The organism is Nonomuraea terrae, from assembly GCF_004348995.1.
GTDB classification, from domain to species: domain Bacteria; phylum Actinomycetota; class Actinomycetes; order Streptosporangiales; family Streptosporangiaceae; genus Nonomuraea; species Nonomuraea terrae.
The window spans coordinates 1-41,564 of sequence record NZ_SMKQ01000062.1; the positions used below are offsets into that span (position 1 = coordinate 1).

Annotated in this window: 42 protein-coding genes and 3 pseudogenes; 25 read left to right on the forward strand and 20 right to left on the reverse strand. The window is 71.6% G+C overall.

Features of this window, described 5'->3' with window-relative positions; all coding sequences use genetic code 11:
- Nucleotides 1-135: 135 nt before the first annotated feature.
- Nucleotides 136-945, reverse strand: a complete 810-nt coding sequence (locus tag E1286_RS20965; RefSeq protein ID WP_246075012.1) for an SAM-dependent methyltransferase — start codon at nt 943-945, stop codon at nt 136-138.
- A gap of 556 nt (nt 946-1,501) precedes the next feature.
- Here E1286_RS20965 and E1286_RS20970 point away from each other — a divergent pair.
- Entirely contained in the window at nt 1,502-2,752 is a 1,251-nt protein-coding gene (locus E1286_RS20970) for an MFS transporter (RefSeq protein ID WP_132615064.1), read from the forward strand.
- 148 nt (nt 2,753-2,900) lie between these two features.
- On the opposite strand, the pseudogene E1286_RS20975 reads toward E1286_RS20970, so the two are convergent.
- A pseudogene (locus E1286_RS20975) lies at nt 2,901-3,815 on the reverse strand (phosphotransferase).
- Between the two features lie 497 nt (nt 3,816-4,312).
- On the opposite strand from E1286_RS20975, the gene E1286_RS20980 reads away from it, so the two are divergent.
- The 5 genes and pseudogenes from E1286_RS20980 (at nt 4,313) to E1286_RS20995 (ending at nt 8,582) form a co-directional block, all read left to right on the forward strand.
- Nucleotides 4,313-5,392, forward strand: a complete 1,080-nt coding sequence (locus tag E1286_RS20980; protein WP_132615066.1) for a hypothetical protein — start codon at nt 4,313-4,315, stop codon at nt 5,390-5,392.
- Nucleotides 5,393-5,398: 6 nt separating this feature from the next.
- Nucleotides 5,399-5,500, forward strand: a pseudogene (locus tag E1286_RS52085) (IS982 family transposase); the annotation flags it as partial.
- Between the two features lie 126 nt (nt 5,501-5,626).
- Nucleotides 5,627-6,355, forward strand: coding sequence for an SDR family oxidoreductase (locus E1286_RS20985; RefSeq protein ID WP_132615068.1), 729 nt, complete (start codon nt 5,627-5,629; stop codon nt 6,353-6,355).
- Nucleotides 6,356-6,742: 387 nt separating this feature from the next.
- Nucleotides 6,743-8,317: an alkaline phosphatase D family protein gene (locus E1286_RS20990; protein WP_132615070.1), complete on the forward strand. Its 1,575-nt coding sequence runs from the start codon at nt 6,743-6,745 to the stop codon at nt 8,315-8,317.
- Between the two features lie 49 nt (nt 8,318-8,366).
- Nucleotides 8,367-8,582 carry a PLD nuclease N-terminal domain-containing protein gene (locus tag E1286_RS20995; RefSeq protein ID WP_132615072.1) on the forward strand — a complete coding sequence of 72 codons (216 nt, stop codon included), beginning with the start codon at nt 8,367-8,369 and terminating at the stop codon, nt 8,580-8,582.
- 21 nt (nt 8,583-8,603) lie between these two features.
- Here E1286_RS20995 and E1286_RS21000 read toward each other — a convergent pair whose 3' ends face one another.
- Together E1286_RS21000 and E1286_RS21005 are read right to left on the reverse strand one after the other, a co-directional pair.
- The gene (locus tag E1286_RS21000) at nt 8,604-9,983 is read right to left on the reverse strand and encodes an amino acid permease (protein WP_223190176.1); all 1,380 of its coding nucleotides are present in this window, start codon (nt 9,981-9,983) and stop codon (nt 8,604-8,606) included.
- Nucleotides 9,984-10,005: 22 nt separating this feature from the next.
- Nucleotides 10,006-11,139, reverse strand: coding sequence for an aminotransferase class V-fold PLP-dependent enzyme (locus E1286_RS21005; RefSeq protein WP_132615074.1), 1,134 nt, complete (start codon nt 11,137-11,139; stop codon nt 10,006-10,008).
- Between the two features lie 100 nt (nt 11,140-11,239).
- On the opposite strand from E1286_RS21005, the gene E1286_RS21010 reads away from it, so the two are divergent.
- Nucleotides 11,240-11,776: a helix-turn-helix domain-containing protein gene (locus E1286_RS21010; RefSeq protein ID WP_132615076.1), complete on the forward strand. Its 537-nt coding sequence runs from the start codon at nt 11,240-11,242 to the stop codon at nt 11,774-11,776.
- Nucleotides 11,777-11,784: 8 nt separating this feature from the next.
- Here E1286_RS21010 and E1286_RS21015 read toward each other — a convergent pair whose 3' ends face one another.
- Nucleotides 11,785-12,537: a class I SAM-dependent methyltransferase gene (locus E1286_RS21015; protein ID WP_132615078.1), complete on the reverse strand. Its 753-nt coding sequence runs from the start codon at nt 12,535-12,537 to the stop codon at nt 11,785-11,787.
- Nucleotides 12,538-12,800: 263 nt separating this feature from the next.
- Nucleotides 12,801-13,007: a cold-shock protein gene (locus tag E1286_RS21020; protein ID WP_090764044.1), complete on the reverse strand. Its 207-nt coding sequence runs from the start codon at nt 13,005-13,007 to the stop codon at nt 12,801-12,803.
- A gap of 710 nt (nt 13,008-13,717) precedes the next feature.
- Here E1286_RS21020 and E1286_RS21025 point away from each other — a divergent pair.
- The 4 genes from E1286_RS21025 (at nt 13,718) to E1286_RS50340 (ending at nt 17,624) form a co-directional block, all read left to right on the forward strand.
- Nucleotides 13,718-14,029: an STAS domain-containing protein gene (locus tag E1286_RS21025; protein WP_132615080.1), complete on the forward strand. Its 312-nt coding sequence runs from the start codon at nt 13,718-13,720 to the stop codon at nt 14,027-14,029.
- 765 nt (nt 14,030-14,794) lie between these two features.
- Nucleotides 14,795-15,535 carry a class I SAM-dependent DNA methyltransferase gene (locus E1286_RS50335; RefSeq protein WP_246075013.1) on the forward strand — a complete coding sequence of 247 codons (741 nt, stop codon included), beginning with the start codon at nt 14,795-14,797 and terminating at the stop codon, nt 15,533-15,535.
- Nucleotides 15,535-16,542 carry an iron-containing redox enzyme family protein gene (locus tag E1286_RS21035; protein WP_132615082.1) on the forward strand — a complete coding sequence of 336 codons (1,008 nt, stop codon included), beginning with the start codon at nt 15,535-15,537 and terminating at the stop codon, nt 16,540-16,542. The genes E1286_RS50335 and E1286_RS21035 overlap by 1 nt, the downstream gene beginning before the upstream one ends.
- On the forward strand, nt 16,539-17,624 hold the full coding sequence (locus tag E1286_RS50340) for a glycosyltransferase family 2 protein (RefSeq protein WP_246075014.1): 1,086 nt from the start codon (nt 16,539-16,541) through the stop codon (nt 17,622-17,624). Before E1286_RS21035 ends, E1286_RS50340 begins: the two co-directional genes overlap by 4 nt.
- Here the strand turns inward: E1286_RS50340 and E1286_RS52090 are convergent.
- Together E1286_RS52090 and E1286_RS49300 are read right to left on the reverse strand one after the other, a co-directional pair.
- Nucleotides 17,588-17,698 (reverse strand): annotated as a pseudogene (locus E1286_RS52090) (hypothetical protein); the annotation flags it as partial. The gene E1286_RS50340 and the pseudogene E1286_RS52090 overlap by 37 nt on opposite strands.
- 97 nt (nt 17,699-17,795) lie before the next feature.
- Nucleotides 17,796-18,113 carry a cupin domain-containing protein gene (locus E1286_RS49300; protein WP_223190180.1) on the reverse strand — a complete coding sequence of 106 codons (318 nt, stop codon included), beginning with the start codon at nt 18,111-18,113 and terminating at the stop codon, nt 17,796-17,798.
- Here E1286_RS49300 and E1286_RS49305 point away from each other — a divergent pair.
- The 5 genes from E1286_RS49305 (at nt 18,054) to E1286_RS21070 (ending at nt 22,087) form a co-directional block, all read left to right on the forward strand.
- A complete protein-coding gene (locus E1286_RS49305; protein ID WP_246075015.1) occupies nt 18,054-18,344 on the forward strand; it encodes an aldo/keto reductase in 291 nt (96 codons plus the stop codon). The genes E1286_RS49300 and E1286_RS49305 overlap by 60 nt on opposite strands.
- A 129-nt stretch (nt 18,345-18,473) precedes the next feature.
- Complete coding sequence (locus E1286_RS21055; protein WP_132615088.1) at nt 18,474-19,421, forward strand: alpha/beta hydrolase; 948 nt, start codon at nt 18,474-18,476, stop codon at nt 19,419-19,421.
- Nucleotides 19,418-20,164 (forward strand): SDR family oxidoreductase, encoded by a 747-nt coding sequence (locus E1286_RS21060; RefSeq protein ID WP_132615090.1) that lies wholly within the window; start codon nt 19,418-19,420, stop codon nt 20,162-20,164. The genes E1286_RS21055 and E1286_RS21060 overlap by 4 nt, the downstream gene beginning before the upstream one ends.
- Nucleotides 20,165-20,261: 97 nt before the next feature.
- Complete coding sequence (locus E1286_RS48870) at nt 20,262-21,677, forward strand: serine/threonine-protein kinase (protein ID WP_246075016.1); 1,416 nt, start codon at nt 20,262-20,264, stop codon at nt 21,675-21,677.
- Between the two features lie 65 nt (nt 21,678-21,742).
- The gene (locus E1286_RS21070; protein ID WP_132615092.1) at nt 21,743-22,087 is read left to right on the forward strand and encodes a hypothetical protein; all 345 of its coding nucleotides are present in this window, start codon (nt 21,743-21,745) and stop codon (nt 22,085-22,087) included.
- Here the strand turns inward: E1286_RS21070 and E1286_RS21075 are convergent.
- Both E1286_RS21075 and E1286_RS21080 read right to left on the reverse strand, forming a co-directional pair.
- A complete protein-coding gene (locus E1286_RS21075; protein WP_132615094.1) occupies nt 22,069-22,962 on the reverse strand; it encodes a MerR family transcriptional regulator in 894 nt (297 codons plus the stop codon). The genes E1286_RS21070 and E1286_RS21075 overlap by 19 nt on opposite strands.
- Before the next feature lie 48 nt (nt 22,963-23,010).
- The gene (locus E1286_RS21080; protein WP_132615096.1) at nt 23,011-23,190 is read right to left on the reverse strand and encodes a GNAT family N-acetyltransferase; all 180 of its coding nucleotides are present in this window, start codon (nt 23,188-23,190) and stop codon (nt 23,011-23,013) included.
- 56 nt (nt 23,191-23,246) lie between these two features.
- Here E1286_RS21080 and E1286_RS21085 point away from each other — a divergent pair, with 56 nt between their 5' ends.
- The 3 genes from E1286_RS21085 (at nt 23,247) to E1286_RS21095 (ending at nt 25,599) form a co-directional block, all read left to right on the forward strand.
- On the forward strand, nt 23,247-23,372 hold the full coding sequence (locus E1286_RS21085; RefSeq protein WP_132615098.1) for a TetR family transcriptional regulator C-terminal domain-containing protein: 126 nt from the start codon (nt 23,247-23,249) through the stop codon (nt 23,370-23,372).
- A gap of 23 nt (nt 23,373-23,395) precedes the next feature.
- Nucleotides 23,396-24,121, forward strand: coding sequence for a phytanoyl-CoA dioxygenase family protein (locus E1286_RS21090; protein ID WP_132615100.1), 726 nt, complete (start codon nt 23,396-23,398; stop codon nt 24,119-24,121).
- A gap of 188 nt (nt 24,122-24,309) precedes the next feature.
- Nucleotides 24,310-25,599 carry a PP2C family protein-serine/threonine phosphatase gene (locus tag E1286_RS21095; RefSeq protein ID WP_132615102.1) on the forward strand — a complete coding sequence of 430 codons (1,290 nt, stop codon included), beginning with the start codon at nt 24,310-24,312 and terminating at the stop codon, nt 25,597-25,599.
- Here E1286_RS21095 and E1286_RS21100 read toward each other — a convergent pair.
- Genes E1286_RS21100 through E1286_RS21115 form a run of 4 tightly spaced genes read right to left on the reverse strand, consistent with a single transcriptional unit; the run spans nt 25,580 to nt 29,928 of the window.
- Nucleotides 25,580-26,914, reverse strand: a complete 1,335-nt coding sequence (locus tag E1286_RS21100) for an ABC transporter substrate-binding protein (protein ID WP_223190186.1) — start codon at nt 26,912-26,914, stop codon at nt 25,580-25,582. The two genes, E1286_RS21095 and E1286_RS21100, sit on opposite strands and share 20 nt — an antisense overlap.
- A gap of 34 nt (nt 26,915-26,948) precedes the next feature.
- Nucleotides 26,949-27,827 (reverse strand): carbohydrate ABC transporter permease, encoded by an 879-nt coding sequence (locus E1286_RS21105; RefSeq protein ID WP_132615104.1) that lies wholly within the window; start codon nt 27,825-27,827, stop codon nt 26,949-26,951.
- Nucleotides 27,827-28,774: a carbohydrate ABC transporter permease gene (locus E1286_RS21110; protein WP_132615106.1), complete on the reverse strand. Its 948-nt coding sequence runs from the start codon at nt 28,772-28,774 to the stop codon at nt 27,827-27,829. The genes E1286_RS21105 and E1286_RS21110 overlap by 1 nt, the downstream gene beginning before the upstream one ends.
- Nucleotides 28,775-28,803: 29 nt before the next feature.
- Complete coding sequence (locus E1286_RS21115) at nt 28,804-29,928, reverse strand: ROK family transcriptional regulator (RefSeq protein WP_165969826.1); 1,125 nt, start codon at nt 29,926-29,928, stop codon at nt 28,804-28,806.
- Between the two features lie 193 nt (nt 29,929-30,121).
- Between E1286_RS21115 and E1286_RS21120 the strand changes: the two genes are divergently transcribed.
- Nucleotides 30,122-32,281: an alpha-galactosidase gene (locus E1286_RS21120; RefSeq protein ID WP_132615110.1), complete on the forward strand. Its 2,160-nt coding sequence runs from the start codon at nt 30,122-30,124 to the stop codon at nt 32,279-32,281.
- Here the strand turns inward: E1286_RS21120 and E1286_RS21125 are convergent.
- Together E1286_RS21125 and E1286_RS21130 are read right to left on the reverse strand one after the other, a co-directional pair.
- Nucleotides 32,258-33,853, reverse strand: a complete 1,596-nt coding sequence (locus tag E1286_RS21125) for a hypothetical protein (RefSeq protein ID WP_132615112.1) — start codon at nt 33,851-33,853, stop codon at nt 32,258-32,260. The genes E1286_RS21120 and E1286_RS21125 overlap by 24 nt on opposite strands.
- A gap of 22 nt (nt 33,854-33,875) precedes the next feature.
- On the reverse strand, nt 33,876-34,415 hold the full coding sequence (locus E1286_RS21130; protein ID WP_132615114.1) for a dihydrofolate reductase family protein: 540 nt from the start codon (nt 34,413-34,415) through the stop codon (nt 33,876-33,878).
- 304 nt (nt 34,416-34,719) lie between these two features.
- Between E1286_RS21130 and E1286_RS21135 the strand changes: the two genes are divergently transcribed.
- Both E1286_RS21135 and E1286_RS21140 read left to right on the forward strand, forming a co-directional pair.
- Complete coding sequence (locus E1286_RS21135; protein ID WP_132615116.1) at nt 34,720-35,547, forward strand: glycerophosphodiester phosphodiesterase; 828 nt, start codon at nt 34,720-34,722, stop codon at nt 35,545-35,547.
- Between the two features lie 142 nt (nt 35,548-35,689).
- Complete coding sequence (locus tag E1286_RS21140) at nt 35,690-36,460, forward strand: endonuclease/exonuclease/phosphatase family protein (RefSeq protein WP_165969827.1); 771 nt, start codon at nt 35,690-35,692, stop codon at nt 36,458-36,460.
- Nucleotides 36,461-36,509: 49 nt separating this feature from the next.
- Here E1286_RS21140 and E1286_RS21145 read toward each other — a convergent pair whose 3' ends face one another.
- Nucleotides 36,510-36,914, reverse strand: a complete 405-nt coding sequence (locus E1286_RS21145; RefSeq protein WP_132615120.1) for a DUF7144 family membrane protein — start codon at nt 36,912-36,914, stop codon at nt 36,510-36,512.
- Nucleotides 36,915-37,114: 200 nt separating this feature from the next.
- Nucleotides 37,115-37,615: a hypothetical protein gene (locus tag E1286_RS21150; protein WP_132615122.1), complete on the reverse strand. Its 501-nt coding sequence runs from the start codon at nt 37,613-37,615 to the stop codon at nt 37,115-37,117.
- Nucleotides 37,616-38,021: 406 nt separating this feature from the next.
- On the opposite strand from E1286_RS21150, the gene E1286_RS21155 reads away from it, so the two are divergent.
- The 3 genes from E1286_RS21155 (at nt 38,022) to E1286_RS21165 (ending at nt 40,362) form a co-directional block, all read left to right on the forward strand.
- Nucleotides 38,022-39,002, forward strand: a complete 981-nt coding sequence (locus E1286_RS21155; protein ID WP_132615124.1) for a DUF2804 domain-containing protein — start codon at nt 38,022-38,024, stop codon at nt 39,000-39,002.
- A 581-nt stretch (nt 39,003-39,583) separates the two neighbouring features.
- On the forward strand, nt 39,584-39,760 hold the full coding sequence (locus E1286_RS47950) for a hypothetical protein (RefSeq protein ID WP_165969828.1): 177 nt from the start codon (nt 39,584-39,586) through the stop codon (nt 39,758-39,760).
- Nucleotides 39,761-39,849: 89 nt separating this feature from the next.
- Nucleotides 39,850-40,362 carry a hypothetical protein gene (locus tag E1286_RS21165; protein WP_132615128.1) on the forward strand — a complete coding sequence of 171 codons (513 nt, stop codon included), beginning with the start codon at nt 39,850-39,852 and terminating at the stop codon, nt 40,360-40,362.
- Between the two features lie 48 nt (nt 40,363-40,410).
- Here the strand turns inward: E1286_RS21165 and E1286_RS21170 are convergent, their stop codons facing one another.
- Together E1286_RS21170 and E1286_RS21175 are read right to left on the reverse strand one after the other, a co-directional pair.
- The gene (locus tag E1286_RS21170) at nt 40,411-41,196 is read right to left on the reverse strand and encodes a MerR family transcriptional regulator (RefSeq protein WP_223190187.1); all 786 of its coding nucleotides are present in this window, start codon (nt 41,194-41,196) and stop codon (nt 40,411-40,413) included.
- Nucleotides 41,197-41,230: 34 nt separating this feature from the next.
- The coding region (locus E1286_RS21175) for an STAS domain-containing protein (RefSeq protein ID WP_132615130.1) at nt 41,231-41,564 on the reverse strand (334 nt) is incomplete at its 5' end.

Below are 41,564 nucleotides of genomic sequence, written 5' to 3' on the forward strand. Positions count from 1 at the left end.
GGGGCGGACAGGGGCCCGGGGGGAAGGGCCATCAGCATCAGACCTCTCAGGTTGGGAGCGCTCCCAATGCCACGATAAACGCTGATGTTCACTCTTGGGAATCCGCCGCGGACAAGATTGTTTCGCGCGCGAGGGTCAGGGGATGTGGGCCAGGGCGCCGTAGGTGCCCGAGGCGGCGGGGTCGGCGGCGCAGGCGACGGCGGAGCCGTCCGGACGCCACTCCGGCACCCAGACCAGGCCCGGCTCCAGCAGGTCCAGGCCCTCCAGCAGAGACTCGACCTCCTCGCGGGAGCGGATCGCGAGACGGGGCAGCGTCATGGCGAGCAGGTCGCTGATCGCCGGCAGCAGCTCGTCCGGCACGCCGTCGAACGTCGTGTGCAGCAGGCCGAGGAAGCTCCCGGGCGCCGCCGTGTGCCGCAGCCGCTTGACGACGTAGTGGGCGTACTCGTCCTCGTCGAGACAGTACGTCGACAGCAGCAGGATCGCCACCGGCCGGTCCCAGTCGAGGTACGTCTGGACGACGTGGTCGTGGAGCATCTCGTCGATCTCCCGAACGTCGCCGTCGACCACGCGGACCAGGTCGGTGAAGGGCTCCACGGTGGCCTGCGCCATGGTCACGACCATCGGGTTGTTCTCCACGTACACCACCCGCAGATCACGCGTCGCGGCGGCGCGGCGGGCGATGTCGTGCAGCAAGAGCCCGTCCGGCAGGCCGGGGATGCCGCTGCCCACGATCATGAACTGGTCGACGCCCTCGCCCGCGGCCAGATGGCGGATCGTCCGGGTCAGGAACTCCAGCACGGCGCGGGCCGCGTTCGTGAGGGCCGGGGTCGCCTGGTCGAAATGGCGCACCGTGTCCCTGTCCGCCAGGAAGTTGTTCTTCCCGCCGGCCGCCGCGTCGAAAATCCGCGTGATTCTGGCTTGCGTCGTATCGAGCTTGGCCAAGTTTCGGACAGCACGTTGGTGCATGAGCGTCGCCCCTTTCCCCTCGCCGCCGTCTTCTCCTGGAAGCGATCTATGGACCTCACTCGATGACTCTGACCATATGTTCCAACAATTCCAGTCAATGACAATACGATAGACCGGTTATTTCAGGAAATGTTTGTTACCTGAATGCGCGCGGAGGCCCTCTCCGAGAGCGCCGCACGGCGCGCTGGTGACCGTCCTGACCTGGTGATTTCCTCTTGAGATACGAGCCGGCGGGGCGTCCGAATGATCGTCTTCGCCAGACCGCCGGGGTTCTGCGACGGTGGCTGGTACCGATGGGAGGATTGGGACAAGGTCACGCTAGATACGTTCCCTGTGTCAAACCATCACGATCCTTGAATGTCGGAATGGGTGTGGCGAAATTCGCGATCTCGGGCGTGAGCGGCGATCTTCCCGGCGGAACGCACCCCTGATTTGACGCCGCCCAGGAGGGACCGGTAACGTCCCCCACCCCTGGCGACGCCTTCGGAGCCGCGGGTGGGGGTCCGACCCCACCGGCTCTCTGGAGGATTCGATGCCCGGCGACCCCACGTTCCGGCAGCGCGATTTCCGCCTGCTCCTTCTCGGCCAGACCACCAGCCAGCTCGGCGCGCAGGTGAGCATGGTCGCCATCCCCCTGCTCGCTGTCGTGACCCTGCAGGCGTCCCCGCTGCAGCTCGGCCTCGTCACCGCCTCGGGGACGATCGCGTTCGCGCTGATCGGCCTGCCCGCCGGCGCCTGGCTCGACCGGTGGCGCCGCCGCCCGGTCCTCGTCGCCGCCGACCTCGTACGCGCCGCGCTCCTGGCCACGATCCCCGTGGCGGCCCTTCTCGGCACGCTGTCCATCACACACCTCGTGCTCGTCTCGCTGCTGACCGGCGCCGCCCGGGTCTTCTTCGACGTCGGCTACCAGAGCTACCTGCCCTCCGTCGTCGGCAAGGGTGGCCTGCTCGCCGGGAACGCGGCCATGGAGACCATCCGCGCCGGCGGCCAGCTGGCCGGTCCGGGGATCGGCGGCTGGGCGTCCACCCTGGTCGGGGCCGCGAACGTGGTGCTGATCCAGGTGGCCGCGTTCGCCGTGTCGGCCGCGTCGCTGCTGGCGATCACGACGCGCGAACCGGCCGCCCCGCCCCGGCCGCGAGGGGAGCGGCTCGGTACGGAGATCCGCCGCGGCCTGGCCTTCGTCGTACGGACCCGGCTGCTCCGCGCGACCCTGCTGACCAGCGCCGCCTGCAACTTCGCCTTCGCCGTCGCCTCGGCGGCCGGCTTCGTCTTCATGGTGCGCACCCTCGGCCTGTCGCCCGTGGCGATCGGGGTCGTCCTCGCTTTCGGCTCGACCGCCGTCATGATCGGCGCGGCCCTCACGCCCCGCCTCGCCCGGCGCTTCGGCTCCGCCCGGATCATCTGGCTCTCGCTGGCCGTGACCGGCCCCGTGGCGCTGCTCGGACCGCTGGCGGAACCCGGGTGGGGGGTCGTCCTGCTCGTGATCGGCACCGCGACCGGCGAGCTCGGCCAGATCGTCTACTCGGTCACGAACGTCACCCTGCGCCAGCGCCTGTGCCCCGGACACCTGCTGAACCGGGTCAACGCCACCATGCGCTTCTTCATGATGGGCGTCTTCCCCATCGGCGCCCTCCTCGGCGGCGTTGTGGGGGAGACGGCGGGGCCGCGCGCCACGCTGTGGACGGCCGCCGTGATCGTCCTGCTCTCCCCGCTGCCCCTCTGCGGCGCCCTGCGCGGCACCCGCGACATCGAGGAACTGCCCGCCTGGAAAGAAGCGCCCTGACAGCCTCGGACACGGACGCGATGGTGACAGCCGAGCGGCAGTGAGCGAACAACGACCACGGAGCCTCGCCGTGATCCGGCGCCGCTGCCGACCGGACGGGTTCGACGGGTCCGGTCAAGCAATCCCGCCCGGTGCGCGGAGCGGTTGGTCAGTGCTGGGTCGTCGCGATGAGGCGTCGCAGTGCGGCCTGGGCGGGTGGGCCCCATGTGGCCTTGCCGCCTGGGCGGCCGCGGACGCCGGCTTCGCCGATGAGGATGCCGCTGAGGGCGCGGAGCACCGCCCATCCGCGGGCGCGGCGCAGGGTCGCGGCGTCCGGGGCCGGCTGGTAGGCGGCATGAAAGCGGTCGGTCGTGTCGTCCGGCAGGAGAATCCAGGCGGCAGCGAGGTCGCAGGCCGGGTCGCCCGCGAAGAGGTCGCCGAAGTCGATCACGCCGCAGATGGCGCCGTCCGCGGTGAGGACGTTGGCCGGATGCAGGTCGCCGTGGAGCCAGAGCGCCGGGCCGGCCCAGCCGGACGCGGCGGCGTCTTCCCAGACCGCGCGGACGGCGTCCGGGTCGGGGATGAGCCCCAGCTAGGTGGCCGAGGCGAGCCCTTTGGCGAAACCCTCGGAGTAGCCGGCCAGCGGCCCTCCGCGGTCCCGGCCGGTGGGCGCCTGTTCGGGGGCAGGGTGGTGAAGTGCCGTCAGGAATGCGGCCAGGGCGGTGGCCGCCTCCGCGGCGCGCGTGACAGGGGCACGGTCGGCGGGCGTGCCCCGCACCCAGGTCGTGACGATCCAGGGCCGCGGAAACCGCGCGGAGGGCTCCCCGAGGCGCTGCGGAACGGGAACCGGCAGCGGAAGGCGCGGGGCGAGGACGGGCAGCCAGGTGTGCTCCTTGAGCAGCAGCGCGTCCGCGGACTGCGTCGCCCAGGGCAACCGGACGGCGAGGTCGTCGCCGAGCCGCCACAGCTGGTTGTCCCAGCCACGCGCGCCGAGCCTCACCGGATGATCGGCCAGGTCGGGGTGCTGCTCGCGGAGCAGATCCCGCACCAACTCCGCGGTCACCTCGATCTCGGTGTGCGTCATGGAGAGCAACAGTAGCCGGATGGCAGCCGGGGCTCGCCGTGCTGGGCACCCTGCTGGGCGCGGCCAACGCGGTCACCATTCCCATCCCCCTGTGGGCCGGGACGCCGGCCGACCGATTCGGCGCGCGGCCGCTGGTCATCGGGGCCCAGATCCTCCAAGCCTGGTCGTTCCTCGCCTACGTATGGGTGAACGAGCCCATCGGGATTTGCCGTCCAAGGCGATTCACGAACCCGCACAGCGGATATCGAGCCGATAGCCCGCTTCGCAGGCCTGAACGGTGTGAGTCGCTGCAGCTTTCGTCAAGCGGATGATCGCTGAGCGTGGATGGTCAGGACACGACCTGGTCGGCGAGGCCGAGGCGCATGCCGCCTGGTCCAGCACGCCGAATACGACCGGGTGCACCGTCGGCGGTTCGCCTGACAAGATTCCTCGTGGTGGATCCCGCCGTTTTCCGGTCGCACCCACACAACGGCTGTCACCCCGTACATTCTTCTTCCATGGTGCTGCGCATCGGCGGAGTCATCGCGGGAGTGTTCGCGCTGCTGTTCGCGGCTCCAGCCGCCTTCCCGCTGCACAACCTCGGCCCGCGGCTCGGAGTCGACGGGTGCCCGACCTCGCCCGCCGGCGGGTGGGAGGGCGGCGATCGGCCGGGGGCGCTGGTGCCCGCCGACGGGGCCGTCTCCGTGACGATGTGTGAGCTGCCACTGGCGACGGCGCAGCGGCTCGCGGGAGCGTTGCCGCGCGTTTCGGTACCGGTCAGAAAACTCACCACTCAGGTCGACGCGATGGTCGCCGAGCTCAACGCGTTACCCACGCGCGACGTACTGGAGGCCGAGCTGCGTGAGCGGGAGGCGGCCAAAGGACACGTTCTGGGAGACGACCTCCACCTCGGCGAGGTGTGCACCGCCGTCGGTTACGGCACGAGCCTGTCCTTCGTCGTGCACTACGGGGACGGGCGCACATCCGCCGTCGTGCTGGTGGACCGCAACTGCGGCACCGCCCGGTACGCGGACCGGACGAGGTTCGGCAATCCGAGTGACGCCTTTCTCCGCCATTACCGGGCCCAACTGGAGACTCGGCCGAAGCCCTCGGCGCTCGCCGGATGCGCGGCCGAGTTGCCCGCCGCGGACATCGACCTGACACACGCACGGGGTTGGCCGCGAGATGACGTCGCGGCCAACCGGGGCCCCGGTTGGCGCACTTTCCTGCCCAGCCCGCTGTCGGCGGCCACCGCCTGCCGGTACCGGCTCGACGGCGACCTGCTCCGGCTGCGAGCCCAGGTCCGCATCCCGGACGATCTCGTATCCGTGCGTTCGCTGATCAACACTTCGACGGCCGCGAACACCGTGACAGGCAGCGGAGGAACGGAGAACGTCACCAACCTCACTGACTGCGGGCTGGCGAGATCCACGCGGCCGGCAGCACTCGACGTGGTGTGGGTAGGCGACAGCACCGGCGCCATCGCCGAGGTACGGATCTGGCGCGCCCCCTGCCAGGCCGTGTACACAGGGTCCACAGGCGGCAAGATCCCCACGGCGCAGCTGCTGTCCCGCCTGGACGCCTGGCTGGGCCGCTAGACCGCACTGTACGTGACGATCGACGACTGGCCAGGAGACGCATCCCGCCAAGGACCCCCGCCCAAACTCACCGATGCCGAGTTACTGACCCTGGCAGTGGCCCAGTCGTACGTTCCGCATCAAGGTCGCCGTTCAGTGGCAGAAAGCATCAGCCGGGGACTGGGCCGCCTACGCCGCCGATGTCAGCCGCCGCAATGCACCGCACCAACCGATCCACGAACCAGGAGCGACACCATGAGATGGGACGATCACCGCGTCGTCATCACGGCCGCCGGCCGCGACTTCGGGCGAACCCTGGCCATCCGCCTCGCGGACCTCGGCGCCGAGGTCTTCCTCTCGGCACGCGAACTCGCCGCCGCTCAACGAGTCCGCGACGAGATTCGCAACCGCGGCCATCAGCGGGTGCACGCCTTCGCCTGCGACCTGACGGACCCCTCCTCGATCCGCGACTTCGCTTCCAGCGTCGCGGAACACACGGACCGCGTCGACGTACTGATCAACAACGGCTCTCGCTACCTGGCAGGGCCGGACCTGCTGTCCGCAACCGACGCCGACGTTGTCGACACCATCGCCTCTGGCGCCACCGGCACGGTCCTGACCACCAAGAGCTTCCTCCCTCTGCTGCGCAACTCGGAGATACCAGATGTCGTGACGATGGTCTCCGCCTGCGGAACACCGGGCCACCACCGGTCGGACGCGCACGACGCCTTCTACGCGGCCAAGAGCGCTCAGGCAGGGTTCGCCGAGATCCTCTCCAAGCGCCTGCGTCCTCAAGGGGTCCGGGTGATCTCGCTCTACCCGCCTGACTTCGACAACGCCGACCCGCTCTCCGAGGAATGGGAGACCACCCCGCGCGCGGCCAAGGACGCCCTCACCGCGCACTCGCTCGTGGAGTGCATCCTCTTCGCCGTCGCCCAGCCCCGCGACTGCTTCATCAAAGCGTTCCACTTCGAACAGGTCTGAGCAGTGCCCTCGCACGCCGACTGATGCCAGGTCCGGCAAGCCACCGCCGCTCAGGACCACAGGCACTCAGGCAACATCGAGACCCTGGTCGGCGAAGCCGGCATCGATCGCACTGCCGAGCCGGCGCAGCTCGTGCAGGCGCCGAACATCAGCAGCCGGACGTCCCCCCAGGGGAGACGTCGCCGAGCCGCCCGCCACCGGCTCCACGCTCAAGCCCGCCGGGTTCTTCGACCTCGACCCCGCCATCGACCTGGCCCCGACGAGCACGCCGGGAGGTCACTGCCATGCCTGAGGCCCCCTGCACGTAACGCAATCTTTGGGGGAAAAGTCACGTTCAGGTCCGCCAGGGGACACCTGGCGGTCGGGCGGGGCCGCTGCGATGACCCGGTGATCTCCCCGAACAATCCCTTACGCCGCCGCGGCTTCCTCGCCGGCGTCGGCGCCGTCGCCGGGCTGGCCGCCTTCAGCCAGGTCCCGCTCGAAGGCACCGCGCTCGCCGCCCCCGCCCTGCGCGGGGGCGCGTACCCGTTCACCCTCGGCATCGCCTCGGGCGACCCCACGCCCGACGGCGTCGTGCTGTGGACCCGGCTCGCGCCGGACCCGTTCAGCCCCGACGGCGGCATGCCGACCAGCGCGGTGCCGGTCGACTGGCAGCTCGCCCTGGACGAGAACATGAACAAGGTCGTCCGGCGCGGCACCGTCTCGGCGCTGCCGGAGCTCGCCCACTCGGTGCACGTCGAGGTGGACGGGCTGGAGCCGAAGCGGCACTACTACTACCGCTTCCGCTACCGCGGCGACGTGTCCGAGGTCGGCCGCACCCGTACCGCGCCCCCCGAGCACGGCGGTCCGGGCTCGCTGAGCTTCGCCTTCGCCTCCTGCCAGGACTGGACGCACGGCTACTACGCGGCGTACCGGAGCATGGCCGAAGAGGACCTCGACCTGGTCGTCCACCTCGGCGACTACGTCTACGAGTACGGCGTGCCCGCCGACGGCGGCCTGCGCAAGACCCCCACGCCCGACGTGCTCCGCGACGGCCCGCGCGACCTCGACCGCTGGCGCATGCAGTACGCCCTGTACAAGTCCGACCCCGACCTGCGGCGCACCCACGCCCGCTTCCCCTGGCTGGTCACCTGGGACGACCACGAGGTGGCCAACGACTACGCCGGCGCGTACGGCCCGATCGACGCCAACCGCGCCGCCGCCTACAAGGCGTGGTACGAGCACCAGCCCGTCAGCCGCCGCTCACTTCCCCGCCCCGACGGCTCGCTGCTGCTCCACGGCCGGACGAACTGGGGCCGCCTGGCGCAGATCGACCTGCTGGACACCCGCCAGTACCGCAGCGCGCCGCCGTGCGGTTGGGGCGAGGCCCCCGCGTGTGCGGCGGGCGACGACCCGACGAAGGGCACCATGCTCGGCGCCGCCCAGGAACGCTGGCTGCTGGACGGGCTGCGCGCGTCGAAGGCCCGCTGGAACGTGATCGCGACCAGCGTGATGATGGCCCGCCTCGACCACGACGGCCCCACCGGCGACATCATCTGGCACGACGCCTGGGACGGCTACCCGGCCTCGCGCCGCGCCATCACCGACACGTTCGTCTCGGCCAAGGTGCGCAACCCGATCCTGGTCGCCGGCGACTGGCACTCGACCTTCGTCAACGACATCCACCAGGATTTCGACCGGCCCGACTCGCCGGTCGTGGCGACGGAGTTCGTCGGCACGTCGATCACCACGAACGGCGACGACGAGGTCTACGGCCCCTACTACGGGCCCATGATCAAGTGGAACCCGCACATCAAGTTCTTCGACGGCGACCGGCGCGGCTACGCCACCTGCCGGGTGGATCGGCACCAGTGGCGCACCGACCTGCGCATGGTGCCGACCGTCAGCCGGCCCGACGCCGCCGCGACGACGTTCGCGTCGTTCGTCGTCGAGGACCGCCGTCCCGGCGCGATCAGGCTCTAGCCGCCGCCATCTGGCACTCTGGTGGCGGAGAAGCGAGGAAGGACCCCCCATGCGCTGGAGCGAGATGTCGACGAGGCGACGGGGCGCGCTGGTGGTGCCGGGATGCGCGGAGATCGCACTGACCTCGGCCGTCGCGGTGGATCTCGCCTTCCGCCCCCAGGACGACGTGCGCGGGCGGAAGGCGCTGTGGTGGGCGGGAATCTTCGTCCAGCCGGTCGGGCCCATCGCCTACCTGCTGTGGGGACGGCGCCGGCCCCGCTCGTGATCCCGCCGCCCGGGCGCGCGATCAGGCTCTGGCGGCCGCGCGGCGCGACGCGACGACGTACGCCACGCTCACGATCACGAAGAACGGCACGCCCGCCCACCACGCCGGCCGCAGCGAGTCGATGAACAGCGTCGAGACCAGCACGGCCGCCAGGAAGACCATCACCACGGACGACGTCACCGGCGCGCCCCACAGCCGCACCGGCGACGCCGGCAGCCCCTGCGCCGCGCGGGTACGCCGGAAGGCGTGGTGGGTGAGCAGGATCAGGAACCACACCACCAGCGCCCCGAACACCGACACCCCGAACAGCGCGAGGTACGCCCCGCTCTCGCTGGCCGCCGAGACGCCCGCGGCCAGTGCCAGCCCGAGCGCCGACAGCGCGAGCGCGTTGCGCGGCACGCCCGAGGCGCTGAGCCGGCCGGTCCAGGCGGGGGCGTACCGGTTGGCGGCCAGCGAGTGCAGCATCCTGGTGGTCAGGTAGAGGTTCGTGTTGGCGCTGGACAGGGCGGCGGTCAGCACGACGAAGTTCATCACGGTCGCCGCCGCCGGGATGCCGGCCGCCGAGAACACGCTCACGAACGGGCTCTCGGTCACCTCGCCGCCCTGCGCGGTGGTCGTCCACGGCACCACGGTGAGCACGACCGAGATGGCCAGCACGTAGAACAGCGCCAGCCGGGTGACCATGCGGCGGGCCGCCCGCGGGATGTCGCGCACCGGGTTCTCCGACTCCGCGGCGGTCACCGAGACGGCCTCGGTGCCGATGTAGCTGAACAGCACGAACACCATGGCCAGGAACAGCCCGTTCACGCCGTTCGGCAGGAAGCCGTCGTGGGCGGTGAGGTTGGCGGTGCCGGTGGACTCGGCGCCGGGCAGGCCGACGGTGATGAGCAGCACGCCGAGCAGGATGAACACGACGATCGCCACCACCTTGATCATCGCGAACCAGTACTCGACCTCGCCGAACAGCTTGACCGCGACCGCGTTCACCGCCAGCACGACCGCGGAGAAGACCACGACGGGCAGCCACAGCGGCAGCGCGGGCCACCAGAACTGCACGTAGATCCCCGCCGCGATCACCTCGCCGCCGATCGCGATGACCTGGATCGTCCAGTACGTCCAGCGCACCACGAACCCGGCCCACGGCCCCAGGTACCGGTGGGCGATCGCCCCGAACGCCCCCGCCTCCGGGTGGACGACCACCATCTCGGCCAGCGACCAGCCGATCACCAGGGCGACGCCCGCGCAGATGACGTAGGCGAGGATGGTCGCCGGGCCGGCCTGCGAGATCGCCAGGCTGGAGCCGAGGAAGAGCCCGGTGCCGATCGCGCCGCCCAGCCCGATCATGGTGAGCTGTCGGCTGGTCAGCCTGCGATGCAGGCCGGAGGTGGTGTCGATGTCCACTGGTGACCTCTCGGGGGGATGATCACGCCTTACGGCAGGCGCGGATGGCGTCGACGACCGCGTCCACGTCGGAGCGGTCGTTGTAGTAGTGGAAGGACAGCCGCAGCAGGTCGCCCCGCGGCGCCGTCCAGACGCGGCGCTCGGCCAGCCGCGCCGCCAGCCGGTCCGGGTCGGCGTCGAAGATCGCCACCTGCGGGCCGCGCGCGCCCGCCGGGCTCGCCACCCGCTCGCCGTCGGCCGTCAGCCGCTCGGCCAGCTCCTCGACCAGCGCCGACACGTGCGCCCGCACGTCGTGCAGGTCCACCCGCTCGATCAGGTCCAGCCCCGCGTTGGCCGCGTACGCCGACGGGACGGGCGGCGTGCCGGTCTCGAAGCGCCTGGCGTCGGCGGGGAAGTCGAGCAGCCGGGGATCGAACGCGAACGGGTCCGTGCGGCCGAACCAGCCGGTCAGCTCGGGGTCGCGCTGCCGCTCCAGGCCGCCGCGCACGTACAGGAACGCGATGCCGGGCAGGCCTAGCAGGTATTTCAACGACCCGGCCACCAGGTAGTCGCAGCCCAGCCGGTCGACGTCGATCGGAACGACGCCGGCGCCCTGGTAGGCGTCCACGAACACCCGCGCGCCCCGCGCGTGCGCGATGCGCGCGACGTCCTCGACCGGTAGGCGGGCGCCGTTGCGGTAGGTGTGCAGCGGCACGGACACCAGGTTGACGCTCTCGTCGATGACGGCATCGTACGCCTCCGCCGCGACGTTCTCGCCGGTGTCGGCCGCCACCGTGACCTTCGCGCCGCGCCTGCCCTGGGCCAGCCAGACGTGCGCGATCGACGGGAACTCCAGGTCGGTGGTGACGACGCCCGGACGGCGCGACCAGTCGAGCGACGAGGCGGCCTGGTAGGCGGCCTCCGACGCGCACGACAGCACGGCCACCTCGTCCGGCCGCGCGCCGATGAGCCGGGCGAACCGCTCCTTGGCCCGGCCCACCTCGGCCATCCACCGCCCCCACGGCGCGCCCTGCTCCCGCAGCGAATGCCCGATCTCCTGCAGCGCGTACGCCAGCCGCGACGACAGCGCGCCCTGGCTGCAGCTCGCGAGGTGGACGGCGTCGGCCAGGGAGGGGAACTCGGCCCGGAACTGAGTGGCGTTCAGCATCTCTGACATTTCGGGCACCCTATCCGCGGTCTTTTAACCAGGTCAATACGTCTTTAATGGCATTGATCCTCACGAAGCTGCCCATCGGAGGGTGAACTAGGATCGGCGGGTGATTGGCGCCAGGATCCGTGAGCTGCGTACCGAGCGCGGGCTGACCCTCGCCCAGCTCGCCGCCGCGGCCGGTGTGTCGAGCGGGCTGATCAGCCAGGTCGAGCGCGACCTCGCCGACCCGAGCCTGGAGACGCTCAGGAAGATCGCGAAGGTGCTGGACCTGCCGCTGTTCAGCCTCTTCCAGGAGCCGGCCGCCGCCGCGGTGGCCGTGGTCCGGCGGGAGGGGCGGATGCGCGTCAGGTCGCCGGCCGGCGGCATCTCCTACACCCGCGTGTCACACGGCCACGGGCGGCTGGAGGTGCTGGAGGGCTGCCTGCTGCCGGGCGGGTCCTCGGCCGCCGAGCCCTGGTCGCACCCGTCGGAGGAGTGCGTGCTCGTGCTGCGGGGCCGGCTCGTGGTGGAGGTGTCGGGCACGGAGCACCTGCTGGAGGCGGGCGACAGCTGCTACTTCGACTCCTCGCTGCCGCACCTCTACCGCAACCCGGGCGAGGAGCCGGCCGGCTTCCTCGTCACGGTCACCCCGCCCAGCTACTGAACCGGTGCTCAGTCCGCCCGGCGGCCGAGCGTCAGGTCGGTGGTGAACGTCATGTCCACGCCGTCGCCGATGAGCGCGGCGATCTCGCCCAGCAGCGCCTCACGGACGCCGGCGTCGAGCATCCGGTACGCCGAGATCGACCGGACCAGGTCGAGGTAACGGCCGGCGTCGTAGCGGCCGGGATGCTCGTAGTGGCGCTCCTCCAGGTCGGTCCAGCGCGGGTCGCCGGCCAGCTCGTGCTCGGCCTGCTGGGCGCGGACCTCGGTGCTGCGGTGCAGGCTGGACGTCGTCACCTCGTAGCGCCGGTCGACGGCGGCGAGCTCGGCCCGCAGGGCGGGGTCGGTGACGACGTACTGGTTCCAGAAGACCGCGACCGCGCCCGACGGGACCAGGACCGCGTGGGCGAGGTCCCAGCGGCGGTCGGGGTCGACCCAGTGCCAGGCCTGGGCGGAGTAGAGCAGGGCGAAGCGCCGGTCGGGCACGTACTGCTCGAAGATTCCGATCTCGACACGGGCGTCCGGGCACTTGGCGGTCAGCACGGCGGCCATGCGGGGGTCGGGCTCGACGCAGGTGAGGTCGGCGCCGTGCGCGGCGAAGCTCACCGTGGCCTTGCCGGTGCCGGCGCCCACCTCCAGCGCGGGGCCGGGGGGCGCGTAGGCGAGCACGTCGGTGACGAGCCGGTCGGGATAGCCGGGACGGGCGGAGTCGTACTCCGTGGCCACGCTTCCGAACACCACGCTGCGCTCGCGGTCGACCGGCATGCTTTCCTCCTCCGGGGTCGGGCGTGCCGATTCAACCACGCCCGCCGGGACGCGACCGGGCGGGGGTCGCCGTTCGGCGGAGGGCCGTGAGGGCCACCGGGCCGCGAGGGAAGATGAAATCTCGCCGTATATCGCTATATAAACGCTTTAGTCGGTTGCCGGAATTTTGCCGGTCAACGGGAATCCCGGGAAAAGGGCAGGAAACGCGGCCGGGGCCCGCACCTGGTGAAAGGTGCGGGCCCCGGCGCGTGGCGTGTGCCGTGTCAGGCGGGGACGATGTTCTCCGCCTGCGGGCCCTTCTGGCCCTGGACCACGTCGAAGGCCACCTTCTGGCCCTCGAAGAGCTCACGGTAACCGCCGTTGGAGACGATGTTGGAGTAGTGCGCGAAGACGTCAGCGCCGCCGTTGTCCTGCGCGATGAAGCCGAAGCCCTTTTCGGAGTTGAACCACTTCACGGTTCCGGTAGCCATCTTGATCTCCTCAGATAGGTGCTGAGACGGGTGACGCACCTTGCGAAACCCCTTGTCGCCGCATGAGCCCACCCGGAGATGACCGGAAAAAGAAAAAGCGCACCCGAGTTGCTCAGGTGCGCCAAAGTCTTTTGCTGGGTACCACAACTGCAACGTCCCCGACGTTACCACAAGCGCGGGACGCGAAGCAAATCTCGCCCGCACCTGCATGTCGCCGTCGGTCGTGGGTGGGCACCCCGGCATAAGCCCCCCGGGATTTTATTCCCGTTGTCCGGGTTTTGCCCAAAAAAATGTCATGTGTACGGTCCGCGGGGTCGTGCACGCCGCGCCGCGGCGGTACCACATCGGCGGCGCGCGCCGGGATGGCGGTCGGCGAGGCTCGCGGGCGGCTCGTCCGGGGACGTGTCACGGCCGGTCGCACGTCAAGGGCTCTCGGATGGCCCGGCAGCTGCGGCATCCTGGCGCGACCAGGTCAAACAACCGAATGGATTCGGTGCGCCGTATGGCGATATATCGGGTAATTGTCGTCGGCGCCGGTAGCCTCGTATTGCTGAGGGAATCTCCGGACGTCGCCGTTCGACATCGCCCCGGCGAACCAGAGCGGGCCCACCGAAGCCCGACAGGTGCCGAGCAGGTCAGGCGGGACGGCCCGTTCCCTGCCATCGAGCCCGTCTCCGACGCTCGCTGCCCGTACCCATCAGGGGAACCCCATGACAGCCAGGCGTTCCATGCCGCCCGAATCGTCCCCGACGGTCGTCGCCCTGTCGGGTGAGATCGACCTCTGCACCGGCGACGCCGTACGCCGGCGGCTGACGGCAGCGCTGTGCGCCGGTGACCGCGTGGTCGTCGTCGACCTGTCACGGGTGACCTTCTGCGATGCCGGCGGGCTCGGCCTGCTCGTCGCCGCCCATCGCCGCGCGCGCACCCAGGGCGTCACGCTCTGGTTCCGGGGGCCAGGCCCGCGGATGACCCGGCTGCTGAACATCACCGGCCTGCGGCACAGCCTGCCGCTGATGGGCTGATCTGGCCGGTTTAGGGGCGGTTGTCAGCGGTAGAGGCGCAGGTAGCTCCCACGATGGAGGGCTCACCGACCGCGAATCCCCGAACCGGCGGCGGCCGCTCCCGCCGCGACGAAGGTGGAAGATCATGATTCTGCCCAATCGGACAATCGATGAGATTTCGTTCGAATGGGCACGAACGGGGCAGCGGACGGCGTACCTGAACAAGATGCCGACCCGTCGCGTGCGCTCGCGATGGAGCCCCGGGCCGACCCCCGCCGGCTCGCATCCGCGGCGCGCCGAACTCAGGAGGTGAACACCCATCCTCGCCGTGGCCTTGGCCATCCCGCTCTTGGCGTTGATCGGCCTGATGTTGATGCAGCTGCTGGAGGAGACGCTGCTGCCCCCGCCGCCACGCTCGTCCGGTCCTCAGGAGCAGTCCGGGGAAGGCGCCCCGGACTCCAGACCGGCGGCCGCCCACGGACAACACCGACGACCCGCCCACCGCGTTCGCCGCGTCGCGATCTCGCGCGCGCATCCCGGCCGGCGCGTGGCCCGGCATCTCGCTCACGGGGCCCATGGGGACCGCGTGGCCCACGGGGAACACGGGGCGCACCGGGCACACGCCCCCGTCGAGGCCGCCACTCCCGTACGGTTCGAACCGGCACCGATGACCCCGCCGACCAGCAGCTGAAGGAACCGGACGGGTTCGCACGCCCCCGACGGACGGGCCGGTTTGGACATCCGTCCCAGGGGCAGTGTCCGGCGAACCTGGGAAGGGGGTGTGCGGTGACGTCGTTCAACGTCGCCGCCTACGGCAGGAGCATCGCCGACATCTACGACGCGACGGTGCGCGACCTGCCGACACAGGCGGCGGTGGAGCGGCTCTGCGAGCTGGCAGGCGAAGGGCCGGTGCTGGAGTTCGGCATCGGAACGGGACGGCTGGCGCTGCCGCTGGTGAGCCGGGGGCTGACCGTGGCGGGGATCGACGGCTCGCCCGACATGGTGGAGATCCTGCGTGGAAAGTCCGGGGGAGACGGCATCCCCGTGACCATCGGCGACTTCGCCACCACCCGGGTCGACGGGCGGTTCAGCCTGGTGGTTCTCACCACCAACACGATCTTCGCCCTGCCGTCGCAGGACGCCCAGGTGAGCTGCTTCCGCAACGCGGCCGCGCACCTGGAGCCCGGCGGCAGGTTCGTGATCGAGGCGTGGGTGCCCGACCTGGCCGGCTTCCGCGACGGCTCCAGCCTGCGTCTGCTGGCGGTGTCGGAGGACGTGGTCCTGGCCGAGGCCGCCCGCCTGTCGCCGGCCGAGCAGCTGATGTACACCACCAAGGTCCGGATGACCGGTGAGGGGCTGCGGCTGCTGCCGGCCAACCACCGCTACGCCTGGCCCGCCGAGCTCGACCTGATGGCCCGGCTGGCCGGGATGGACCGCGAGCACCGCTGGTCCGACTGGGTCGGCACGCCGTTCACCGACGACAGCCGCACCCACGTCTCCGTCTACCGTCTCACCGGAGGTGCCTGATGCGGCTGCCCGCCCCCCGCGGCCCCATCACGGCCGCCCTGTTCGACCGGCTCGCCGGCCCGCCGGGCGACCTGGAGCCGCCGCTCGTCACGCCCCCGCCCGCGCGGGCGCTGGACGACGGCGACCTCCAGCTCGCCCTCTTCGCCTGCTACGAGCTGCACTACCGCGGCTTCGACGACGTGGACGACGGCTGGGAGTGGCAGCCGGCGCTGCTGGCCGTCCGCCTCGACCTCGAACGCTGCTTCGAGGGCGCGCTCGCCCGCGCCGTGCCCCGGCCTCCGGTCGTGCCGCCGGAACGCGTACGGTCCGCGCTGGGCGGGCTCGTCGCCGAGGCCGAGCGGGAGGCGCCACTCTCACAGCACCTCCAGCGCGCGGCCGACCTGGAGCAGTTCCGCGAGTTCGTCGTGCACCGGTCGATCTACCACCTCAAGGAGGCCGACCCGCACACCTGGGCCATCCCGCGCCTGGACGGCGGACCCAAGGCGGCCCTGGTCGAGATCCAGGCCGACGAGTACGGCGGCGGCCGCGCCGAGCGCATGCACGCCGAGCTGTTCCGCGCCACCATGACCGGCCTCGGCCTGGACGGCTCCTACGGCGCCTACCTCGATCGGGTCCCCGGCGTCACGCTGGCCGTCTCCAACGTCATGTCGCTGTTCGGACTGCACCGGGCCCGGCGCGGCGCCCTGGCCGGCCATCTCGCCGCTCTGGAGATGACCTCGTCCGCGCCCAACCGCCGCTACGGCGCCGGCCTGCGGCGCCTCGGCCACGGACCGGACGTCACCCGCTTCTTCGACGAGCACGTGCAGGCCGACGCCGTGCACGAGCAGATCGCCGCGCACGACCTGTGCGCCCGCCTGGCCGCCCAGGAGCCGTCGCTGACCGGCGACGTCCTCTACGGCGCCGCCTGCGCGCTGGAGGTCGAACGCCGCTGGGCCCACCACGTCATGTCCCGCTGGCGGCAGGGCCGGACCTCGCTGGAGGAGGCACCGCTCGCCGCCGCGTCATGACCCGGATCGACTACGTGCTGCCGCTGCGCTGGGACGACGACGCCGACCTGGACGAGCTGACGGCGTACCTGCGATGGCTGTCCCGCCGGGCCCGGGTCATCGTGGTGGACGGCAGCGACGCCGCGCTCTTCGCCCGGCACGCGCGGCGGTGGCGCGGCCTCGTCACCCACGTGCGCCCCGCCCGCGACCTGCGGTTCGCCAACGGCAAGGTGACCGGGGTGACGACGGGGCTGCGGCTGGCCCGCGCCGAGCACGTGGTGATCGCCGACGACGACGTCCGCTACGACGCCGCCTCGCTCGCGGCCGTCGACCGGCTGCTCTGCCGCGCCGACCTGGTCAGGCCGCAGAACCACTTCAGCCCGCTGCCCTGGCACGCCCGCTGGGACACCGCCCGCACGCTGCTCAACCGCGCACTCGGCGCCGACTACCCGGGGACGTTCGGCATCCGGCGTCCCTTCTTCGAGCGGATGGGCGGCTACGACGGCGACGTGCTGTTCGAGAACCTGGAGCTGATCCGCACGGTCCGCGCGCACGGCGGCGTCGAGGCCCGTCCGCCCGGGCTCTACGTGCGCCGCCTGCCCCCGGACGCGTCGCGGTTCTGGTCGCAGCGGGTGCGGCAGGCCTACGACGACCTCGCGCAGCCGGCCCGGCTGGCGTTCTCGCTGTCGGTGCTGCCCGCCGTGGCCGCGTGCCTGCTGCGGCGTGCGTACGCGCCGCTGGGCGTGGGCGCGGTGCTGGCGGTCGGGCTGGCGGAGGCCGGGCGGCGCAGGGCTGGGGGCCGGCGGGTGTTCCCGTGGGACACGGCGCTGTTCGCGCCGGTCTGGGTGCTGGAGCGGGGCGTGTGCGGCTGGCTCGCGGTGGGCGCCGCGCTGCGGGGCGGCGTGCCGTACGCGGGCCGCCGCCTGCGCCGCGCCGCGAACCCCGTACGCCGGATCCGCCGTCAGGGCGGCGGGTCGGCCTCGCTGGGGGCGCGGAAGCCGAGCGCCTTGTGGGAGCCGTCGCAGAACGGCTTGGTGGACGAGCCCCCGCACCGGCACAGCGCCACCGTCGAACGCCCCCGCTCGATGCGCTCACCGTCCTGAGTCACCAGCTCGAACGCCCCTCTGACCAGCAGCGGCCCGTCCTCATACGGCGTCACCGTGACCTCGTCATCCATCCTGAGCGCCTGCCCGCCGCCGGCCGCAGGAAACGACGATCTCGTCCTCCAGGCCCGGGCCGGGCCGGGTCCGCAAGGAGGGCCCGGCGCGATGACGTCACCGCGCCGGGCGGCACAGCCCGGCCGCCGCTCCGGACCTCTCACGGTCGCTCGTCGGCCGCGGCGTCCTGTTCCTGCGGCTGGGGGCGGAGCGGTAGACGGCCTGGCCGTCGCGCGGTTCGAGGCCGGGCCCGCTGGACACCTCGTACGGCCGGCCGCCCACCAGCAGGGAGCAGCCGCCCTCCGACAGCCGCAGCGCCGGGCCGCCGTCTGGCGTCAGCAGGCAGGACCCCGACAGCAACGCCCCGATCTTGACATGCTGGTACGCCGGGAAGCGCAGCGCCCACTCCCCGCCGGCCTGGTCGCGGCCCGCCACGAGGCTCCGGTGGCGCGGGTCGCGCTCGCCTGGGTGCTCGCGCAGCCCGGGGTGACCAGCGCCATCGTCGGCGCCAAGCGCCCGGAGCAGCTCGAGGACTCTCTCGCCGCCGTCGACCTGGAACTCACCGCCCAGGACCTCGCCGACCTCGACCAGGCCGGCGCCCTCCCCCCGGAGTACCCGGGCTGGATCCAGCTCCCCAACCCCGAACGCTTCCCCCAACCGGCCTGACTTGCCCACGGGGATCTCCTCGTTCCCGGGCAAAGCGTGGGGAACGATCTTCTGGGCGGCTGTTGCCCTGGTCGTGGGGCAGGGGGTTACGTGGGTTCTGGTGAGCGCGTCGATGGTGAGGAGCCCGCCATGAGCAGGCACGTTCTGGAGCCGGCCGCCCAGGAGATCGCGGACGCGACCTCGAAACCGCCCTTCCTCTACGAGCTCGGGCCCGAACGCGCCCGCAAGGTGCTGGACGACATCCAGTCCGCCCCGATCGACATGCCCGACGTGGACGAGAAGTGGATCACCGTCCCGGCCGAGGCCGGGGAGGTGCGGGTGCGGATCGTCAAGCCGGCCGGGTCGTCCGGTGCGCTGCCGGTCATCCTGTACGTCCACGGAGGCGGCTGGATCCTGGGCAACGCGGGCACCCACGACCGGCTCGTCCGCGAGCTGGCCACCGGAGTGAACGCCGCGGTCGCCTTCGTCGAGTACGACCGCTCGCCCGAGGCCCGCTACCCGGTCGCCGTCGAGCAGGCGTACGCCACCGCACAGTGGATCACCAGCAGCGGGACGGAGGAGGGGCTGGACGCGCGGCGGATGGCGGTGGCCGGCGACTCGGTAGGCGGCAACATGACCGCCGCGCTGGCCATCCTCGCCAAGCGGCGGGGCGACGTGACGTTCGTGCAGCAGTCGCTGTACTACCCGGTCACCGACGCCGCCCAGGACACCGACAGCTACCGCGAGTTCGCCGACGGCCCGTTCCTGACGGCCAAGGCCATGGCGTGGTTCTGGGACGCGTACGCCCCCGACCATCGCGAGCGGGCCGAGATCACCGCGTCACCGCTGCGCGCGAGCCTGGAGGACCTGGCCGGGCTGCCGCCCGCGCTGGTGATCGTGGACGAGAACGACGTGCTGCGCGACGAGGGCGAGGCGTACGCGCGCCGGCTGACCGAGGCGGGCGTGCCGACGACGAGCGTGCGTTACAACGGCATCCTGCACGACTTCATGATGCTCAACCCCGTCCGGCGGACCCGCGCGGCCTCCGCCGCCATCGCGCAGGCCGTCGACGTGCTCAAGGCTGCCCTGCGTCCATGAAGATCGTGGTGATCGGCGGCACCGGCCTCATCGGGGCCGGACTCGTGGACGCGCTGCGCGGGAGGGGGCACGACGTGGTCCCGGCCTCTCCCTCGTCGGGGGTGGACGCGGTCACCGGCAAGGGCCTGGCCGCGGCGCTGGCGGGCGCCGACGCCGTGGCCGATGTGGCGAAAGGGCGGTCCGTCGAGGCCGAGGCGGCGATGGAGTTCTTCACCACCGCGACCCGCAACGTCCTCGCCGCCGAGCGGAACGCGGGCGTGTGGCATCACGTCGCGTTGTCGATCGTCGGGGTCGACCGGCTGCCGGCCTCCGGCCACTACCGCGCCAAGGTCGCGCAGGAGAGGCTGATCGAGGAGTCCGGGATCGCATACTCGATCGTGCGGGCGACGCAGTTCTTCGAGTTCATCCGGGCCATCGCCGACTCGGCCGCCGAGGGCGGCACGATCCTGCTGCCGCCCGCGCTCGTCCAGCCCGTCGCCGCCGCGGACGTCGTCGCCGTGCTCGCCGACATCGTCACCGGGCCGCCGCTGCGGGGCATCGTGGAGGTGGCGGGGCCCGAGGTGTTCCCGCTGGACGAGGTGGCGCGGACGGCCCTGGCCGCGTGGGGCGACCCGCGCACGGTGATCACGGACCCGCACGCGCCGTACTTCGGCGGCGAGCTGGGCGAGCGCACGCTGGTGCCCGACGAGGGCCACGCCCGCATCGCCGCCACGCCGTTGGCACGGTGGCTGCGCCCTGGGTGAGACCGTGCTGGGGATTTGCCGGTTTTCGCTTCTGGCGGGCGGGCTGGCATGATGGCGAAGGTCCGTCAAGCGGTTTTCGGGTGGGTCCTTGGCAAGGGTGATCGATCCTCTGCGGCCGGGCGACCCCCGCCAGGTGGGGCCGTACACGCTGCGGGGGCGGCTGGGCGACGGCGGTCTGGGGCGGGTGTTCCTGGGGCGCTCGGGCGGCGGCCCGCCGGTCGCGGTCAAGGTGGTCCTTCCCGAGCTGGCCGGCGACGCGGGCTTCCGCCGCCGCTTCGCCGAGGAGGTCGGGCTCGCGCGCCGGGTGGGCGGCCCCTTCACCGCACGCGTGCTCGACGCCGACACCTCAGCCGGCCGGCCGTGGCTGGCGACCTCGTACGTCCCCGGCCCCTCCCTGAAGGAGGCCGTGCGGGCGCACGGGCCGTTGCCCGCTGAGGCGGTCTTCGTCCTGGGTGCGGGGCTGGCCGAGGGGCTCGCGGCGATCCACGCCCGCCGCTTGGTGCACCGCGACCTCAACCCCGGCAACGTGCTCCTGGCCGCCGACGGGCCGCGGCTCACCGACTTCTGCATCGCCCGCGCGCTGGACGGCGTGCGCCGCGTGCCGGGAACGTTCGTGCCTCCCGAGCAGGTGCGCGGTCACGACGTCGGGCCGCCGGGCGACGTGTTCTCCCTGGGCGCGGTGCTGGCGTTCGCCGCCACCGGCCGCAGCCCGTTCGGCGGCGAGGCCGTCCGCCACGACGAGCCTGACCTGTCGGGGTTGCGCGACGACCTCGCCGGTCTGGTCGCCGCCTGCCTCGCCGAGAACCCGGGACGCCGCCCCGCGCTGCCGGACCTGCTGGACTCGCTCACCGGACAGGCGATGTCGCGCTCAGGCGCCGGCCGCCGTTCCTTCACCATGACCCCCGAGGGCCGCACGGAGCGGTCCCGGACGGCCGTCGCCGTGGACGACAGCGCGCGGGCCACGACGGACAGCTTCCCGATCACCACCCCCGCCATGCGCGCCGCCGAACGGGTCACCGACGTGGGCGTGGGCGCGCTGCAGATCGCCGCCCTGTTCGGGATCGTCGGCCTGGTGGAGCTGTGCATCAGCCGCGACCCGGCCAGAGCGTGGGAGTTCACCCGCCACCTGTCCGCGAACTTGTGGTGGTTCTGGGTGCTCGGCCTGGGCGCCGCCTTCGTCCACTCCGGTTCCGACGGGCACGACCTGCTCACCGTGGACGCCGGCGGGCTCACCCTCACCGACCAGCGGTGGATCCGCCTCCGCGACCGGTCGGTCGTCATCCCGTGGTTCCGCGTCGAACGCGTCCGCCTGGTCGCCGAGCCCGGCGGCGGCGCCCATCGCGTCGTCGTCACGTTCACGGACGAGGACGAGCCCGCCCACCACGATCTGCGCGCCGGGCACGGCGGCCACGTCGTGGCCCGGCTGTCCGTGGCGGACCCGGCGCGCGCCGCGATGCCCGCTCGCCTCCACGCAGCGCTGGCCCGCCACGGCGGCCATCGGTACGAACCCTGACGCCCCTGGACGGGAGTGGATCTTCGGGTTACCGTCTGCTCGTAGATCGACGAGAGGGGCACGCCATGACCGCCGGCCGGATCGCGCTGGCCTTGCTGACGCCTCTCGTCCTGCTGGTGGCGGCCTCTCCCGCGCGGGCCGAGGCCCCGTACTGCGGCCCCGAGACCCCGGTGTGCGGGGAGCTCGACGGCGGCTCGTACGTCTTCACCCTCAGGCCGCCGCCCGCGACGCTCTCCGTGACGGCCACGGTCAACGGCGCCCCGGTCACGGGCAGCCTGACCGCGTTCCCCCAGCCGGGATACGTGCGGGGCTGGTACGAGCCGTATCCGCCGCCGGCGCCGGGTGACGTGCTGTGCCTGACGTTCCACGCGAACGGGACGCCGCTGGGGCCCTACTGCGACACGGCCTGATCGCGGAGCGCTTCGGCGAACCAGGTGAGCGCCGGCGTCAGGGGCTCCGGCCGCGGCCAGCCGTTGACGGTCGCGAGCAGCTCCATGTAACGGTCCCTGCGGGCGTCGCAGGCCGCCTCCAGCCGGGCGCGCAGGTCCGCTCCGGCGTACCGGGAGCAGACCCGCGCGACGACGGCGGCGGCCTCGGGCGCGGACGGGTCCACGCCCGCCTCCAGCGCCGGGCGGACCGCGTCGCGCACGAGCGCCGCGGCGTCGGGGCGCGGGAGGCCGCCCCCGGCGTGGTCGGCCGCGTACAGGCCGGCCATGCGCCGCATCACCGCGCGGAATTCCGGGTCGCGGGCCAGCTCGGCCAGCTCCATCCACGCCTCGACCTGCTCCGGCTCGGGATCGTCCGGCAGGTGCGGGGTCATCGAGCCCCTGACCCCCGCGAACGGGCCGTCAGGGGTGAAGGCGGCGTCGAGGAAGTCGGCGATCAGGCGGTGACGTTCGTCCTCTGACAGGCCGGCGAGTTCGTGCATCAATTCCATCTCCTCAGGGGTGGACCCGCGCCGGGCCACCGCCGTCAGCACCGCCTGCCGCCGCCGCAACGTGCGGATCTGCGCCCGCAGCGCCTCCGCGTGCGCGGCGGCGACCTGGGCGAGGGGAACTTCCCGGTTCACGACCCTGCGGATCGTGGCCAGATCGAGCCCCAGGTCGCGCAGCGTGCGCACGAGGTCGAGACGGGCGGCGGCGTCGGGGCCGTAACGGCGGTAACCGGCCGGGCTGCGGTCGGCCGGCGGCACGATCCCCTCGTCGGAGTAGAACCGGATGGTCTTGACCGTCAGCCCGGTGCGCCGGGCCAGGTCGCCGATCGAGTAGAGCGTGTCCGCGTCCATGACCCCACCTTCGCGTCTCCCCTTACTGGAGACTCAAGCCAACCAGATTCAGCCGCGCCACTCGTCGGCCAGAAGCGACCAGACCTCCACGTCGACGCGGCCGCCGCGCGGGTAGACCTGGCGCAGGACGCCCTCACGGCTCATGCCGAGGCGCCGTGCGACGTTGAGGCTGCGGACGTTGCCGGCGACCGCCTGCCACTCGACACGCTGGATGCCGCGCGTCCGCACCGCCCAGTCGACGATCCGGCCGACCCGAAGCCGATCCGGTACGGCTCGCGCGGACCGTGCTGTCGTTCACGCACGGCCTGGTCGTGCAGGCGCTCTTCGACCCGGAACGGTTCCCGCCCGAGCACCAGATCCGCCTCGCCGACGAGTTCCTCACGGGGCTTCGCCTCGCGGAAAACCGGTAGACGGCGTTGCTAGCGTGCCAGACATGAACGTTGTCGATGTCGATCAGTTCGTTACGGACGGGTTCGCCAAGGTCGAAGGGGTGGTGCCGCGCGAGGTCGGCGACGCCGCGAGGGCGCTGCTGTGGCAGCGGATCGGCCTGTCGCCCGACGACCCCTCCGGGTGGACGCAGCCGGTGGTGTGGACCGCCGACCTGACCGGCGAGGGCCCGTTCGGGGAGTTCATGAGGAGCCCCCGGCTGCGCGCGGCGCTGGACGCGATCGCCGGGCCGAGCCGGTGGATCCCGCGCGGCGCCGCGGGGAACATCCCGGTCCGGTTCCCCCGGGTGCCGCCGGCCGAAGACCGCGGCTGGCACATCGACGCCAACACCGAGCGGCCCGACGGAGGCTGGGGAGTGAGCGGCCGTCCCGGCACGTTCCTGCTGCTGATCATCTTCTCCGATGTCGGCCCCGACGACGCGCCGACCCGGGTGCGCGTCGGGTCCCACCGCGACGTGGCCGGGGTGCTGGACGAGAAGGCGATCGACCCGATGGAGGCCGGGCCGCTCGTGGACGACGCCAGCCGGGGGCGTCCCCTGGCGTTCGCGACCGGACGGCCGGGCGACGCTTACGTGCTGCACCCGTTCACCGTGCACGCCGCGCAGGAGCACCTCGGCACCGAGCCGCGGTTCATGGCGCAGATGCCCGTCCCGCTGACCGAGCGGTTGTCGCCGGGAGCCGGCACGCCGCTGGCCCGGGCCATCGGCTGGTGAAACCCTGGTGACGGCTCAAAAGTCCGTCAACCGCGGGGCCGGGGCGGCGACGGTGCGCCGGCGGACCGCCTGAAACGCGGGCCCACGTGCGGTTTGGCCGCGCTTTGCCGTGTGGCCGGCCCCCGGCCGGCGGGCCTGAACGGATTCTCCTGGGGCATGGCACCCGCGAGGGGGATCGAGGGGATCGCATGGAGACCGACAGGAGTGAAGCGCACGACGCCGACGTGGCCCTGCAGCACGCCCGCGTGCTGAGCCAGGCGATGATCGCGATCCACAGCACACCGTCGCTCACGGAAGGGATGCGGCGGCTGTGCAGCATCCTCACGTGCACGCTGGCCGACTGGTGCGCGATCGACGCGCTGGGCGGCGACGGGCATCCGTACCATCTGGCCGTGGCCCACCGCGACCCCGGGAGAGTGCCGGACGGCGGGTTCACCGAGCCGCTGCCGCGGTTGTCCGACGAGACCCCCGGGCCGGTGGCGCGGGCCATGCGCGGCTCGGACGCGCTGCTGCTCACGGAGCTGCCGCCCGCGCGGGAGTCGGGCCTGGAGCTGTTCGGGCAGCTGGACGGGAAGATCGCGATGGTCGTCCCGCTGCGCGTGCGGTGGAGGATGCTCGGGGCACTGACCCTGGCCCGCGAGGATCCCGCCCAGACCTTCACCCCCGCGGATCAGAACCTGATCAAGGAGATCGCGCGCGGCGTCTCGCTCGCCCTCGACCACGCCCGCCTGTACGACAAGGTGCGGCACATCGCCGAGCGCATGCAACGCTCCCTCCTGCCCGACCTGCCGCAGATCGACCGCCTGCGGCTGGCCGCCCGCTACCACCCGGCGCACGAGGCGGCGGAGGTCGGCGGCGACTGGTACGACGCCTTCCTGCTGCCGAAGGGCGACCTGGCCGTCGTCATCGGCGACGTCGCCGGCCACGACCTGTCGGCCGCGGTCATCATGAGCCAGCTGCGCAACATGATGCGCGCGCTGGCCTACGACCGTCAGGAGCCGCCGGGGGAGATCCTCAGCCGGCTCGACCTGGTCAACGACGCCCTCTACGGCCAGCGGGTGGCGACGTGCCTGTACGGCCTGATCAGGGCGCCGATCGGCGGGCCGTGGGCGTTCGACCACTCCAGCGCCGGCCACATGCCGCCGCTCCTGGTCACCCGGGAGGGCGAGGCCCGCTACCTGGAGGACGGCTCCGGCGTGCTGCTCGGCATGGACGTCACCACACCCCGCCCCGAGGCCCGCGACCCGCTGCCGCCGCGGTCCACGCTGCTGCTCTACACCGACGGGCTCGTCGAACGCCCCGGCGAGGACATCGGCCGCGGCATGGACCGGCTCCGCCTTCAGGCCGTGACGCTCGCCAAGGCGCCCGTGGAACAGTTCTGCGACGAGCTGCTGGCCGCGCGGGGCGAGTCCGACGACGACATCGCCCTGCTCGCCCTGCGCGTACCGGACGCCGGCCCTAGCCGAACAGCGCGTTGATCTTCGTGTTGGCCGGGTCGAGGGCGTTGACGTCGCTCTTGAACGACAGGATCGAGTCCATCGTCTCGGTCATGATGGCCGTGATGTCGGCCCAGTGGTCGGAGATGGGCGCCAGATGCGTGGTGCCGTCCTTCACGTGCATGGTGAACGGCTTGACGTCGATCCCGGCGTCGGCGAACGCCTTCTCGGCCTCCGCCGTGGCGCTCTTGATCGCGGGGAAGACGACGGCCTGCTTGGCCACGATGTCCTGCTGGCAGGCCGGCGAGGCGAGGAACTTCACCCACGCCCAGGCCGCGTCAGGGTTGTCCGTCCCGGCCGAGATGTTGTCGGCCAGCCCGTTGAACAGGCTCGCGCGCTTGCCCGTGGGACCGATCGGCGTCGGGGCGAGGGCCGACTTGACGCCCTTGAGCGCCCAGTAGGTCTTCGTGTTCCAGCTGCCCTCGGTGACCATCGCGTACTTGCCCGCCCCGTAGGTGTCGATCTGGCCGACGCCGGAGGAGATGATGTCCATGCTCGGCACGTAGCCCTTGTCGATGAGCGAGGTGAGCCACGTGACGGTCTCTTTGAACTTGGGGTCGGCGTAGTTGAACCGGCTGGGCCACGGGTTCTGGTCGGCGTACTGCCAGCCGTTGCTCATCGTGTACATGCTCCACTCGGTCTGCCCGAAGCCCGCGCCGCTGGTGTTCAGGCCGAGGCCGTAGGTGGCCACGTGGTTCTTGTCGAAGCCGGGCTCGTCGCCGCGCTTGCCGTTCTGGTCCACGGTCAGGCGGGCGATGACCTTCTCGTACGTGCCGCCGTCCTGCGGGTTCCAGGTCAGCTCGGACATCTCCTCCGGCTTGATGCCGGCTTCCTTCAGCTTGTCGGTGTTGTAGATGACGGCCACGGTGTCGAAGTCCTTCGGCAGGCCGTACCGCTGGCCGTCCTTGGTCACCCACAGGTCCGCCAGGCCGTCCTGGTACATCGACAGGTCGACCTTGTCGCGCGTCACCAGGTCGGTGATGGGCAGCAGCTGGCCCTGGGAGGCGAGGTCCGGATACCGCGACAGGTGGCTGGTGAACACGTCGGGCGCGGTGCCGGAGACGAACGCGGTCGTCAGCGTGTTCCAGTAGTCGTCCCATCCGTACTGGGTGATCTTGACCGTGTACTGGGGGTTCGCCTTGTGGAAGGCGTCGGCGCACGCCTGGTACTGCGGTTGCTGGGCGGCGTCCCAGAGCCAGTAGTCGATCGTGGCGGGGCCGGAGCCGCCTTCCGGACCGGCGCCGCAGCCGCTCAGGAGCAACGTGGCCACGCCGGCGATGATGAGAGAACGCTTCACGACTTCGAACCTTCCGTGGGTGGGGGGACGGCGTTCACTTGACGCCGGTGTAGCCGATGGAGTCGATGACCCGGCGGCCGAGCAGGGCGAACAGCACGATCATCGGCAACGCGGCGAAGAGCGTCGCGGCCATCAGCCCGGCCCAGTCGGGGGAGCCCTGCGGGGTCTGGGAGCGGAAGATGCCGAGCGCGACCGTGAGCACCCGGACGTTCTCCGCCTTGCCCACCAGCAGGGGCCAGAAGTAGTCGTTCCAGCTGGTGATGTAGACGAGGATGGCGAGCGTGCTGATCGGCCCCTTGCTCATCGGCAGGATGATGCGGAAGAACGTCCGCACGTGCCCGGCGCCGTCGAGACGGGCGGCCTCCTCCACGCTCGCGTTGATCCCGAGGAAGAACTGCCGCAGGAAGAACACCGCGAACGGCGTCATGAGCAGGTGCGGCAGGATGATGCCGAGGTAGGTGTTGAGCAGCCCCAGATCCTTGATCAGCACGAAGTTGGGCAGCGTGGTGAAGATCGGCGGCACCATCAGGGCGGTGACGAAGATCGTGAAGACGGCCTCACGGCCGGGCCAGCGCAGCCGGGCGAAGGCGTAGGCGGCCATCGAGCTGAAGAACACCTGCCCGGCCGTGACCGTGGTCGCGACCACGATGGAGTTGCGCAGGTAGAGCCAGAAGTCGACGGTGCCGGTCGACCCGCCCTCCGCCACCGCCTCCGCGGTGCTCGACAGGCCCAGCACCCGGCGGTACGCGCCGAGCGTGAAGTCCACGGGCAACAGGTCGCCCGCGCCCGCGGCCAGCGAGCGGGTGCTGGAGAACGACGTGCGCAACATCCAGTAGAAGGGGAACAACGTGGCCACCATGACCAGCACGAGAACGGCCCAGCCGGCGACCCGGCCCCAGCGGATGGAGGCCATCACGCTCCCTTCAGATCCGACTCGCCCGCCCGGGACAGGCGGAGCTGCAGGTAGGCGATCCCGGCCAGCAGCACGAACAGCACGGACGACAGCGCGGCGGCGTAACCGAAGTTGAACCGGTTGAACGCCATGTCGTAGATGTAGAAGTAGATGACCCGGGTGGCGTTGATGGGGCCGCCTCCCGTGGTGACGGCGACGGTGTCGAAGACCTGGAACGACCCGATGACGCTCAGCACCATGACCAGCGCCATGACCGGCCGCAGCAGAGGCAGCGTGACCCGCCAGAACGTCCGCCACTCCGAGGCCCCGTCGATCGCGGCGGCCTCGTAGACGCTCGGCGGGATCATCAGCAGGCCGGCGAAGATGAGCAGCGCGGTGTACCCCATGTGCCGCCAGGTGTTGATCATGGCGATGGTGGCGATGCCCAGGTCGGCGCCGAAGAACGCCACCCGGTCGAAGCCCAGCCACTCGATCACCTGGTTGACCACGCCGAGCTGGAAGTCGAGCATCCAGAACCACACCAGGGCCACGACCACGTTCGCCACCAGGTAGGGCAGCAGCACGATCCCGCGCACCACCATCGACCTGGTCAGCCGGTGCAGCAGGACGGCCAGCACCATCGAGATCACGGTCTGCGTGCCGATGTTGAGCACCACGTACTCGGCGGTGACCTTCAGCGCGTTCCAGAACAGATGGTCACCGAACAGTTGCCGGTAGTTCTCCAGCCCGATGAAACGGGGTGGGGTGAGAACGTTGTACTTGGTCAGGCTCAGGTACGCGCCGCGGATGGCGGGCCACACGTAGAAGACCGCGAAGCCGATCGCCGCAGGGAGGACGAACACGATCGCGATGGGCAGGTCGCCCAGCCGTCGTCGGCGCGGAGGGGCTTTGTCGGGCACTGTCCCGGCCGTGGGACGCGGTGCGGCGCGGACGGTATCACTGGTCATCTGACCTCCTCGTGCCCGCCGGCGATTGATCAGCGGTGCAGCAGCAGATGCTGGAGAGCGGTGACGGCCGCTCCCCTCGCCCACTCGTTGAAGGCGAAGGGCTTGACGGCCACCCGTACGGGAGTGGTCGTCCAGTGGGTGTGGCGGATGAGCGCGGCCTGGAAAGCCTCCGCGCACACCTGGTACATGTGGACTGTCTCGCCGGACAGGATCACCAGCTCGGGGCCGGTGATGTTGGCGACGGTGGCCACCACCTGGCCGAGGGCGGCGCCCGCGTCGTCGAACACCCGGCGGGCGACGGGGTGGCCGCCGGCCGCCATGGCGAGGCAGTCGTCGAAGGTGAGATCGGGCAGGTCGAGCGCCGAGGCGATCGAGCGGCGGATGGCGGGGGAGCTGGCGTAGGCGCGGGCGCACCCCCGGTGCCCTCGTTCGCACAGGGGGCCGTGGTCGTCGATCTGCAGATGGCCGACCAGTCCGGTCCCGCCGGACTGCCCGGTGACCAGCCGGTCGCCGACGACCAGCCCGCAGCCGATGCCCGCGCCGACCGTGACCAGGGCGAACGACGAGTGTCCGACGCCCTCTCCGAACCACTGTTGTGCCGCGGTCAGCGCCCGCACGTCGTTGTCCAGCACCGTGGGCACGGACACGGCCTCCTCGACCAGCTTGGCCAGCGGCAACTGGCTCCAGCCGAGGAACGGCGAGGTGTGCACGACGGGATCGCTCGGCGAGGCGGTCCCGGCGAGGCTGATGCCCACGGCCGACAGCGGACTGCCGGGCACGGTCAGCTCGCCCACCACGTCGGCGATCTGGCCGCACACGTGGTCGATCTCGTGACCGGCCAGCGGTCTGGCGACCTCCTTCTGGATGGTGGCCCTCAGGTCGGTGCGTACGGCGAAGAGCTCGTCCTCGGTGAGCTTGATCCCGACGAACGCCATGCGGGAGGCGTCCACCTGCAGGGGCTGCGACGGCCGCCCGACGGTAGCCGGGCCCTCACCCGCCGCCTCCAGCAGATAGCCCGCCTCGATGAACGGTTTGGTGACCTTGGTCAGCGCGGACGGCGACAGGGCCAGCCGCCGCGCCACCTCGGCCCTGGACAGCGGCCCGTGCACGAGCAGCTCGACGAACACCGATCGCATGGCGTCGGTCAGCCGCACAGGGTCCGATGCGCTCTGTGAGAACACGGGGCCCATGGTTCGCCCGATTTATTCTTCCTGTCAAGTAAAGAAGTGGTCTCAATCACTCCACGCCGGAGATCTCCCACTAGATCGGGATGGGTTCATTGACCGCGTGCACTAATCGGGTTTAGTCTCCAGCGGCCTGATCGATCCAGCATCTCGGGGGACGCCGATGCCTGTAACTCCTCTCGACGATCACCAGTGGGCGATCACCACGCCCGCCTCCACATACGTCATCGCCGTGGAGATCGACCCGCTCACCGGGGAGGCCACACCACGACAGAAATACTGGGGACCGAGGTTGCCGGCCGAGGCCGCGCGCCAGGTCGCGGCCTCCGGCGCGCGCCGGCACGTCAGCAGCTTCTCCACGCCCGCCGAGGTCGAGGAGCTGCTGCCGGTCGACGGCGGCACCCGGTGGAGCGCGCCGTCCCTGCAGGTCGCGTTCGGTCATGTGCGCTCGCTGGAGCCGTCGTTCGCCGGGGCGAGCGTCCATGACGAGGGCGACGGGGCGCAGCGGCTCGACCTCCTGCTGGTGGACGCGCACCACCCGTTCGAGATCGTGCTGTCCGTCCGGGTCCGCGACGACACCGACGTGATCGAACGCTGGACCACCGTCCGGCACCGTTCGGACGCCGAGGTGACCGTCACCCGGCTGGACTCGGGCAACTGGTTCGTCCCCGACGCGGCGTCGTACCGCTACAGCGGCGTCTTCGGCGCGTGGGCGGAGGAGCTGCAGCTCCAGCGGGGGCCGCTGCCGGTCGGCGAGCTGGTCTTCACCAGCCGCCAGGGCGTCACCAGCCACACCGCGAACCCGTGGGTGATGATCGACGACGGCGCGGCCACCGAGGAGCACGGCGAGGTCTGGGGCGTCGCCCTGGCCTGGAGCGGGAGCTGGCGCCTGACCACTACTCACCGCCCCGAAGGCGGGGTCTGCGTCTCGGGCGGCTTCGGCCACGACGGGCTGCGCTGGACGCTCGCCCCGGGGGAGGAGCTGGTCTCACCGGCGGCGCTCGGCCTGTATTCCGCCGGCGGGTTCGGCGCGGCCAGCAGGTCCTGGCACGAGTACGCCCGCCGGCACGTGCTGCCCACCGCCCGCGAGGAGCGGCCGGTGCTGTACAACTCGTGGGAGGCGACCACGTTCGCCGTCACCGAGGCACACCAGCTCGAACTCGCCAAGATCGCCGCCGGTCTCGGCGTCGAGCTGTTCGTCATCGACGACGGCTGGTTCGGCGGCCGCGATGACGACACCACCTCGCTGGGCGACTGGTGGCCGCACCGCGAGCGCTTCCCCGACGGGCTGCGCCGCCTGCTCGACGGCATCCGCGACACGGGGATGCGTGTCGGCCTGTGGGTCGAGCCCGAGTGCGTCAGCCGCGACAGCGACCTGTACCGCGCGCACCCCGACTGGGCCCTGCACATGACGCACCGGCGCAGAGACGAGAAACGCGGCCAGCTCGTCCTCAACTTCGCCCGCGACGACGTCCGCGACTGGGCATTCGGCTGGCTGGACCGGCTGGTCACCGAGCTGGACCTCGACTACTTCAAATGGGACATGAACCGCCCGTTCACCCAGGCGGGCTGGCCCGAACGGGAGGCGGAGCAGGACCGGGTCTGGATCGAGCACACGCGCAACGTCTACCGCGTGATGGACCTGCTGCGGGAGCGCCACCCGCGGCTGCGGATCGAGTCGTGCTCGGGCGGCGGCGGCCGGATCGACTTCGGCATCATGCGCCGCACCGACGAGGTCTGGCCGTCGGACAACACCGACGCCCGCGACCGGCAGACCGTCCAGCACGGTTTCTCGCAGCTCTACCCGGCCGGCACCATGTCGGCGTGGGTCACCGACTCGCCCAACCCCACGACCCGGCGGGCCATGCCGCTCCGCTACCGCTTCCACGTGGCCATGGCCGGGGTGCTGGGGATCGGCGGCAACCTGCCCGAGTGGACGTCCGGCGAGCTGGCCGAGGCCGCCGAGCTGATCGCCCAGTACAAGGAGATCCGCCCGGTCGTGCAGCACGGCCGTCAGTACCGCCTGGCGGGCACGCCCGGCCAGGAGCGCTCGGCGGTGCAGTACGTCCTGGACGACCGCGTCGTGGTGCTGGTCTACAACCCGCTCGGCAACGCCAAGCGCGGGCCGCGCCACCTGCGGCTGACGGGCCTCGACCCCGACGCGCTGTACGAGATGACCGGCGACGGCTCCCGGTGGCACGGCTCCGTCCTCATGTCGGCCGGCATCCGGCCCGCCGCTTGGGAGCCGATCGGCGCGGACCATCGCAGCGAGCTGGTGGTGTTCAGGAAGGTGCGGACGTCAGTCGCCGAACCAGTTCCATGAATCGGTGGTGACCTCGCCGAGGTCCGCGAAGAGCGCGGCGACCCGGTCCCGGTTGGCCCTCAGAGGCAGGCCGGCGCCCAGCTCGCCGCGCTCCACCAGGGCGTTCAGGCAATGGATCAGCCGCTCGTCGGTGTCCTGCCCGTCCGGCCGCACTCCGAGCCGTCGTTCCAGGACGTCGGCGAGCGGCTCCGCGGGCACGTGCGAGAGCGCCACGCCGTAGGCGTACTCCCGCCCTCCGTCTCCCGCGCGCGCCGCGTAGTCGTAGTGCTCGTGGAAGCGGACGGCGGTGAGCCGGACCGCGGGCGCGCTCGCGACACGGGTGTCCAGCGACACGGTCAACGTGAAGAGGCAGCCGGCCCCGTCCCGGTAGGCCTTGAGCAGGGTGTGCGTACGTTCGCCCCGCAACTCGTACGGCACCCCGGCCGCGGCGCACCACGCCGCGACCTGGCCGGCGTTGTCCTGGGGCGAGCGCCCTTCCCCTGGCGCGGCGCCCAGGTCGCCGCGTTCGGCCAGGGCGGTGAAGCAGTCGAACAGGTCGTCCTCCGTGCCGGGCCGCGCCGGCAGGCCCAGGCTCCGCCGAAGGAACGCGACCAGCGGGTCCAGCCACGTCAGCGCGACGAGGACGCTGCCGCGCTCCGGCCTGCCGTCGTCCCGCCGATCGGGGGGAGAGTACATTTGGCCGAACTCGATGCGGGGCCGGCCCTCCACGGTCCGGACGTCGAGGCTCAGGAACAGCGAGCCCCCGCCCGGCAGCTCGTGCGTGCGCAAGAGGTCGTGGTGGCGGCGCGGCCCGTCCAGGCGGCAGGTCAGTCCGGCCTCCTCGAACCAGGCGCGTACGCGGTCGCGGTTGAGCCGGAACGGCAGGTGGACGCCTAATTCGCCGCGCTCGATCGCTGTCGTGAAGGCGTCGACCAGGCGGTGTTCCAGGTCTCCGGCGCGGGAGAGGCCCAGACGGGTTTCGAGAACCGCCACGAGCGGGTCCAGCACCGCGCAGTCCGCCGTGACCGTGTGCGGAGAGACCGGGCTTCCGGGGAGCCGGTACGACTCGAGGAATTCCACCCGGCCTTCCCGCCCGTCCCTGTCGCCGATCTCCAGGACGAGGTGGCGGCGGTAGCCGCCGGGCTCGGGAGGTGTCCGCAGGAGAACGTGGCGGCGGATCCGCCGCAGCGTCGCGCCGTTCCAGTCCCGCATCAGCTCATGTGACACCCCCGCGTCGATGCAGTACGCGGCCACCAGGGTGACAGGGTCGCGGCTGTAGAAGCCCGTGACCTCGTCGAGCTCTCGCGGGTTGCGCCGGCCGGCCAGCACGGCCCAGCAGGCGATCAGCCGGTCCGCCAGGCCGCCGGTGCGGCGCACCGGCCCGAGCCGCTGCTCGAAGTACTCCGCCGCGGCGCCGAGCGCGGCGACCGGGACGACGACCTTACGGTGATCATGGGAGCGCGCGGGATCGGGCGACCGGTGACGCTCGACGAGCTCGACCACCGGCTGCGGCACGTCGTCGCGCCGGCGGGCCAGGAACAGGACGGTGCCTGTGTCGTCCGGATACTCGGCCAATGTCCGTTCTGGCGCCATGACGGCAACGTATCGTGCCGGGTCACTTCGGTTCGTAGACCAGGACGACGATGCCCGAGGCGAACCGCGTCGAGCGTGCGAGCTTCAGGTGGGTCAGGTCGAAACCGTCGAACAGGCGCTGCCCGCTCCCCGCGAAGACAGGGAACATCCAGAAGTGGTACTCGTCCACGAGCCTGTGCTCCAGGAGCGTGCGGTCGAGCTCGCCGGTGCCGTACTTGAGGAGGTCGCCGCCCGGCTGCTCCTTGAGCCGGGAGACCTCCGTGGCGACGTCGCCCTGGATGATCGTGGCGTTCCAGGTGGCCTCGGCCAGGGTGGTCGAGGCGACGTACTTCGGCAGGGCGTTCATCGCCGCGGCGTCCTTGTCGCCGGCCGCCTCCATCGCGGGCCACGCCTGGGCGAACGCCTCGTACGTCACCCGGCCCAGCAGGAGGGCGTCGGAGCGGGCGAACAGCGCGTTCCCGTAGGCGGAGTGCTCCTCGTCCCAGTACGGCGACCCCCATCTGTGCGGCTGGTCGATGACGCCGTCCAGCGTGACGAAGGTCGACTCGATGAGCTTGCGCATGGCGGTCCTCCCGGGGTGCGGATACGCGGCTCACACTAACGTTCGAGAAAGCGTTTCGTGGGGGATTTCTCCACCGAATCCCGGCTCAATGCTTCCGACTGGTACGTAAGCCCAGAAAGGGCTGCCAAAACCCGCCCGGGGTCGCCAAGCCGTTCTCTCGTGATGACCAAAGTCCGCTCAGAAATGTCCCGACACGCCGGTCGAAAACGGTCATTGGCCGCTCTTGTGGGCACTTTTCTGCGTAACTCGACATAAGACGCGCGCGTCGGGGTCGGGTCGGCATGGATCTAACCGGGGGAGGAACATGTACCGCCTGCTCGGCGCCGTCATCACCGCCACCATGGCCTCCTTGGCCGGTCCTGCGTGGGCCGCTCCAGAGGACGTCGAGGTCATCGCACACCGGGGCGGCTCCGCCTACGCCCCCGAGAACACGCTCGCCGCCTGCGCGCTGGCCAGGGCCCAGCAGGCCGACATGTGCGAGTTCGACGTACAGCAGACCAAGGACCGGCGGCTCGTCCTCATGCACGACGAGACGCTGGCGCGCACCACCAACGTCGAGCAGGTCTTCCCGGGGCGTTCCCCGTGGCGGATCTCCGACTTCACGCTGGCCGAGATCCGGCGCCTCGACGCCGGTTCGTGGTTCTCCGCGCGCCACCGGGGCGAGCGCGTGCCCACCCTCAGGGAGGCGATCGACCTGCTCAGCGGCGGCGGCACCGGGCTGCTGCTGGAGATCAAGCACCCGCCGGGCAGCCCCGACATCGACCGCCAGGTCGCCGCCGAGCTGCAGGAGACCCGCGACCAGTGGCGCGGCAAGCCGCTCGCGGTGCACTCGTTCGACTGGCGGGCGATGCGGGTGCTGCACGGCATGGTGCCCGACGTCCCGATCCTGGTGCTCGGCAAGTCGGCCGTGGAGCAGCTGCCCAACCTGGCCGGCTACGTCAAGGGCGTCACGCTGCCGCAGCGCGGCGTCAGCGCCGGGTACGTCCGCGAGCTGCACGGCAAGGGCATGCGCGTCTACGTCATCGCGGGAGGCCGCAAGCCGGTCATCCGCCGCCTGATGTCGTACGGCGTCGACGGCATCATGACCAAGAGGCCCGACCGGGTCGCGTCGGTGAAGTGGGGAGGCCACTGAGCGACTCCCGTCCCGACAGAAGCCAGGCGATCTCATGGGGACGGGCCGGCCGGGCAGTTAGAGTGCGGTGCACGGCCGACGGTTTCACCCGATGCCCCGGCTACCGCCGCATGGCGGAGTCCGGCGACCTCCGCGAGGGCGGATGCGTGATCTGAGCGGCGCCCGGTTCCCGCGCCCGCGGCCGCCGGGCGTCCTGCGGGTGGCGTCCTTCAACGTCCACCACGGTGTGGGCGCGGACGGCCGGCTCGACCTGGAGCGGATCGCCCGGGTCGTCGAGAGCGCGGACGTCGCCTGTCTGCAGGAGGTGGACCGGCACTGGTCCGAGCGCAGCGCCTTCGCCGACCAGGCGTCCTGGCTGGCGGGGCGGCTGCGGGCCCGCCTGGTGTACGGCGTCAACCTCGACCGCGACCCGCCCGCCCCCGGCCGGCCGCGCCGCAGGTACGGCACCGCGATCCTGACGCGCCATCCCGTCCTCGAAGGGGACAACACCTGGCTGCCCCGCCGGCCAGGACGCGAGCAGCGTGGCCTGCTGCGCGCGCTGGTGGCGGTGCGCGGGGTGCGCGTCCAGGTCTTCAACACGCACCTGCAGAACAACGACGCGGACGAACGCCTCGACCAGGCCCGCGCGATCGGGCCGCTGGCCGCCTCCCGCGCCGGACCGGTGGTGCTCACCGGCGACCTCAACGCCCGGCCCGGCACGCCCGAGATCCGCGTGCTCGCGGAGGTGCTGGCCGACGCCTGGCCGACGGCGGGGGAGGGCGACGGCCGTACGTACCCGGCGGGCGGGCCGGACGCGCGCATCGACTACGTGTTCACCTCGCCGGGCGTCGAGGTCGCCGCGGCCTGGGTCGTCCGCTGCGACGCCTCCGACCACCTGCCCGTCTTCGCCGACCTGCGGGTGTGCCGCACATGAAGGAGCCGCCCCACAGGCCGTGGGGCGGCTCTCCGGCGCGGTTTCGACGTCAGTCCGGTCTGGTCTCGCGGCCGTGGACGATGATCGCGTACAGCACGAGCACGTCGATCGCGATGACGGCGAGGGACCACCAGGGATTGACGGCGATCCAGGTGAGCTGGGTCAGGGCGTTCAGCATGACCAGGACGGCGCCCACGACCCTGGCCCAGGTCTGGCCGATCATGACGGCGACGCCGGTGGCCAGGATGAGCACGCCCAGGATGAGGTGCAGCCAGCCCCAGGTGCTGACGCCGAAGAGCAGGAGCCGGGAGGGAGTCGCCACGTAGACGCGTTCGGCGGAGATCGCCGCGAGTCCCGTGATGATGTTGAAGAGCCCGGCCAGGATCATCATCAGGCCGCCGAACCAGATCCAGCCGACCCAGCCGGTGACCTGTCGGGCGTGGTGGTAGGCCATCGAAGAACCTCCCCGTGAGTTCCGGTCCCCGGCGACGTGCCGCCGCGGGGTTCGGAGACGACGGGCCCGGTGCCGCGGTGTCAGCGGTGCCGGGCCTCGGTCGAGGTGTCCTCTCGTTGATCCCCCGCCTGCGCTACTGGAAACGACATAAGGGACATATGCCGATATATAGGTACGAATTTCCGGTGGTTTTGCCCGTGTCACTTGGACAGGTAGAGCGTCTTCCAGGTGCCCGCGTACAGGCAGGTGAGGGACGGCCGGGAGGTGGCCTCGGAGCAGACCTTGAGCTCGACCTGGTAGACGTCGCGGTAGGTGAACGCGTACCGCTTGGCGTCGCGGTAGGAGCAGTCGCGGACGCTGTGCAGCCTGTTGGGCAGGTCGGAGCCGTCGCGGTAGGTGACGCGGAAGACGGCCCAGCCGCAGGCGCTCCTGCGCGTCTGGTCGTACACCTGGCCGGTGACCCGCACGGTGTCGGCGGTGGGCAGGTCGGCGTGGTCCTCGCCCCTCGCGGTGAGTGTGCCGAGGGTCTTGGCGGCCCGGCCGGGCGCGTAGTACGGGCCCCAGACCTTGGCGGAGGCGGCCTCCGACGCGGCCGGGCCGGTGGTCGCCGCGGTGCTCGTGGCGGCCTGGGCGGCGGGGGCGAGCGTCATGGCGGCGGCGGTGGCGAGTGCGAGGCCGGCGAGGATGCGGCTGGTGTTCATCGGGGGGTCCTTTCCTCGGTGGAATGCCCACATCATGAAATGGACCGATTTCAGTTGGCTTTCCCGTGAATGTCATGGGCTTTCAATCTTCTTGCGGGCGAATGGCGCCAGATATATCGATCTCCGGATCGTTCCAGGGGGACTGACGTGCGTTCGCGCGCGTCGAGGTGCTCGGCGCGATCCGGGCTTTCAGCGCGGCGAGGCGATCGGGCGGGCGGCAGGAGCCGCCCGCCCTCCTCGCCGCTCGCTCTCGCCGGCGGGATGTCCGTTACGGCCACGACTGTGCGCCCGGGGCCGGGATCGACTGAACCCCCCTGCTCAAGGCCCTTCCTGGCGGACGCCTGACGCGCTTAACATGACGCCTCATCATGTTCTGCCGTCCCCTTGCCGGAAGGCCCACGCCGCCATGACCCACGAGCGCGAGATCACCGAACCCGTCGACCTGTGCCTGCCCGACGGGCGGCTCGACCCGGCGGCGATCGGCTGGACCAGGCGTCCCCTGCATCGCGCGAACCTGCGCGGGTGGGGACGCGCCAAACGCTGGGAGTACTGGGGGATCGTGACCCCGACGCACATCGTGGGCCTGGTCGCCTCCTCCCTCGACTACGCCGGGCTGCACGGCGTCTACGTGCTCGACCGCGCCACGGGACGGGAGACCGCCAAGGACGTCGTGGTGCCGTTCGCGCGCCACGCCGTGTTCCCGGACAGGAGCGGTACGGGCACCGCGTCCGTCCGCGGCGGCGGCGTGCGCATCGACATCGCCCAGAGCCCCGGCGGCACCTCGATCTCAGCCGTCGCGCCCGAGGTCGAGCTGGAGGTGGAGGTGCCGCTGCCCGAGGGGCACGAGTCGCTCGGCGTCGTGGTGCCGTGGGGTCCCCACCGCTTCCAGTACACGGTCAAGGACGTCGGCCGCCCGGTCCGCGGCCGGATGCGCCTGGGCACGGAGGAGTTCGCGGTGCCCGAGGAGGGGTCGTTCGCCGTGCTCGACCACGGGCGCGGCAAATGGCCGTACGCGGTCACGTGGAACTGGGCGGCCGGCAGCGGGCCGGGCCGGGCGATCCAGCTCGGCGGCAAGTGGACCGACCGGACCGGCTCGACCGAGAACGCGCTTCTCGTCGAAGGCCGGCTGCACAAGATCGGCGACGAGTTGGAGTGGCACTACGACCGTACGGACTGGCTGCGGCCCTGGCGGATCCGCGGCCCGCGCGTCGAGGCCGGGTTCCAGCCGTTCCACGAGCGCGCGTCCCGGACGGAGCTCGGCGTGGTGGGCAGCGAGACGCACCAGTGCTTCGGCCACTTCACCGGCAGGGCCCGCGCCGACGACGGCTCCTGGATCCCCCTGGACGGCCTGACCGGCTGGGCCGAGGAAGCCCGCAACCGCTGGTAGCGGCCATGCGCGGGCAGGTGCTACGACCAGCGCCGACGCCGATCGCGACGATGACGGCGATGCCGGGTGGTGCGGTGGCGTGCCATGATCAGCCGCATGTTCGTCATGGACGCCGTCCTGGAGACGCACGACGCGCGGGCCTTCACCGCGTGGCCGATCGCCGAGCCGTCGGATGACCGCCTCATCGCCCTCTCGGGCGGCCTGTCCCCGGCCGAGGTGGGCACCGCGATGGCGGTCATCGTCGCGTACGCCGGCATCCCCGCCGAGCCCGTCGCCGACCTGCACCTCAGCCTCGACCGGCACCTGATCGAGGCGGAACGCCTGATCGCCCCGGGCGGCCTGCGCGTCACGGACACCGCCACCGGCGACCGCGTTCTCCCGGCTGCTGCTGCGGCCTGGAGAACTGGCGCGAGTGGGCCGACGTCCTGCACGGGCAGAGCCCCTGGCTGGGGCACGACCCCGACACCCGCCTCGAACACATCGGCCTCGAATACACCGGCCTCGAATACACCGGCCTCGAACGCACCGGCCTCGAACACACCGGCGGGGCCGTACGACTCCGGCAGGAGCCGGCCCACGAGGTGCAGATCCCGCTCGCCGACCTGCCCGGACTCCTCTCGGCCGTCCACGCGAGCCTGCGGGGCTTCCTGGCGCGGGTCGACGCGTGGGCGGGCGAGACCTGCCCGCGCGCCGCCGGCCGTCTCGTCGCCGTTCTCGACGAGAGTTTCCACATCACCGGCCCGCTCGACCTCGGCTGAGCGCGGGACCGGTCCCGGGGCGGTGGCCGCAGACTGCTGCTTGACGTGTGAAGACGTCGTTCGGGGCGCACGGAGAACGGGGAGTGACCATGGGGGATCAGCCGGTCGTTCGAGCGGGTGTGGTGGCGGTGTGCCTGTTGCTCGCCGGTTGCGGGTCCGGTGGCGGGGAGCCGGTCACGGCGCCGGCGCCCACCTCCGTCTCCTCGGCCCCGCCCGAGCCTGAAACGCCGACCGCTCCCGAGACGCCGCCGGAGCGCGAGGCCCCGTCCGAGCCTGAGTCGCCCTCCGCCGCGGAGCCGCCGCGGGACGCGGGTGCTCTGCAGGCGCGGGACGGCGCGCGGTTGCGGGCGTGCCGCGACGCCGACTGTGAGGTCGTGGTCGCTGACGGGCAGTCGGTGGAGCTGGCCCCGAAGTGGGGCCTGGGGACGGTCGAGTTCACGGTGGAGGACGGCGCGGTGAGCTTCACCTCCTTCAGCGGGGGCATGATGGCGACCTTCGGCGAGCAGACCCCGAACCCGTCAGGCGTCAGCTCCGTCAACGGCATCGACGTCCGCGTCCTGGCGGTGCAGGGCAGGAGGGCCGTCATCCGCATCTCGCACTAGCCAAGAAATCTACAGTGTAAAGCGCCGGGCCTCAGGCGGAATCCGCCTTCAGTCCCGGGCGGTCCGGGCCCGGTCCAGGTAGGCGTACAGCGCGATCATCTTCTCGGCCGGCCAGGGGAGGTTGCGGAGGATGTCGCCGCTGTGGTCCTGCCACAGGTGCTGGACCGCCGCCCGTATCCGCGCGAGCTGCTCGTCGGTGGCGCCTTCGGGCCGGAAGGGCATGCCGATCGTGTCCCACTGGTGCAGGAGATCCCGCACCCGCGGATCATCGACCGGGGTGTCGAGCTCCACATGGCCCAGCAACTGCTCGACCAGCCCGGCCCAGCGGGTCTTGGTCTCCTCGACCGCCTCCGGGCCCAGGGCCTCGCGGCGACGGGCCAGCTGCTCGAGCTGCTCTTCGGTGAGGTAGTTCTCCAGCACGGAGATCATCTCCAAGGTCGTCATGAACTGGTCCGGATCAGGCATCGACCCCGCCTCCAGCCGCTGCAGCAGTCCGCTGACCTGCTGGATGAGCTGCTGAATCGTGTCCGCTTGCGCGGTCAGCCGCCTCAGCTGAGCCGCCAGCAGGCCGTGCATCCCCGCCAGATCCTGCGACGAGGCCGCGAGCACGCCCTTGATCTGCTCCAGGGGAATCCCGAGCGCACGTAGCGTCCGTACGTGGTACAGCCGCCGCAGGTCCTCCGCGGTGTAGCGGCGGTGGCCCGAGGCGGTCCGCTCGCTCGCCCGCAGCAGGCCGATCTCGTCGTAGTGGTGCAGCGTGCGTACGGTCGAACCGGTCATCCGAGCGAGTTCGCCGATGCTCCATCGGCGTTCGGCGGCGTCTTTCCCGATCACGACAGCAACGCTAAGACCTGTCGTTGCGTGAGGTTCAAGCCCACGCACCCGGGTGCTCGCGCAGCGTCCGCAGCGCCTCGGCGAGAGACGGGCGGAGGTCCAGGACCCCGTCGAGCGCCCGGTCGCGCAGGGTTTTGCGGAGGGTGAGCCCGGCCGCGTACGCCACCATCCGGCCGCCCGACGACCGCGCGTGCCGGTCGGCGGCCAGCAGAACGGTGAGCCCGAAGGAGTCGGCGGAGGTCACACCGCCCACCCCGAGGGCGATCAGCGGCGGATCGTGCAGCGACAACGCTCGCCCCAGCCGCGCCCGCAGCTCATCACTGGCGTCCAGGTCGAGCGCCCCCGAGACCTCCACCACGACAATGCGC

Coding starts and splice junctions, on each gene's coding strand:
- E1286_RS20970 (WP_132615064.1), top strand. CDS start 1,502: ATGCCCGGCGACCCCACGTTCCGGCAGCGCGATTTCCGCCTGCTCCTT.
- E1286_RS20980 (WP_132615066.1), top strand. CDS start 4,313: ATGGTGCTGCGCATCGGCGGAGTCATCGCGGGAGTGTTCGCGCTGCTG.
- E1286_RS20985 (WP_132615068.1), top strand. CDS start 5,627: ATGAGATGGGACGATCACCGCGTCGTCATCACGGCCGCCGGCCGCGAC.
- E1286_RS20995 (WP_132615072.1), top strand. CDS start 8,367: ATGCGCTGGAGCGAGATGTCGACGAGGCGACGGGGCGCGCTGGTGGTG.
- E1286_RS21005 (WP_132615074.1), bottom strand. CDS start 11,139: ATGTCAGAGATGCTGAACGCCACTCAGTTCCGGGCCGAGTTCCCCTCC.
- E1286_RS21015 (WP_132615078.1), bottom strand. CDS start 12,537: ATGCCGGTCGACCGCGAGCGCAGCGTGGTGTTCGGAAGCGTGGCCACG.
- E1286_RS21020 (WP_090764044.1), bottom strand. CDS start 13,007: ATGGCTACCGGAACCGTGAAGTGGTTCAACTCCGAAAAGGGCTTCGGC.
- E1286_RS21025 (WP_132615080.1), top strand. CDS start 13,718: ATGACAGCCAGGCGTTCCATGCCGCCCGAATCGTCCCCGACGGTCGTC.
- E1286_RS21035 (WP_132615082.1), top strand. CDS start 15,535: ATGCGGCTGCCCGCCCCCCGCGGCCCCATCACGGCCGCCCTGTTCGAC.
- E1286_RS50340 (WP_246075014.1), top strand. CDS start 16,539: ATGACCCGGATCGACTACGTGCTGCCGCTGCGCTGGGACGACGACGCC.
- E1286_RS49305 (WP_246075015.1), top strand. CDS start 18,054: ATGCTGGTACGCCGGGAAGCGCAGCGCCCACTCCCCGCCGGCCTGGTC.
- E1286_RS21055 (WP_132615088.1), top strand. CDS start 18,474: ATGAGCAGGCACGTTCTGGAGCCGGCCGCCCAGGAGATCGCGGACGCG.
- E1286_RS21060 (WP_132615090.1), top strand. CDS start 19,418: ATGAAGATCGTGGTGATCGGCGGCACCGGCCTCATCGGGGCCGGACTC.
- E1286_RS21070 (WP_132615092.1), top strand. CDS start 21,743: ATGACCGCCGGCCGGATCGCGCTGGCCTTGCTGACGCCTCTCGTCCTG.
- E1286_RS21075 (WP_132615094.1), bottom strand. CDS start 22,962: ATGGACGCGGACACGCTCTACTCGATCGGCGACCTGGCCCGGCGCACC.
- E1286_RS21090 (WP_132615100.1), top strand. CDS start 23,396: ATGAACGTTGTCGATGTCGATCAGTTCGTTACGGACGGGTTCGCCAAG.
- E1286_RS21095 (WP_132615102.1), top strand. CDS start 24,310: ATGGAGACCGACAGGAGTGAAGCGCACGACGCCGACGTGGCCCTGCAG.
- E1286_RS21105 (WP_132615104.1), bottom strand. CDS start 27,827: ATGGCCTCCATCCGCTGGGGCCGGGTCGCCGGCTGGGCCGTTCTCGTG.
- E1286_RS21110 (WP_132615106.1), bottom strand. CDS start 28,774: ATGACCAGTGATACCGTCCGCGCCGCACCGCGTCCCACGGCCGGGACA.
- E1286_RS21120 (WP_132615110.1), top strand. CDS start 30,122: ATGCCTGTAACTCCTCTCGACGATCACCAGTGGGCGATCACCACGCCC.
- E1286_RS21125 (WP_132615112.1), bottom strand. CDS start 33,853: ATGGCGCCAGAACGGACATTGGCCGAGTATCCGGACGACACAGGCACC.
- E1286_RS21130 (WP_132615114.1), bottom strand. CDS start 34,415: ATGCGCAAGCTCATCGAGTCGACCTTCGTCACGCTGGACGGCGTCATC.
- E1286_RS21135 (WP_132615116.1), top strand. CDS start 34,720: ATGTACCGCCTGCTCGGCGCCGTCATCACCGCCACCATGGCCTCCTTG.
- E1286_RS21140 (WP_165969827.1), top strand. CDS start 35,690: ATGCGTGATCTGAGCGGCGCCCGGTTCCCGCGCCCGCGGCCGCCGGGC.
- E1286_RS21145 (WP_132615120.1), bottom strand. CDS start 36,914: ATGGCCTACCACCACGCCCGACAGGTCACCGGCTGGGTCGGCTGGATC.
- E1286_RS21150 (WP_132615122.1), bottom strand. CDS start 37,615: ATGAACACCAGCCGCATCCTCGCCGGCCTCGCACTCGCCACCGCCGCC.
- E1286_RS21155 (WP_132615124.1), top strand. CDS start 38,022: ATGACCCACGAGCGCGAGATCACCGAACCCGTCGACCTGTGCCTGCCC.
- E1286_RS21165 (WP_132615128.1), top strand. CDS start 39,850: ATGGGGGATCAGCCGGTCGTTCGAGCGGGTGTGGTGGCGGTGTGCCTG.